Source organism: Geomonas subterranea, from assembly GCF_019063845.1.
Taxonomy (GTDB): domain Bacteria; phylum Desulfobacterota; class Desulfuromonadia; order Geobacterales; family Geobacteraceae; genus Geomonas; species Geomonas subterranea.
The window spans coordinates 2,699,581-2,757,251 of record NZ_CP077683.1; the positions used below are offsets into that span (position 1 = coordinate 2,699,581).

The following is a 57,671-nucleotide window of genomic DNA, read 5'->3' on the forward strand; positions in this document are numbered from 1 at the left end:
GGACAGACGGTGGCTCGTCCTTTAGCCGGATATCCTCCTTGATCATCTGGGTACGCATCATATCCCAGGCCTTTTGGAAGATGGCGCAGTACAGGAGATTGTCTTCAGTGGAAAGTGGCCCATTCAGATGGGCTGTAAATATGGTTTTTGCTGTAGTTGTTACGGGGGGAGGGGCGGTTATTTGTTCATAGAGCCTATAAGGCGAACCGAATTGGTAAACACTTATTGTTCCAGCGATCAGTACCAGTGATGTCGCAAATAACGTCTTGTTTGTGTGGTAGATACTGATAAAAAAACTAGTAATTTTCAAAAGTGCAATGATGGAAACAGATGAAATGAACACACACGTAAACACTTTAAAAGCAGTAATCGCAAAAAACATAAAGATGCTAAGCAACGCCGCTATTAAAGATGCTGTCGCAATTATGGCTAATATGTTGTAAGTCGAGCGGTTTGCTTTTGCAAATATTGATAACGGGTTACTATAGAATTTTTCATCAAGCTCTGGTTCCGCTCGCCGAGCGCCAGGGTGAGGTGTGATTACTTCCTCTGGCTTTTGCAGGTCTTCCCTCTTTAAACTCTTCTCTCCTGCAAAACCGATCCGTTTCAGCCGGTATTTGGTGCCAATATATCCTACCAATAATACAATAAAGAGTCCCAGGTAAGGAACCCGCGCCTTATTCACCTCGTACATCCTGGTTATCCGTAGATCCTCATAGGGAAGCAGGACTTTCTTTACTCCATCCCTCACTTCCCAAACCGTATAGGAGTCGCCGGTGATGCTGGGGTCTTTGTCGACAAACAACGAGACAGCCGTACCTGGCTCAAGGTGGGCTGCCGGCGAATCAAAGCGGTCATAGACCAGAAACTCCAGGTTGGGTGGGGTCTCCAGCGTGATGAATGAGAACCTGCCGTTTCGGATACCGATCTCTTTGACCCGGCCCTGTATTTCAATGAGGCTGCTTTTTGCAGGAGTCAGGCTGGAGTAGATATCCGCAGCGATGAACGCCCCGGAACCGCACAACGATAGATAGATGATGAGGTGTAATCGATAGAACATGCTGACACTGCTCTTCTCCAGTGGGCCCGGAGTTGCGGACAGGCGGATGCTGGGAAGGACAATGGCGCAGACACAGAGGAACAGATACGCCTGAAGCGCATAATGATGCGACATCTGCAAATGCCCGATCTTCGCTAACCCTACGAGTGCAAAAAAGGACGCAGCCCATAACCAGAACTTGTTAAAGTCTAGATAGTATCGGCCATTGCATGTGAGGCACAGCATCCCGGCCGGGTGCACATCACCTGTCGAAAGATGCTGCTTACCTCCGGACAAGAGATGTGCAATCGGAATATGGATGTCACATTGAGGGCATTTCAATTCAATCTCGTCCTTCGTTGTGGTATTGACCGTTTAGAAAGTTACTATATAGGCTACCGGCTACCAAAACGGAGGCCTTCAGGCCTTCTCATGCCTCGCCTTTCATCCCGCTCTGTAAAATCTGACAAGCGACATGAAAAGCGCGAAGGTATAGCCGTAGGTAAAGCTGTCCATGAAAAAGACCTGCTGTCCCCTTGACTCCCTTAGCCGCCGCAATCCGGCCATGGTTGCTCCGCACAGAAGCGGCACGTAAATGAGCCCGTACCCTTGCAGGTGCTTTACGTGAAAGATGTGGTTTGGAAGGATCCAGACGCTTACCACCCCGGCCAGACTTCCCAGCATGATGCTTCCGATGAACGCCAACACGGGATGCCTGCGATCGCTTCTCCGGAAAGGTTCCACAAGCGAGCGCATGCCCAACTCCACCAATACCTGAAAAACAAGGTTGGCAAACAACTCCCACAGCAAACCGAAAACCAGCTCAAAAATTGCTTCCAAAGAAACTCGTTCCTCCTGGTTGCGTCTTCACCACCCTCGATTAAGGGACGGACAGGCACACTTGTCACCATCCGCCCATTGTTTGAGCGGCTCGGAAATCTTGCCGCGCCTGGCGTGGTAGATATCAAGCTCTGTCTTGTTTTTGCCTGCGGGCCGGATCTCAGCCACGAGGGTATAGATACCGCCCCGTGGCGCCCCCGACATCTGGCTGTCGTTATACTCCTCCTGCAGCGTAAGGGAGTTTGTGTCCTTACCAACACTCTCAAAACGCGGCCGGAAAGTGGTCGAACCTCCTGTCTCCTTCAAAGCATAGTTCGGCGGATCTACCACCCGAACATTGAGGCACTTTTGAGCAAACGCTTTTACATCTGTGGTAACAGTTTTAGCCGGGCGGTTGATGATGTAATGCTCAGCCTTGCCGAAGACCTTGGCATCTTTGTACATCTCAACGAACTCTTGCCGGTTTTGTGGGACTCCTATGGCACAACCTGCAACAACAGGAACAGCGAGCAGCAAAGAAAGAGTACGAAACGACATGAGAGGAAACACCTCCTTGAGTTTCAGCCGGGTATGGTCGAGATGCCACTGCAGTTAGGCACTCTAAATTAACGACAACTCCTGTTCAAGTTAAATCTTCCCGCCGTTATCCAGATGCCCCCCAGCGGTCCGAGACTCGCACAGCGTGTCTGGTGGCTCACCCGGCGGGTTAGGCGAACGATGTACCAGTGGATGATCGGAGATCGCAGATGGGGAAAAGGCCGCGGAATGAGGATTTTTGGCTGGCCTCGCTCCGCCATAACCCCGTTGCTCCCCAGCATCGACTCGTGATAAAGTACGTCGTGTTTCTCCGACACTTATATACGCCTCCGGCAGTGCTTTATTCACCGCCCCGAAGGACTGAAAACGGTCGTATCGGCTAAAGGCGCACCATGACTTCATCCACCTATCAAGACATATATGCTGTCGTCTCACTGGTCCCGAGAGGACGAGTGGCTACTTACGGACAGATCGCGGCTTTGGCTGGCCTTCCCGGCCGGGCCCGCCAGGTCGGCTATGCCCTGAGCGCCCTCAACGATCCCTCTGTCCCCTGGCACCGCGTCATAAACGCCAGGGGAGAAATCAGCCCCCGCTCGGGCGGCAGCGAGGTGGATGAACGGCAGCGCTTGCGGCTGGAAGACGAGGGAATCCATTTCGACTCCCACGGACGCATCCCGCTCGACCTCTACCGCTGGCGCCCCTGAGCCCCTCTTACTCACGCCCCCACTCCTCCCCCTGATGCCACAGTTACCGGTTTTTTTTATGGCCGCGCCTCGCTCCGCATCCGCTCATAGGCCGTATAGTCGGGAGAAGCCGGCTGTCCGGCACGCTCCGGAGGCGTGCTATGCAGGTCCTTGTGTACCCGGACTCCTTCATAGAGCCCGCGCCATACCGCATCCGTCGTGCACCCGGCAGACAAGGCGAGTGCGAATATAAAGATGATGCGCACCATTGAATATACCTCCTTAATTTTTATGCCCTTTCCAAAGAGGTCCGCTCTTCCAGCAGGCCTGGCTTAAAGATTCACCAGTATACCAACTCCTATGTCCATGGGTTCCCATAGCACGCCGTTTCCATGTGCTGCCCGCCCCCACTCAGAAAAAACGTATTCTGCAACAACCGATTGACATTACAGGAAAAAAAGATTAAACATCACCCATTGTACTCCCGTCTCTGTCCACCACCACGACGCTCGCTTTGGCATATACAGCTTGTTCTAATCGGGTTTCTCCCTTGGAGGCTGCTGTGGATACACATTTCGCTCCCGCCGAACGCGCCACCGACGATCAACTCAAAGAAGAAATAGGGAAGGTTGCCACCAACCCGATCATCCACGAACTGCTGCACTCAATCGGCGGACTGATAGCGGTACTGGACGAGCACCGCCAGGTTGTCGGGCTGAACGACTCTTTCCTCGAAACCCTGGGGGTCGAGGACCCTTCGGCGGTTTTGGGGCTCCGCCTTGGCGAAGCGCTCGGATGCATCCACAGCCATGACGAGCCCAGCGGCTGCGGGACCACGCGCTACTGCAGCACCTGCGGCGCCGTCATCGCGATGGTCGCCGCGCTCGAAGGCGAGGAACCGGTGGAAAAGCTGTGCTCGCTGAGCACCTACAAGGGCGAGACAGCCGTCGACTACGCGATCATGGTCCGGGCCACCATCCTAAAGCTGGAGGGGCAGAAGTTCATCCTGCTCTTCCTGCATGATGTCACCCTCGAGCATCTGCGCGCGGCCCTGGAGAGAACCTTCTTCCACGACATGGGAAACATGTTCACGGGCCTTTTAGGAGCGAGCCAGTTCCTGGTCAGGGAAAACCAGTCGGAAATGGCACTCATGATCCACCGGGCCGCACTGAGGCTGCACAAGGAACTGGAGATCCAGCGCTGTCTCTTCAAAAGCAATTTCCTGGAGTACCGTCCGTCTCGCGACGACACGACCGCGGCAGAACTTCTGGCCGAACTGAATGGCATCTTCTCCAAACACGACGCCACCAACGATAAGTCGTTGCTGCTTCCCGACTCGCTTCCTTTGCTCTCGGTCAAGACCGACAAGTCACTGGCACTGCGGGTGATGGCAAACATGGTCCTGAACGCACTGGAGGCAACGGAGGAGCATGGCGAGGTGAAGGTCTGGTTCGAGCAGGAGCAGGACGCCCTGGATTTTTACGTCTGGAATGAAAAGGCCATTCCCGACGATGTGCAGTGCCGGATCTTTCAGCGCAGCTTCAGCACCAAGGAGGGATCCGGGCGCGGCGTGGGAACGTTTTCGATGCAACTGATCGGCGAGAAAATACTGGGAGGAAAGATCAGCTTCTCCTCCTCCACGCAGCAGGGAACCCTCTTCAAGTTCCGGTTGCCGGCCCACTGACCCACTCCCGTTCCGGAAACCCAGGGGCAAAAACGCCTCCCTATCCCGAAGGCGCCCTTACCTTCCCCGACTGACACCCGCCTCGCTACTCCTGATAGCAATGCTGTGATCGGGTGCTATAGTCATAGCTGTGATCATTTCGCTGTGAGAAAGGAGACAGGTATGAGTCAGTATCAGATAGCAGTCATAGTCGGGAGCCTGCGGCGCGACTCGATCAACCGCAAGCTGGCCAACGCATTGATCAAGCTGGGGCCTGCGGGTTTCTCTTTCAAGCTCCTGGAGATAGGGGACCTGCCGCTGTACAACCAGGACGAAGATGACAACCAGTCGCAGTCCGTCGTGCGGCTGAAAAGTGAGGTCAAGGCGGCAACGGGACTCATCTTCGTCACGCCCGAGTACAACCGTTCAATGCCCGGGGTGCTGAAGAACGCCCTGGACAACGCCTCGCGCCCCTACGGCACCAGCGCCTGGAACGGTAAGCCTGCGGGCATACTCGGGGCTTCCATCGGCCAGATCGGCACAGCTCTCGCGCAGCAGCACCTGCGCAACACGCTCGCCTACCTCGATGTGCCGACCATGGGTCAGCCCGAGGTGTTCATCCAGGTCAGGGAAGGTTTCTTCGACGCGGCGGGCGACATCACCAACCCGGACACGGTGAAATTCCTGCAGGGATGGATGGACCGGTACGTCCAGTGGGTGAAACGGCACGCCGAATGACGCCATCTGCATGAAAAACGAAAGCCCCCCGGCTACCGCCGGTGGGCTTTCGTTTTGGTTCATCAGGGCATTCCGGGAAAATATCCCAAAAGACTATCCCCCTCCCTGGACGGGAGGGGGGACCTCTACAGAAACTTTCTTCTGGGAGCCGCCTCCTTTAAATGATCCGCTTCGCCCCCAGGTACCGGGGCCGGTAGTAGTCGCTGTTCATGTCGGAGATGGTCACCTCCCCTTTGCCGGAGGAGGCATGGATCATCTTGCCGTCGCCAAGGTAGATCCCGACGTGCGAGGGATAGGTCGCGTAGGTCTGGAAGAAAACCAGGTCCCCCTTGCGCAGTTCCCCCGGGGGAACGTCGCTGCCGACGTTGATCTGCTCGCGGGCCGTTCTCGGCAGGTCGATCTGGTTGGCGTGGAAAACCTGCTGCACGAAGCTCGAACAGTCGATGCCGTCAGCCCCCTCTCCGCCGAACCGATAAGGGGTGCCAAGGTAGCGGGCAGCAGTTTCCTCAATGTGCTCAATGCCTGCGGCCTCAGCGCCGTTCATGGAGCGCAGATGCCCAGGGACCGGTTCGCCCTCCGCCTCCACCGTCTCCAGCTCAGCGGTCCCGCGGTAGGCGGTGGGAAGGCCGGGACCGTACGCGAAGGCGCCCGGTCCCGCCTGCGACGCCTGCATCGACGCCGCGGCCGGTCCGGAGTCTGAAACGGCCAGGGCCAGGGTGCTTTGCATCATACGGATGCGGAGCAGATCGGCCGCGACCTGGGGGGAAACAGGCTCGTGGCCCGCAGCGCCGGTGACGGAGTGCAGCAGGGCCTCGAACCCCGAAGTGGCGGGGGTAATCTTCTTTTCCACGGCGTCGCGCGACGGCGCGAATGCGGATGTCGCCTGCAAGGGATTAATGGTCATCTTGAAACACCCGATCCGGGGTCAAGCCCCGTACCTTAAGGCGCCGCGGCGGGCGCAATTTTGACGCGAGTCAACGCTTCGTCACTGTTTTCCAGACTGGAACACATGCGAGGCCCCGTTTTCCGCAGCTGATGCGACAGGAATGGGAGCGAGTGAGGTCTTACTTGCAATTTGGCAGCCAAGAAGAAGGGGGGAAAGGCTCGAGGAGAGATGGTGCGGATACTTGGCTGATGAGGGGCGTACAGGCTCAGTCGCCGAAGGCTTCGCTGTCGTAGATCTCAGCGGACTCCCGCGAGGTTTTCACCACCGTGCCGCGGTAAAGGATGTACTGCCTCTGACAGGCGCAGGAATACGACAGCCTTACGCTCCAGTGGGCTTGCACGTAACCTGGGTAATCGTTACGCAAGCCGCACTCACAGGTAAACCCGTTATCGTCGTGCTCTATATTCGCCATGAAGTCCCCCTGCCCTGCAACAACAATATAATGAAGATTCCAGCTGCACGTTCAGTTCGCAGGCTTTTTCTTGTTATATCAAGCATTTTAACATGAAGAGCGGGCCGTCGGCCCCATTAAAATAGTGGCCCGATTTTTCTGTATACGATTCTATGCAGCTTCACATGAAAGTCAACTTGGCCACTGGATCAATTGTGAGAGGCCTGTACCGTGACTGGGCGTGCTCGGTGCGGACGGCCAAAGTAAATCAAATGCCAGTTGCTTTCTTACCCGGCAATAGTGTAATGTATTCAACGCCATAGGCAACATAGCGCTCAACCACCCCGGCGCCCGCCATACAGATCGATACACGATAATACTAAACCACCCGCGAGGGTGGGACGGAAAGCCCATTGGGTCTCACGAAGACAGCCGGGATGCCGAAATATCATATTAGGCAACGCGGCTCTTTTGCACGGTAACCGAACCACGGATACTGGAGGTCTCATGCTGGCACTCGATAACACCATCGGCTGTATGGAAGTATCCGAATCCGAAGTCCTCGATCTCTACCGCTCCGCCCCGATCACCCGCACCTACGAAAAACGCTCGGAGACCATGGAAGCCTACATCTGCGCCATCAAGAAAAAGGCGCCGGTGAAGGTGTACCTCGCCCTGGTGGTAAACGACCACCGGATCTACGTCTACTCAAGCCCCGGCAAGGGGAAGAATGAGCAGGAGTACCCCGAGGAGATCGCCAAGGCCCTCGATTGCGCCAAGGCCATGGGTTTTTCCCCGGAACGGATCGATCTCAGCTACAGCCCCGCCATGCGCGAGGTGGTGGTGCGCAACACCAAAGTCCTGCGCCTGGCGGGGTCGAAGGGGAGCGGCGGCCTCAAGCACGGCCTGGCCGGCGCGCCGATCCTCCCCATCGTCAAAAAGAGCCCCGTCGACATTCCTGAACCGGTTACAGCCCCCCCTGCCCCAACAACCACCCCGTCTTCGGCACCCGCCGCTCCGCTCCGGGCCCCAGCGGCGCAGAAGGACGGCGGCGACGCAGTCATCGCGCTGGCCCAATTGCACCAGGAGCAGCGGGCCCTGGTGGCCGAGCGGGACGCCCTCTCGCAACAGTTGCGACATCTCTCGGCTCAGCACCAGGAAGCGGCAAGCCAGCTCACCGCGGCGCGGCAGCGCGCGGAGGAACTGGCCGGGGACAGGGACCAGCTGCGCTCTCACCAACGCCGGTCCGAGGAATTGTTGGCGGCAAAGGACACGTCGATCGCGGAGTTGCAGAAGCAGAGCGCCGACCTGCGCCTGGAGCTGGAGACCCTGGCGGGCCGGCATGCGGAACTGTCGCGCGAGCAGGAAGCCATGGTGGAAAACCTGGCCCGTGCCCGGCAGGACATCGCGCGGCTGACCGCTGAACGCGACGCGGCAATAGAAGGCGCGGGGGCCGCAACAAAGCAGCACCGGGAAGCGGCCGGCCTCCTCGAAGAGGCCCGCAAGGAAGCAGGGAGGACGGCAGAGGCCGCCACCCAGGGCTCCCGGCGAATAGAGGTACTGGAAGAAGCGGCGCAAAGCCTTGAAAAGGAGCTGGCTTCCCTGCGACAGGAACTGGCGGGGGTGACTTCCGATCGTGATGCGGCGCTGCAACGGCTGGCCGCACAGGAGGAAAAGGGGAGCGCCGGGACCGATCTGGACCGGCTGCGCCAGGAACTGGAGCGTGTCTGCGCCGAGAGAGACGCCGCGGTCGCGCGACTGAACGCCGCCGAAGAGCGGCAGCCCACGGAAGCCGAAGTCGAGCAGGCAGGGTCGCGCGAGGAGCTGGAGCGTCTGAAAAGTGAAAGGGACGACGCCCTGGCGCGGGCCGCGGCGCTTGAAGAAGAGCTGGAGGCGGTTCGCAGCGAGGGCTCTCGTCGCGAGGCGGACCGCATCCTTGTGCAACAAGAAAAGCCAGAGGCACCGGAGGAGACGACATCGGCGGCGGCCTTGTACGGGAGCGTGGGGGAGACCGCCGGGCCCGACGAGGAACCCTGCACTGGCCGGATCCTGCCGGGACTTCAGGATTCCGTATCGGAGTCACTACCCGCCTTCACCGAAAGCATGCTGCCTCCCTTCGATGAACTACAGGTTCCGCCTCAGATCGGATATCCCCTGGATGCCGCCGACGCCACGCCCCCTCCGGCACCGGCCAAAACCGGCGGAGATTTCTTCTTCGGCGGGCAGGACACGGCCTTTCTCCCCCTGGGGGACCTGCAGGACAGCTTCTTCTCCGCCGCCGGCGAGGGCGAACCGGTTCGCTTCCTGCTGGAAACCAGCCTGAACGCCATCGACTGCCCCACAGCCGATGACGTCCTCGAACTGCACCATTCCATCAACAACGCGTACCTCTCCCCCGAGGGAACGGGAGGGCAGGAAAGCTGCCTGGGGTACGTCTGCTGTCTGCGAAAAGGTGAATCGAAAGAGGTTTTCGCCGCCATCTACGGCACCACTAGCCACAAGACCCGGGTCTATCTCCCTGAGACCCAGCCGCAGGACGACGAATCCTACGCCAGGACGGTGCGTGGTGCCATAAGCTTCGCTGAGGAAGTGGGACTGATGATGGAGCGGGTCCCGCTCGAGGCAACCGGCCAGAAACGGCAGGATAGCCTCAAGCGGTGCCCCGCATTGAGGATGGCCGAAGCCAAATGACAGGAGTCAAGCCTGCTGTTTTCTCTTGAAAAGGAAGTCGCTCCACCGCTCCCCCGCCCTGGTGAGAGGCTGCTGCGACTTGCGTATCGGGTCACGCCCGATATGTACCCACCCGGACGATCTCCGAAAGGCCACGATCTTGTTCTCCCGGATCAGGTAGTCCAGCATATATGAAGGGACCATCTTCTCGTCCCCGTTGTGAAAAATCACCGTGATGCCCATGCCGTTCTCCGTTTGGATGTATTCCCTTTGCTGACCTGTAAAGTCGAATTCGACACCCACCTCCCTTCTTCACAAACCATGCCAGCCACTTAAGCATTCTATCCCACGGGTCCCACCGATTCAAGATCATATTCGGGCAGACGCCCCCCGCACCTGGTCGTTCCCCTGGTCGTTCCCCTGGTCGTTCCCCTGGTCGTTCCCCTGGTCGTTCCCCTGGTCGTTCCCCTGGTCGTTCCCCTGGTCGTTCCCCTGGTCGTTCCCCTGGTCGTTCCCCTGGTCGTTCCCCTGGTCGTTCCCCCCGCTTTATCCCCTTCGCCCCTTCGCCGGCGCATTCCACCCTGTTTGCCCCCCCGACCTGTCGCGCGCCTCCGGAGCCGTCACCAAAAAACGCCTCGCCCGCCCTTGCTATTTCATGAACAACTGCTAAGTTTCTACATTGTATTTGAAAACTCTAATAATAATCAGGAGGTGTTCACATGATTGTGACGGACTACGACAGCTCATAAATCCCGCCAGCACCAAATCCCCCTGTAGATCTAAATCCGCTGTGGCTTTCTTTCCGGGTCCAGAAGCAGCCTTCATGAGAGACCAGAGACAAGGAGGAGTTATGCAAGATAAGCTTTTTAGACGGTTTTCCGCTTTCTTGATTGCATCGACCGCGGCCACCGCTTTGTTGCTGGGCGGCTGCGAAGGGGACCGCGGTCCCAGGGGCGCACAGGGACCGGCGGGTACCGGCGTCTTCACGAACCTGAGTTCCTCCACTGCCGACCAGCAGGCAAACATCACCTTCGACCAGCAAAACAGCACGGTGAACAGCGTCACCATCCAGAGCCCGCCGGTGGTTACTTTCACCCTGAAGACCGCCAGCGGCCAACCGGTGGAAGGGATCGGCAGAAGGAACGCATCGGGGCAGCTGAGCAACCTCGCCTTCTCCATCGCAAAACTCATCCCCGCCAGCAACGGCACCCCGTCGCACTGGGTCAGCTACATCGTGACTACCGTCCCCACCGACGGCTCTGCCCCGCAGGCCAGCAGGCCGACCAGCGACCGTGAAGGTACCCTGGTGTACCTGGGCAACGGACAGTACCGCTACACCTTCGCGCGCGACATCAAGTTGGCCCAAAGCCAGGTCAACGCCATGACCTTCAGCGGCAACAACCGCAGAAACGACCTGGGCGACCTCACCTACGAGCCGACCCTCACCCATCGCCTGGTGGTCGCGTACGGCGGCAACATCCCCAATACCTCGCCTCAGTTGGTCTACAAGAATGCGATCAACATCGTCTACGACTTCATCCCGGCCACCGGTGCAAAGGTTACCTCGTCGACCACGGGTGCGGCCGAGCGCAACATCGTGCTCACCAAGTACTGCAACGAGTGCCACGGCAACCCGGGCGACCCCGGCGATCTCAACCAGCAGGGTTGGGGCCTTGGTATCACCACCCCGCACGCCGGGCGCGTCGACACCCGGTACTGCGTGATCTGCCACACCAGCCAGCGCGCCTACGGCAGGGCCATCTCGACCGCCACCGCCGGCGCCTTCTCCGGCAACACCTACGTGACCGCCGACGCCGGCGTGACGGATCCCACCACGGGCGAGGCACAGGTTCTGGGCGAGTTCGTCACCATGATCCACAAGATCCACATGGGTGAGAACCTGACGCAGACCGGTTACAACTACGCCGGGATCCACTTCAACGAGGTGGCTTACCCGGAGAGCGCCGCTCTCTGCCGCAAGTGCCACCGCGCCGACACCGCGCAACAGCAGGCGGTCACCCCGCAGGGGGACAACTGGCGCACCATGCCCAACCGCAAGGCGTGCGGCAGCTGCCACGACAACATCGACTTCGCGACCGGCACCAACACCACCGGCCCGGCCCATCCGGTCTACACCAACGACGCGAGCTGCAACGCCTGCCACACCCCGACGGCGATCACCGAATCGCACGCCCAGGCACTGGTGAGCCCGCTCAACCCCGTGGCTCCCGCGGGGCTGACCAACTTCAACTATGAGCTTTCCAGCGCCACGGTCGACGGCAGCAACAACCTGACCATCAAGTTCCGCATCCTCGGCAACGGCACCCCGGTCACCCTGGCCACCCCGGCCCCGGGACTCACCACGGCGCTGGCCGGCTTCACCGGCAGCCCGAGCTTCCTGCTCGCCTACGCGAGGCCGCAGCTCGAGACCGGTACTGCGATTCCGGCGGACTACAACAACCTCGGCAAGGTGGCGGCGCAGCCCGACGCGATCTCCATCGCGACGCTCCTCAACACCAACAACTCTGCGATCGGCGCCATCACCGGCCCCGACAGCAACGGCTTCTACACCGCGACCATCAACTCCGCCTCGGCCTTCCCGGCCGGTGCCCAGATGCGCGCCGTCGCGATGCAAAGCTACTTCACCCAGACCGGCTTCGCCGCCTCCATCGCCGGCCGCCACACCCGCGCCGTCATCGTCCCGGTGACCGGTGACGCGGTGCGCCGCACCGTGGTCGATCCGGACAAGTGCAGAAACTGCCATGAGTTCTTCGAGGCTCACGGCGGTCAGCGCGTCTACCAGACCCAGGTCTGCGTCACCTGCCACAACCCGAACCTGACCACCTCGGGGCGCACCATCAGCGACGCAAAGCTTGCCGGCTTCGCCTTCACCCCGATCCAACTCGGCATCCTGACCACCTGGGACCCGGCCTTCAACAAGGCGACCCCGGGTTACGCGCTCACCTTCCCCGAGTTCTCCAACAACTTCAAGGATCTCATCCACGGCATCCACGCCGGCGCGACCCGCACCAACCCGATCCGTGACGTGCGCAACGGCCCGGGCACCGGCATCACCCTGATCGCGGGCGAGGAGATCACCTTCCCGAACATGCTGGGCAACTGCGACGCCTGCCACATAACCCAGCAGAGCTACACCCCTGACGTGATCGAGGCGCTGCGCCCGAGAGTGCTCCCCTCGACCCAGGTAACCAGGAGCGCGGCCTCGGTCGCCACCCCGACCACCGCAACCCTCAACGCGGCCCGCACCACCGTCCCCAACCCCGAGGACCTCGTGGTGGCGCCGGTCACCGCCGCCTGCGTGTCCTGCCACGACACACCGCTCGCCAAGGCCCACATGAACGCCAACGGCGCGCAGCTGGGCGCGGCCCTTGCCGGCCCCTCCTACACCAACATGGGCGCCGCCCGCTCGACCCTGCCGTCGGCCACCGAGCAGTGCACCCTGTGCCACGGCCAGGGGCGCATTGCCGACGTCATCACCATGCACGGTCAAAACCGCCCGGTGCTGGTGCCAACCAGTCTCACCACGGGGAGCTCCGCGGCCCGGATGGTGAAGCTGCTCCTCAACTGGTGATGTTCCACTTATGACCCGCCGGGGGCGTTCGCGCCCCCGGTTTCGTTTGCAATTGCATTTCCCCACCGGTAACCAGATCGAACCAAGAAAGGAGGAAATGTCTTGAAAATCAAAGATAAAAAAACGACACCGGCGCCCCCCGGCACACTCAAGGCGGTGGGGAGCATCCTGTTGGCCTGCGCGCTCGTCATCTGCGGCCAGCAGACCGCCGACGCCACCGAGGTAAACGGCAACTCGGAGACCATCCTGCGCATGAGGGAGGGCGTCCTCGGCGGGGACCTGTTCCCGCTCTATGAATACCTGAACCTATCCGTGAGCGACACGGCCGGACCGGGTGCCATTTCCCTTGAGATCGGCGGCTGGGGACGCGTGGATCTCGGCGACAGGAGCTTCGACCATCGCACCGAAGGAGACATCCAGTACGGCTACCTGAGCTACCGCTCCAACCGCAACAACTTCACCCTCAACGCCGGACGCCAGTGGGTGGTGGAAGGGGTCGGCACCGAGCGACTCGACGGCCTCTACCTCAGAAGCGATCTCATGGCGGGCTTCACGGCGGCAGCCTACGTGGGGACCCCGGCCGTCACCCAGCCCAACTTCGACGGCGGCGACCTCATCTACGGCGGCCGGCTGGCCCATTCCATGCCGAAGTACTACTCGGTCGGGGTAAGCGCCCTCAGGACCGAGGTCAACGGCGACGGAATCCGCGAAGAGGAAGGGATCGACCTCTGGCTGCACCCGATGGCCATGGTCGACGTCACCGGGCGCTCCACCTACAACTCGCTCACCAGGGGGTGGATGGAACACGCGTACACGGCGAGCTTCACTCCCATGGAATCCCTGAGGCTTTCCGCCTCGCTGCAGAACGTGCACTACGACGACTACTTCTACCAGGTCACCACGAGCGCGCTCAGCCTCACCAACGGCCTCATCCTCCCGGGCGAGGAGATGTGGAACGCAGGCGGCAGCATCGGCTACAGCGCCACCAAGAACATCGGACTCTCCGCCGAGTACAACCACTACGAATACGACCTGGCCGGAGGCGCCGATTACTACGGGGTCGCCGGTAACTTCAGCACCGCGACCGGCCTTGCCGCCGGGGCATCCTTCCACCGCATGGACGGCTCCACCGACCGGCTGCGCTACAACCAGTACCGCGCCTGGGTCACCCAGAAATTCGGCCCGGCTGATCTCACCCTCGACTTCTTCGACGTCGATTTCGATGGCAGCATCAACGGGCGGGAGAACACATTTTCACTGGCGGGCGCCGCCGGTTACGATTTCAGCCGAAACCTCAGGGTCGCAGCCGACATCGACTACATACGCAGCGCGGACTTCGACAACGAGCTGCGCGGACTGGTCAGGGTCAGCTACGCCTTCGGCTTTGGAAAGGAGGGGAGATAGTGAAAAAGACAGCTTATGTGATGATGATGGGAGTTATGCTCACCTTCCTTTACGCCTGCGCCAACACCAACAGTGTCGCCCGGGTCCACCCCGAAGAGGTGAAGGGGCTGCCGCGGTGCGCGGAGTGCCATACCGATCAGTGGACGGCGCTCAGCCACCAGACCCAGGACTTCTACCTCAAGCATAAGATCTACGCGGCCCAGCAGCGCGACGTCTGCAACACCTGCCACAAGGAGTCCTTCTGTGTCCGGTGCCACGCGCACAAGGAAGAGATCAAGCCCAGCGACAAGTACAAGGACAGGCCCGAACTGTCGCTGCCTCACCGGGGCGACTACCTCAGCCGTCACAGGGTTGAGGGGAGGATCAACCCCGCTTCCTGCCTGAAATGCCACGGGCGGCAAAACAATGAGAGGTGCAAAACATGTCACAAGTAACCAGACCAGCTCAAGCTCTTGCCATGCTTTGGTGCCTTTTGGTCCTGTCGCTTGTCGGCTGCGGGGATAACAACAACCACGCCTCCTTCGATCCCGACAAGGGTGCGCACCCCGATGACTGGCTCCCGGCCCGGCATGCGGTAGCGGCCATAGGGCACCTCGAAGACTGCACGCCGTGCCACGGCACGGATTTCAGCGGCGGCATCTCCAAGGTCGCCTGCACCAGCTGCCACATGGGGAACCAGGTCGACGTCCATCCGCTTCAGTGGGACGGGCGCGACTATGCGCTGCACGGCAGCTGGATCAGGCAGCAGGTGGCCGCCACCGGGATCAACCCGGCCATCCTCACCACGGGGGCGCTGGCGACGACCTACCCGGTCCAGGCGCAGGCAGCCACGGCGCGCTGCGCCACGGCCCTTTGTCACGGCACCGACTACCGCGGCGTACGCAATTCCGGCCCCTCCTGCTTCGACGATCAGCCCGGGGTCGTCGACTCGAGCTGCCACGCGGGCAGTGCCTTCTCGGCCCATCCCCTGGACTGGTTCCCGCCCAGGCTGACCGTCAGGGCCGGCATCGCGATGCCGACCATACTCCCCGCCCACGCCCCCTACGTCCAGAACTACGGCGCCGCGGAATGCATCATCCCTGTCTGCCACGGCAACGGTTCTCCACCGACCATCAACGTCGGCGCCGGGAGCACCAGGATCACGGGCACCACCCCGACGACGCCCAACTTCCAGAACTTCGGCTACCCCGGCTTCGTCAGCTTCACTACCGGCCGCACCCAGGTCACGGTGACCAACACCGGGCGCCTCTGCGCGGCCTGCCACACCTGAGAAATACCGCACCCTGGAAAAAAAGGGGGCCCCTGGCCGCAAACCGGGAGCCCCCTCTTTTTTGTTCATACGGAATCCCCCGGGACCTTTCCACCCGTTACTCGGAGGGCAGGGCGCCGGGGCGGATCACGCCTCGCTCAACGCCACGGCGACCTCTTCGAGCTCCCGGGTCTGCCGCTCGGGGTTCCACCCAAGTTCCGCCGTCATCAGCTCGACCACTGCGGGCGCAGCGGCCCGGGCTCCCTTGCGGTCCAGGAGTCCCAGGGGGATGCGCCGCTCCAGGAAGTCGAGCGCGCACAGCGCCATCTCGTGCTGCACCGCGTAGAGCACCTCACCCTTGAGGTAGGGGTGCCCCGGGATGAGCCTCCCCCCCAGGGCCCCGCGGCAGTACTCGGCCACCTGCAGGGAGCGGTCCCCGTAGGAGCGGTGCAGGTGCCTGATGACATCGGAGGGAAAGCCGTGTTTTCGTTCCAGTTCCTTCAGCAACTCCTCTGAGAAGTTCTCGCCCCCTTGCAGCACGATGCGGTCGGTGCGGCAGGGATGGGTGGGGGTCAGCCCCGCGTTAGTGACCGCGAAATTTACCGCGTCCAGCGCCATTTTGCGGTAGGTGGTCCACTTGCCGCCGACGATGGTGATGAGACCGGTCGGGGAGCAGCTGACGACATGGTCGCGGGCGAGTTCGGCGGTGTCGGCGGTGAAGGGGTCGTGCACCAGCGGCCTGAGCCCGGCCCAGGAAGCGGTGATGTCGGCGGGTTTGGCGCCCAGGTTGAAGTAGCGCCGCAGGTGGCGCAGCAGGTAATCGACGTCCTTCTCCCGCGCCACCGGCACCGTACCCGCCTCGGCCGGCTCCTCGGTGGTCCCCACGAGGCAGTTCCCCTCCCAGGGGAGGATGAAGAGCACACGGCCGTCGTCGGTCTTGGGGATCATGACCCCGGCCCCGGCGGGGGCGAAGCGCCCGGGGAGGATGATGTGGATGCCGCGGCTCACCCTGAGCAGGGAGGCGGCGGTCGGGTCGTCCAGGCGCCGCACGATGTCGGCGGAGGAACCGCAGGCGTTCACCACGCAGCGGGCCCGGATCTGCCAGGAGGCGCCCACCAGCGGGTCGCGCACCAGGGCCCCGGCCACCCTCCCCTTCTCCCGCATCAGCGCCACCACCTCCACGTAGTTGCCGATCACCGCCCCTTCCCGGGAGGCGGTCTGCGCCAGGGCCACGTTCATGCGCACGTCGTTGAACTGCCCGTCGTAGTACTGCACCCCTCCCTTCAGCCCCTCACCCCGGATCATGGGGAAGCGGCGCAGCATCTCGCCGCGCCCGACGAAGCGGCTGTGGCCGAGCCCCGCCTCGCCCGCCATGAGGTCGTACAGCTTGAGCCCCGCCCAGACGTAGGGGACCTGGGCCAGACCGTAGAGGGGGGTAACCAGGGTGAGCCGCTGGCAAAGGTGCGGGGCGATCTTCAAGAGGATGTCGCGTTCGTGCAGCCCGTCGCGCACCAGGTTGAACTGAACCCGGTCCATGTGCAATACCGCCGACTCCAGGTAACGCACCCCGCCGTGGATGAGCTTGGTGCTCTTGCTGCTGGTGCCGCAGCCGAAGTCGCCCCGCTCCACCAGCGCCACCGACAGTCCGCGGTTGGCCGCGTCGACCGCGATGCCGCACCCCGTCGCGCCCCCTCCTATCACCAGCATGTCGAAGGTGCGCCCGCTTTTCAGTATGTCCAGGTTCGCGTTCCGGTCCGTCACCACTGCCTCCAAAAACTAAATCTTTTAAATCAAAGGCGATTTTTTAACGCAAAGCCGCAAAGGCGCAAGGTAAAACCCTTATACTGCGAATCCCTCCAGCAAGGTTTCCGCCTTAACCGGTTTGGCTTGCCGTGCCGATTTCCTTTGCGACTTTGCGTCTTTGCGTTAAATAAGCTTTTGTCTTTAACGCCTTTCTTCCCGCGCCCTTCTTACTTAGCCCAACCAAGCGAGAGTTGCACGCACTTTTTCCAGCCGCGGTGCATTTCCTCGCGGCGCTCCCGCGTCAGGCGCGGGTCGAAGCGCCGGTCCAGGGCCCACAGGCTCCCGATCCGCTCCGTGTCCAGCACCCCGGCGCCGATCCCCGCCAGGAAGGCGGCTCCCAGCGAGGTGCTTTCGGTGCAGCGGGGTCTCAGCACCGGGGCGCCCAGAAGGTCGGCCTGGATCTCAAGGAGGAGGTTGTTGCGGGTCGCCCCGCCGTCCACCCTCAGTTCGCTCAGGGCGATGCCGCTCGCGCTTTCCATGGCGCGGATCGCGTCCACGGTCTGAAAAGCGATCGCCTCCAGGGCGGCGCGCGCCAGGTGGCCCCTGCCGCTGCCGCGGGTGAGACCGGCGATCACCCCCCTGGCATAAGGATCCCAGTACGGGGTGCCCAAGCCGGAGAGCGCGGGCACGAAGTACACCCCGCCCGTGTCGGCGACGCTGCCGGCGAGCGCCTCGACCTCGCCCGGGGCTCCGATCACCCCCAGCCCTTCCTCCAGCCACTGCACCGCGGCGCCCGCTATGAAGATGGATCCCTCCAGGGCGTACCGCACCGGTTCCCCCGGCAGTTGCCAGGCGATGGTGGAGAGCACCCCCTCGCCGCTCGCAGGAGTGACGCCGCAGTTCATGACCACGAAGGCTCCGGTGCCGAAGGTCGCCTTGGCCATACCGGGAGCAAAACAACCCTGCCCGAACAGCGCGGCCTGCTGGTCGCCCGCCACGCCGGTGATGGGTATAACGGCGCCCACCACCTCCGCGCAGGTATGGCCGAAGTGGGCGGCGCTGCCGCGAACCTCCGGAAGCATGGCGCGCGGGATCTTGAACAGCCGCAAGAGCTCATCGTCCCACTCGAGGCTGTGGATGTTGAAGAGCATGGTGCGGCTCGCGTTGGAGAGGTCGGTGACGTGGCTTTTGCCGCCGGTCAGCCGGAAGATGAGCCAGGAATCGACCGTGCCGAAGCAGATCTCCCCCCGCTCGCACCGCGCCCTGAGCCCCGGCACGGCATCGAGGAGCCAGGCGATCTTGCTGGCGGAGAAATACGGATCGAGCAGCAGGCCGGTTTTCTGCCGCACCATCGCCTCAGCACCCTCCCGCTTCAGGACCTCGGTGAACTCGGCGGTGCGCCGGTCCTGCCAGACGATGGCCCGGTGCAAAGGCTTCCCGGTGGCGCGCTCCCAGATCACCGTGGTCTCACGCTGGTTGGTGATGCCGATGCCGGCCACGCCCCCCCCGCCCGGCACGGAGAGCACGCGGCGGATGCAGTCGAGCTGCCCAAGCCAGATCTCCTCCGGGTCGTGCTCCACCCACCCCGGCTGCGGATAGTGCTGGGTGAGCGGCTGCGAGAAGGTTGCGACGGCATTGCCGTCACTGCCGTAGAGGGTGGCCCGGCTGCTGGTGGTGCCCTGGTCAATGGATAGGAGCTGGCTCACGCGTCCTCCTGTAAAGGGATAAGGGGACAGGCACCTGGCGGAGCCAGTCCCCTATTTGAACCTGAAGATGAACCGGGTTCCCACCCGCTCCTCCTGGCGCTGCCCGGTGTAGGACCATCCCGTGACCGGGTCCTGGTCGTAGTAGAGCATGACATCGGTGCGTGGCGTGAGATGCACCCCGAACTCGCCGGTCCATCTGAGCGGGGTGTGAGACGGGTTGAGAAAATCGTAGCCGGTGCGCCAGCCGGCCTCGGGGCGGGTGCCGAGCTCCGCGCCGCCGGCAATGCCCCTGCTCTCGACGGTTACCACGGAGAGCTTGGCGGCGGCCGAGAGGTAGAAGGTTTCCGCCAGCGAAAGGCGCCAGCCCGCCTGGGCGTGCAGGCGGTGGGTCGACTGCTCGAGACCTCCGTGCAGCTCCTGCCCGGTCCCCCGGTAGCCGACGCCAACTTCAGGCGCCAGCGTCAACTGGTAGGTGGGGCTGTAGCTGAGCCCCGCGTTGGTGAGCAGGCGGTCCGTTTCGAAAAAGCGCCCCGCCGCTGCCGGTTCGGCATGTATCGAGGTGTCCATGGGATCCGAGAGGATGGGCGCGCCAAGTCCTGCAGCGTACAGCTCCATGACCTGGAACAGTAGTAATGAGAGGGCAGCCACCAGAACTTTCATGGGGAACAGTGTAGCAAAAATCCTATTCACCCGCTTGCTATTATTAATTAACAACGCCCCGCGCCCACAAAGGAGAAAGGGCCCCGGAAACGTTCCGGGGCCCCTTCTTCGCCTCTTTGGCCGAGGCGCTTACTGCTCCTGCGACTTGGCGCAGGGTTAATGGTTCACGTTAGTCGTCGCCGACCACCGAGAACCTGTGGGCGTTCCAGATGGCGTTCGGACCGGTGGTGCCGTGGCAGGTGATGCAGGCCTCACCGGCGGGGTTGACAGCGCTGCGGTTCACATTGACCTGGCCGCCCATGGTGGCGAAGTGGGCCAGGGCGTTGGGCCTGCTGTGGCAGGCACGGCAGGTTGCGGTGAACGGCGAGTTCACCTTGTCCTGCAGGTTGGGCAGGGATTTACGGTCCGCGTCGACCTGGGTCACGTTGTTGCCGACGCCTGCCGCGGTCTGCAGGGTCAGGGCCACGCCAGTCGTGGTCTGCCAGGTGCTCGGCTGTACCTTGTCACCGATGCGGGTGTAGGTCGCCTTGGAGGCGTCGACCGCGCCGCTGCTGGTCAGGGTGTCTTTGTGGCAGGCCCTGCAGTCCTTCAGGACGCCCGGGAAGGTGACTTCCTCGAAGTTGAAGTCGAAGTCGCCGCTGGTGCCCCTGTCGCGTACGAAAGCGAGCGGGATACCGACCACGAGGGAGTTGTTGCCGGCGTGGATGCCGTGGACCATGTCCTTGAAGTTGTTGGACGCTTCCGGATACTGGGTCGGGTCGTTACCCAGGGCCGCCACCAGCTCGGTCATGGCGTCCTTGGATTCTTGGCTGATGGTGCCAGTGAAGGCGCTGCCGGTCAGGAAGTTGGTGACGGCTGCCAGCGAGGTGCCGACGGGGTTGGCCACGATGAACTGGATCAGAGACTGTTGCGCGCCGCGGCCGGAGGTGGAGAGGTTCGGCACGTGGCACAGGGCGCAGATCGCCTCGCCCACGGTATCCTTGCCGATCACGCGGTTGCCGCCGTGCCCTTCGAACCACTCGTGGCAGTTGGCGCATTTGGCGGAGTCGATGACCACGCGGCGCACGGTGTCGCCGGTAACGGTTTTCACCGAGGAGAGGGCGTGGCGTGCGGTGTTGGCCGCGATGCCGCCGGTGCCTGCCGCCTGGGTGAAGTACCCCTGCAGGCCCACGGCCCTCATGGTGGCGCCGACCGGGAAGGCGGAAGCGGAGTTGACGGTCACGGTGTAGTAGCCGCTGCTGTCCGGGGTACCCAGGGTGCCGGTGGTACCGCCGACGAGGCTCGCGATGGAAACGGATTTCGGCTGGGCCGCCTTCACGCCGAGGTTGTTGTAGTCGCCCGAGTAGAGCGATGCCGGCTGGTTCGCGGTGTCCTTGAAGTAGGCGAGCAGGAAGCTCGGGCCGCCGGTGTAGCCGACCAGCGGGTTGGTCGAGTTGCCGTCGAAGACCACGTTGGTCTTGGCCGCGGTGAGCGAACCGGTGTTCTTCTGGATCCTGAACTTGATGCTCAGGTTGTTGGTGACCGCATCGACCGTGGCGCTGGCGACTTCGTAGTAGAAGTTGGTGAGGCCGGCCGGGGTGTTCGGGTTGTTCGGAGTCGCGATCTCGGTCTGGTGCAGGAGGTCGGCATCGGCATGGCAGCCGACGCAGTTGGCGTCGCTGGCCTGTGCGCCCGCGGCATGGCCCGCGCCGGTCGCGAAGTTCACGCCGTCATGGCAGGCCCCGCAAGCCTTGCGGCTCGGCTTGGTCTTCCAGTTGTTGGCCTGGGGTGCCAGGGCGAGCTGATCGGCGTTGTCCCCCTTGTGGCACTGGCGGCAGTTGCGCACGTCCTTGGGCAGGATGACCTCGTTGAAGAGTACGCCCGCGTAGTTGTAGTTGGTCTTGGTCAGCTTGTTGCCCATGTGGATCTTGTGGATCATGGTCACGAACTCGCCCGCAACCTCGCCGTCGGCGATGTAGGTCGATGCCGAGGTGATGGCGCCGCTGGCATCCGTGGTGATGGCCGGGAAGGCGCCGGAGGTGGACGCCACGTTGGTCCTGCCGATCGCCCTCTGCGAGGTGTGGCACATGAGACAGTACCTGGCATCGCCGCGGCCGCCGTGCGGGGTGGTGACGCCGATCTTGCCGTGGCACTCGTTGCAGGCGGCGGTGGTGATCATGTCTTTGACCACGGTCGGAGCGACGTCAGGGGTCGCCGGGACGAAGGTGGCCACGAAGTACTTCTCGTTGTAGAAGTTGCTGAGCGTCGAGCCGTCGTTCAGCTGGGCGATGGACGGGGTGGAGCGGACCCCTACCATGAGCCGGTGGGTCAGGTTGGCGTTGTAGGTCACCATGCCGCCGGTGCCGGCCTTGATGTCCTTGCCAAAGATGACGGTGTAGGAGCCGTCGCCGTTGTCGATGACGGTATAGCCGGTGTCGGTGGTGGGACGGCTGGTAGCGGTCACCATGTAGGAGAGCCACTGGTCGGGGCTGCCGCTGGTGCCGGGCTGCAGCTGGGCGATGACCAGGTTGAAGGCCTTAAGGCCCCTGATCCCCTTGCCGGTGTCCTTGTTGATGACGGTGAAGCTGACGATCGGCTTGCTCCCCGGGATGGAGACCGAGCTGATGGAGCCGTCGAGCGTCGTGTTGTCCAGGTCCTCGGCGCCGAGGGTGTTGGCATCCTGTGCCGGCAGCAGGGCTGCGGAACTGAACTTGCCGGAGAGGGCCAGGCCGTTGGTGCTGTAGGCGAGCGCCTGGCCGCCGTTGTTGACCCAGAGGCTGGCCGCGTCGGTGTAGGTCTTGCTGACCGAGGCGAGGGTCTGGTTTGCGTCACCCAGAATGCCGGTGAGTCCCAGAAGCTGCGACTCAAGGATGGTCCTGTTGGTGCTGTCCTGGCTGATCACGATGCTGATCGGGTTGGAGCCGGTGACGGCGCCGGCCGCGGGAGGATTACTCAGATCGATGGGGACCACGGTGCGGAAGGTTCCCTGGGCCACGACCGCCTTGAAGACGAGGATCGTCTTGGTGGCAGGCAGGTTGAAGGTGAGGTTGCTGAAACTGCCGTCCGTACCGATGGCTGCGGTACCGAGTTGCGCACCGTCCAACGCGTTGTAGACGAAGACGTTGTTCAGGGCACCAGCCGAGGTAGAGGACAGGAAGACGCTCTTCGCGGCTGCCTTGGCGACGTCTACCTTGCCGCTGACGGTCACCTCCGTTCCCTTCTCGGTGCGCTTGGTGCTGGACCCTCCTCCGCTGCAACCTGCAAGAGGCAACAGCACGCATACTAAGAGTGCTACGAGGTACCTTAGGTTTCTGCCGATCATAGTCTCCTCCTGTTTTTAGTGTCCTGCGTCGCTCTACATCGTGGCCATCTGTAAGCTGTAAGTAAGTAAAGTCCTCCTTTAGATCGTGATGTCGCTCCGTTTATGAACTAGGGATTCACCTGCCCGCTGACCGTCACGCCCAGGGACGGACGGTTCGCAGTTACCGAAAGTGCCGTGCTTGCCGCCGAGCGGTTGCCTGCGGCGTCGAAGGCTTTCACCGTGTAGGAATAGGTGGTGGCCGAGGTGACCGAGGCATCGGTGAAGCTTGTCGCTGTGGCCGTGCCGACCTTGACGCCGTCACGGAACACGTCGTAGCCAGTGACGCCCACGTTGTCGGTCGAGGCGCCCCAACTGAGGGCGACCGAGCTGGTGGTGCCAGTGATAGCCGTGGTCACCGCTGCGAGGCCGGTGGGCGAGGTAGGGGGCGTCAGGTCCAGCTGCGCCAGCAGGTCGCCGGAGAGTTGCCCGCTCACGGTGACGCTTAGCGAGGCCTGGTTCGGCTTCACCGACAGCGGGGCGCTGGCGGACGAGAAGTTCCCTGCCGCGTCGAAGGCCACCACCGTGTAGACGTAGGTGACGTTGGAGGTGACCGGCGAATCGATAAAGGTGGTGGTGGTCGTGGTGCCGATCTTGGCGCCGTCGCGGTACACCTCGTAGCCGGCCACGGCGTTGTTGTCGCTGGCCGCGGTCCAGGTCAGGATGACGGTGCTGGTGGTGGAGTCGATGGCAGCGGTGGTTGCCGACAGCCCGGTTACCGCCGACGGGGCCGTGATATCGGTGAAATTCGGCTCGAGCGGCGGGTTGGTGACCTGGGCGATCATGCTGACCACTGCCGCGGCGATCGCTCCCGGGTGGTCTGCGGCGACCTGGGTGGCCGCGCTGGTGAAGACGCCCACGAAGGTCTGGTACGCGGGGAGGGCCGGGTTGACGTCGGCGATGGCCTGGTTGATCACGGTCATCGCTGCCGTGGTGTCGGTGACGGTGCCGCCGGCCTTGGAATCGACGATCATCTGGTCGATGACCATAAGGGCGGCCAGGTAGGCCGTACTCTGGGCCGGCGGTGCCAGGATGTCGGTGACGTTGAACAGTGCCCCCACCTGCGCGTTGGCCGCGACGATCGCGCTCTGCAACACTGCGGTGGTGACGGTCGTGACTGCGGCCTTCTGCTCCAGGATGAGGGGGAGCTTCTGGAAGGCGGCCTCGGTGAGCGGAGTCACCGCGACAGGGACGTCAGGGTTGAAGTTGTCCACCACCGCGCTAAAGGAATCTGTCGCCGTGAAGGGGACCGCTAGCCCGGTGCTCTCGCTCAGGTAGGTGGCGCCGGCCCGGCCGGTAACGGTGACCACCACCGGCCCGGTGACCGAGGCAGGAATCCTGACCGCATAGCTGCCGTCATTACCGGTGGCGCCAGTGCCGAGCAAGGCACCACGGCTGCCGTTCAGCTGCAGCCGGTTCACCGAGACCAGGGCGCCGACGATGGGGCCCTTCATGGCGACACCGGAGATTATCCTCGTGCCACCACCGCCGCCACCGCCGCCGCCACCGCAGCCGATGAGGAGCAACGGCAGGCAGAGAAGCAGTAACGCCGCCACAACCTGTTTTTTCCAGGGAATGCACATATTATTTTCTCCTTCTACTAGAATCAGGAAAATGATCGCGCCTTCTCGCTAGTTCTCCGCCGGGAGCGGGTTACCGCTGCCGTGGCAGCCGTTCTTGATGCAGGACGGGCCGCTGGCGAACGCGCCGGCCAGGGTTGTGCCATGACAGACCGCGTTGCGGCAGGTAGTGAAGCTTATGCGCGGCGCGGTCTCGAAGTAGTTGACGTGGCCCGCGATGTTGGCCGCGGTGCTGGCCCCTACCCCGCCCCACTGGTGGATCTGCGGGGCCTCAGCCGTTCCATCCATGTGGCAGGTGGTGCAGGCAGGGCCGGAGCCGGTCACCCCGGTGAGTGCGGGGCCGTGACATTCAGCTACCTTGCATGAAGCGTTGCCGTTGGTCTCCACGTAGCCGGCATGGAGGGCATAGGCAAGCCCCCCCCACAGTACCGGGTGCACCGAGGTGGCGCTGCCGGCGTGGCACCCCGTGCCGCTTACCGGATCCTTCATGCAGGAGACCTTGGCGATCCCCCCCTTCAGGTTGTCGCCATGGCACTCAACGCAGCCGTTGATGTCTTCCTCGGCGGCCACGCTGTGACCCGCCGGGAGCCAGTTAGCCGGATGCTTGCCGGCCGCGGGGTCGAAGCTCGCCTGCGGGTTCGCGTCCCCGCAACCCGACAGGGCCAGCGCCAGCGCACCAAGAACGGCGAAAGACAGAACTTTCGTTGTTATTTGTGGCATGTCAGGCACCTCTCGTTGTTGGTACGTCCGTGGCACTTGGCGCACGACGCAGGATTGATCTTGCCGTCGATCCTGTGCTGGCTCATGTAATCACCCCGGTGCGGCAGGTTCCTTTCCACCGCCTCGGAGAACTTCACGTTCGGCTTCAGCTCTTCTTTGTGCGCATGGCAGTCGGAGCAGAAGGATTCGGCGTGGCAGGAAGCACAAGCCCTTCTGGCGTTGCTGGCAAAGACGCTGTGTTTTTTGAAGAAGTCCACGGCCTGGTGGTTCATGGCCGCATAGGCATCGGTGTGGCACTCGGTACAGTTGGGCGTACCGGTCACCGCCTCAGGGTGGATCAGCGCACCGCTCTTGGTGTTGGCGCAGGCAACGAGAAGGAGCGCCATGAGCGGAACCATCAACAGAATCAGTATTTTACTTTTCACTCTTGCCCCCCTTTTCGCCACACTTCATATCGAAAGCGTAGGCAACTTTCACGAGCGCTCTCCACTCCCTGTCGAAATCCGGGCTCTGCGAGTACTCGATGTCCCCACCTACCTTGAGCTTTTCGGTGACCTCGTAACCCGCGATGCCGGTGAGTGCGTAGCTGCTCTTCATGCCGTCGATGGGGCGATCGAAGAGGACGTTGTAGAAGTCGACGCCGAACTCGGCGTGGCCCGTCTTCTTCAGGGCATAGAGCCGGTAGTCGTAATAGCGGGTGCGGTCGCTGGAACCATCCATCCGGTGCCCGGAGGCCCCAAGCGAAAGGGCGTCGGCGGTGGTGTACGCGACCTTCCCTCCCACGTAGTCCGCGGAGCCGAGGATCTCGTAGCCGTAGTTTTTGTACTCGGCCGCGAGGGTCAGGTTCTTCACCGGGGTCCAGGCTGCGCTGGCGCCGGCCGCGGTCACCTTTTCCCTGGGGTCAAGCAGCCCGCCGTTGTTTTGGAGGGCAAAGGCCGTGGTGGTCACGTTGTAGAAGTAATCCTGGTAGTTGATCCTCGAGAAGTCCGCGCTGAGGGTCACCGCGTCGATGGGGGCGACGGAGAGGGTGTAGGCATGCTCCATCCAGCCGTCGGTGATCGAGTTGTAGGAGGAACGACCGGTGAGATCGACCTGCTTCACCGGATGCACCCAGAGGTCGATCCCCTCTTCCTCGCGGTCGCGCGCGATGTCGCTCTCGTTTCTGAGGGCGCTCACGCCGACCGCGTAGAGGCCGGGCTTGCCCTGGGCCACCCGCCCGCCGTAGATGAAGTCCCCCCCCTTGTAGTTGGGGGTCGTCACCACCGGCGAACCGACGAAGGCCGCCGCCGTTATGCCGGCCGCGAAGTCGCTGCGCGCATAGAGGCCGTCCACACGCTCGGTGGCGACACCCTCGGTGATGAACTGGCGCCCGGCGTTAACCACCAGGTTGTTCTTCGACGCCTGGTAGCTCAGGTAACCGTACTGCAGGTCGCCGTCGGTGTAGTGATCGGTCGACTTGTCGACGAGGTCGACGCGTCCCCAGGCGCCCAGGTGCAGCGAGGTGGCGCTACCGTCCTTCTCCGCCGCGGTTACCGAGAAGCGCAGGTACTCGTAAAGCGGGTAGAGGTCATCCTTGTTGATCGACCTGGTCATGCGCAGGTAAGTGTTGGAGCTCCCGGTGATGGTGTAGTCCGCAGCCATAACCGGCTGGGCCAGCATCACCGACGACGCGGCCAGCATCACCCACGCAATCTTCGGCAGACTGCGTTGTTCGCGTCCTGATCTTTTCTCTTGGTGGCTTATCAAGACATCCCCTCCTTTTCCGTAGTATGAATCGTTCTTCTCGAAATCCGCTGCTACGTCGGGCGTACGTCAGGCGCCGGCTCGGCACGTAAAGTCGCCTCGCGGGCATAAACCATATTTATTAGCTTTTACTACTTTGCTGTACGGAAACTACCTGGGAATACTCTTGGACGTGCTGGCACACCTACCACCACTATCTATTAAAAAAACCTAACTCAATAGAGATACGCTTGGATGTGCTTGACTGATGGGACTATTGGTAAACGTACAACAGTTTTTTTTTAGTGCAAGCTTTCAAAATCGTTTTTTGTTTCAGGCAAAAGCAAATTAAATATTTAAAGCGTCTCACGGTTGAGAAAATCACAATCACTTAATAGATTCAAATTTTACCCGATACAGTTATGACCTTCCGCAGTTGCTGCCGAAGCGCCGCCTCGTCCAGTGCCTGCAACAGGATTCAAATGTCGGCAGCGGGGGGCGGCTACAGCAGTCCGGCAGGCAAAAAAAAAGCCCCGACGAATCGGGGCTTTGTGCTTGTACTGGCTTCTCCTTTGCCGGCGGGGACGGAAGTGTCAGAAGTAGGAGACCACCTCGAACTCCTTGTTGGCCATCTTCTCAAAATCCTGGCTGGCAAAGGCAAACTCGTGGACCTCTCCGGCATCGACCGGATAGTCGAACTGCTGCAGGGGAAGCTTCAGCTCCTTGACCGTCTTGCCGGTCTTGTCCTGCACCGCATCATCTTTCTTGCTGTAGGTGACCGTAACCGTGTGCACCAGGTGCGGCGCCCCCCCGTTCGCCCCGGCGGTCTGGGTGATTCTCACCGTAGCGGTCGGAGTGACTAGCTTGCGCAGCTTGGCAGCGTAGAAATCGACGTCACCGGAAATCTTCAGCACGTGCTCGCAGGCGGCGCGCTGGGCATCGGTCATCTTGGTCTGCTTGATGTGGATCAACTTGTCACGGCTTGAGGCGACCTGCTCCGCCGTGAGGTTCGCGGCCTGGTACATCTTGACCTTGTCTCCCGCCTGCAGGGCGGTGAGGAAAGAGGTGGCGCGCGCCCGGGCGGCCCCTTGGTCCTTGGTCCCCTTCTGCTCGGCCTGGACCTTCCCGGCTGGCTGGTCGGTGGGCTTGCCGTTGCATGCCGCGATGGCCGCCGCGATGGCAGCGAAGATTATCAGCCTGACTGCGTTTCTCATAGCGTCTCCTTAAATGAAATAGCCCGGGGATGTCGCCACCCCCGGGTTATTAGTTGCAAGTCTTTCTCCGGTGCCCTATCGGGGGGAAGGCGAACCTTCCCCCGTCTGGAATGCATCGGGTTACCACCAGCGGTGAACGGCCTTGATGGTCGGAACCGTGGTGTTCAGGGTGTTCTGAGCAGTGCCGTGGCAGACGAGGCAGGTCTCAGATTTCAGCAGCGCGGTGCTGCGTGCCTCGTAGATGGAGCCACCGTTGGCAACCATGTGCGCCTTTGCCTGTGCCGTGTCGTGGCAGGAGTAGCAGGCCGCGGATATCGGCGAGATGATCAGGGTGGTGCCGGCTGCATCGGTGTAGGTGCCGGCTGCGCCGCTGAAGCTGAAGCCGGAGCCCAGGGCCTGGCCCGCGAACGGAGCCAGCTGCGGCGCGAAGAAGGTGCCCGGGACGGTTTCGGTGCCGGTCACGATGGCCGGTACGGAGGCCGGCACGTTGCCGGTGGCGACGGTGGTCGGCAGCAGGTTTGCTACCGCGGAGGAAGATGCGGAAGCGCTGAAGTCATAGGTACCTGCTACGTGGCACTGCTCGCAATCCCTCAGGTAACCCGGGTAGCTGATCTCCCAGTACTTGTCGCCTGCGGAGACTTCCCAGGAGTACTTGTTGGTGCGCTTGGCGCCTGCGTGGATGGCGTGGATGGCGTCTTTCGCGTTGACGCCCCAACCGGAGTTGACGCGGTTCACGTTGTGGCAGAAGACGCAGGTCGGTGCATCGTTCCTCTGGCCGGAGTGGAAGGTCGGTGCGATGCCGAGGGCTACGTGGCAGGCGTTGCACTTCGCGTTGCTGACGATGGTGCGGCGTGCGCTGTAGTTGGTAGCGGTTTTCCAGACGTTCGGGGTTACAACCATCAGGCCGCCGACGTTGGTGCCGGCATTGTAGGCCCACTTGGTCTTAAGGGCCGCAGGAACGGTCAGGGTGCTCAGGTCGGTCTGGGTGAGCGGAGTGGCGGCCGAGCCGTAGGTGTAGCCAACGCCGCCGGTCAGCATCTTGGCGGTGTCAGGAACGATGACGTTCTTTATGGTGATGGTGTAGTAGCCGTTGGTGTCGATGGCCGACAGGGTGGCAGTGGTGCCCGGGATGGTGCCGTTCCAGACGTTCTTGATGTACGCGCTCGCGGTCGCGTTGAAGTCGGCCGGAGCGGTAACGCCGTCCTGCGGTACGGCGAAGGCGAAGTAGACGCTCGGAGAACCGGTGAAGCCGGTCATGAGCTCGGTTACGGAACCGGCTGCGTAGGTGTTGAATACCACCGGCTGGCCGTTCTTCAGGAAGCGGAAGGTGATGGACGGGTTCTTGTTGGTGTCGCGCTGTACGCTCTTCACATCCCAGGTTATAACTGCCGCGCCCGGAACGGTCACGCCTGCTGCCGGGAGGTAGCCAGCGTAGGTGTGGGTGTTGGTGCCGCCAAGCTCAGGAGCGGCCGGGTCCGGATCCTGGACCGGGAGATGCGCGGTGGCGATCTCTGCGGTGGAGGTGGTGCCGGCATGGCAGCCTGCGCAGGAAGAGTCGTTGGTCTGGCCGCCCATGTGGGAAGCGAAGTCGAAGGTGCTGTGGCAGGAGCCGCAGGCCTTCATGGTCGGTTTGGTCTTCCAGTTGTTGCCGTCTACGCCTTTGTGGCACATTGCGCAGTTGCGCACGTCCTGCGGATAGGTGACTTCCGCGGTGGAAACGCCGAGGATGGTCTCAGCCGGGGAGAGTTCCTCGCCCATGTGGATCTTGTGGATGAACGGGGTGAAGTCGCCATTGGTGGACTGGTCGGTGCCGACGATGTTCTGCGGGGTGTGGCACATGACGCAGAGCTTGGTGTCCGGACGGGAAGCGAAGTGGCCGCCGGAGAAGCCGAGTTTGTCGTGGCACTGGTTGCAGGCGTCAGCGGTCACGATGTCGCGGGCATATGCCTGGGCACCGTTCACGGTGTACATTTCGCCGGTAGCCGGGATGAAGTCGTAGATGAGGTTGGTCACGCCGCGAACTGCGAAGTTGGCGGTGGCTGCGTTGGTCTGCGGGTTGATCGGGCCGGCATAGGCGCCCGGGGTCTTGCCCACCACGCCCGGGACTGCGACGGAGCGGACGGAGATGCCGATACGGTGGATCAGGTTGCCGTCGTACGGAACGGTGGCAACGGTCTTGACGTTCTTGCCGAAGATGGCGGTGTAGGAACCGTCACCGTGGTCGATGATGGTGTAGCCCTGGGTAGCGAGGGCGCCGGTGGTGGAGTTGAAGGTGGAGACGGCGTCAGAGGACGGGCGCGGGTTGGTGCCGCTCAGGATGTAGTTGAGCCAGTAGGAGTTGCTCCCTGCGGTTTCGGGCTTGAGCTGCGCCACGTGGAGGGCGAAGGTCTTAAGGCCGGAGATCCCTTTACCGGTGGCCTTGTTGACCACGGTGAAGTTGACGATCGGGTTGTTGCCCGGGATGTAGGCGCTGATGACGCGCCCGTCAAGCTGGGTGTTGTTCAGGTCGTCATAGGTCAGGGTGGAAGCGGCGCGTGCCGGCAGCATGTTGGAGTTGGAAAGCGTGCCGGAAAGCTGGAGGCCGGTGCTGGTGTAAGCGAGAACACTGCCGCCTGCGTTCACGACCTGGGTCGCACAGTCGGTGTAGGTCTTGCCGACAGAAGCAAGGGTCTGGTTGGCATCGCCAAGCTGGCCGGAAAGGCCAAGCATAGCAGACGTTGCGGCAGTGATGTCGGTGCTCTGCTGGCTGATCACGATGCTGATCGGGTTGCTGGCGCTGATCCCGCCGGCAGTCGGGGGATTGCTCAGGTCAACCGGCACCAGGGAGCGGAAGGTACCCTGGGCCACGATGGCCTTGAACACCAGCACGGTCTTGGCGGCCGGCAGGGTGAAGGTCAGGCCGGAGAAGCTGCCGTCGCTGCCGAGGGTGGCGGTGCCGAGCTGCGCGCCGTCCTGGGCGTTGTAGACGAAGACGTGGTTGACCGCACCGGCCGAGGTCGATGACAGGAACGCGGTCTTGGCGGCAGCCTTGGCAACGTCGACTTTACCGCCGACGGTCACTTCGGTGCCCTTGCTGGTGATCTTGGTGGTGGATCCCCCTCCGCTGCAGCCTGCGAGAGGCAACAGCACGCATACTACGAGTGCTACGAGGTACCTTAGGTTTCTGCCAATCATAGTTTCCTCCTGTTGTTTGTGTACTGCTCCGAAAGTGCCATCTCTACTGCCGACTTCTGTTTTTCCCCTCTTGTGCTTGAATCGTCGCTACTGTTACGGTCCGGTGTTCACCTGGCCGCTCACCGTTACCCCGAGGGACGGGCGGTTCGGAGTCACCGAAAGTGCTGTGCTGAAGGCCGAACGGTTTCCTGCCGCGTCGAACGCTTTCACCGTGTAGGCATAGGTGGTGGCCGAGGTGACCGACGGATCGGTGTAGCTGGTCGAGGCGACGGTTGCCAGCTTTACGCCGTCGCGGTAGACCTCGTAACCGGTCACGCCGACGGTGTCTGTCGCGGCGGCCCAGCTCAGGGCCACCGAGCTGGTGGTGCCGGTAAGGGCGGTGGTGACCGCGGTGAGGCCCGTCGGAGCGGTGGGCGCCACGATGTCGAGGCGCGACAGCAGGTCGCTGGAGAGCGAACCGCTCACCGTCACGTTGAGCGACGCCTGGTTCGGTTTCACCGCCAGCGGTGCGCTGGCGGCAGCGAAGTTGCCGGCCGCGTCGAAGGCGACCACGGTGTAGGAGTAGGTGACGTTGGGAACGACCGCCGCATCGGTGAAGCTGGTGGTCGTGGAGGTCCCCACCTTGCCTCCGTCGCGGTAGATGTCGTAGCCCGCCACGGCGATGTTGTCGGTGGAGGGGTCCCAGTTGAGGACAACTGCGCTGGTAGTCGAGTTGAGCGCATAGGTGGTAGCCGTGAGACCGGTGACCACGGAAGGCGCGGTGACGTCGCTGAAGTTCGGTTCAGCCGGCGGATGGTTGATCGACTGGGTCAGGTTGCCTACCACGTTGGTAAGCGACGAGTCAGCCGCCACGACCTCGGTGGCAGCGATGTTGAACAGCTGCATGAAGGTCTGGTAGGCGGGAGCGCTCGTGCTGACGTTGGCGACGGCCTGGTTGATGATGGTCATCACGGCGGTGGTATCGGTGACCGTCCCCGTCGCCTTGGCGTCGACGATCAATTGGTCGATCACCGTGAGCGCGGCAACGTAGGCCGCGTTGCCGGCGACGGGCGCCAGGATGTCGGTGACGTTGAACAGGTCGCCGACCTGGTTGTTGGCGGCAACGACCGCGCTCTGCAGCACCGCGGTAGTGATGGTGCCCGGCTTCTGCGCCAGGATGAGCGGCAGCTTCTGGAAGGCGGCCTCGGTGAGGGGGCTCACCGTAACGGGGACGGCCGGGTTGAAGTTGTCCACGGCGGCGCTGAAAGACTCAGCTGCCGTGAAGGGGACCTGCTGTCCGGTGGTCTCGCTCAGGTAGGTGGCGCCAGGCTGGCCGGTTACGGTCACCACGACCGGCCCGGTAACGGAGGCCGGAATCCTGACGTTGTAGCTGCCGTCCGCACCGGTTGTCCCGGAGCCCAGCAGGGCCCCGCGCACACCGGTCGTGGTCAACCGGAACACCGAGACCAGCCCGCCGGCGATCGGCCCTTTGGTCGCGACGCCTGAGATTATCCTCGTGCCACCACCGCCTCCGCCGCCACCACAACCGATGACCAACAACGGCAGACAAATGAGCAGCAAAGCGGCGGCTATGTGTCTCTTCCAGGTAATACGCATGTTAAGTTCTCCTTCTGCTTTGATCTGGTGAATGAAGGAACAATCAGGCTATTACTCCGCCGGCGCTCCGCCGTTATGGCACTTGGTGCATGCTGGCCCGCTCAACCAGACGCCCTGCAGATTGGCGCCGTGGCAGAATTCATTACGGCAGGTCTCGTAATTCAAGTGACCGTTGACGTGGGTGAACGGGTTCGCCATCCATTGGATGTGACCCGTGATATCGGCTGCCGTATCCGCGCCGATGCCCCCCCACGCGTGGATCTGGGGTGCGTTCGCGTCCCCCCCGCGGTGGCAGTAGATGCCGCAGGAAGGGGCGCTCGCGCCGCCAAGGAGATTGGTGCCGTGGCATTCGGCAACGGCGCAGGACGCGGTCCCTTTTGCCCTGACGTAACCGGGGTGCATGGCGTAGGCTACCTGCCCCCAAAGGACCGGGTGGACCGAGGTGGCGCTGCCGGCGTGGCATCCCGTGCTCTGCTGATCCTGCGGATCGTTCATGCAGGATTTCTTGGCGATACCACCGCCCTTGAGGTCTTCGCCGTGACATTCGGCGCAGCCGCTGATGTCTTCCTCGGCGGCCACGCTGTGACCGGCGGGGAGCCAGTTAGCCGGATGCTTGCCGGCCGCGGGGTCGAAGGTCGCCTGCGGGTTTGCATCCCCGCAACCCGACAGGGCCAGCGCCAGCGCACCAAGAACGGCAAAAGACAGAACTTTGGTCGTCATTTGTGGCATGTCAGGCACCTCTCGTTGTTGGTACGCCCGTGACACTTGGCGCACGACGCAGGGTTGATCTTGCCGTCGATCCTGTGCTGGCTCATGTAGTCGCCCCTGTGCGGCAGGTTCCTTTCCACCGCCTCGGAGAACTTCACGTTCGGCTTCAGCTCTTCTTTGTGCGCATGGCAGTCGGAGCAGAAGGATTCGGCGTGGCAGGAAGCACAAGCCCTTCTGGCGTTGCTGGCGAAGACGCTGTGCTTTTTGAAGAAGTCGACGGCCTGGTGGTTCATCGCCGCGTAGGCATCGGTGTGGCACTCGGTACAGTTGGGCGTACCGGTCACCGCCTCCGGGTGGATCAGCGCACCGCTCTTGGTGTTGGCACAGGCAAAGAGCAGGCAAGCCATGAGCGGCATCATCAACAGAATCAGTATTTTACTTTTCACTCTTGCCCCCCTTTTCGCCGCACTTCATATCGAAAGCATAGGCAACCTTCACGAGCGCTCGCCACTCCTTGTCGAAATCCGGGCTCTGCGAGTACTCGATGTCCCCACCTACCTTGAGCTTTTCGGTGACCTCGTAACCCGCGATGCCGGTGAGTGCGTAGCTGCTCTTCACGCCGTCGATGGGTCGATCGAAGAGGACGTTGTAGAAGTCGACGCCGAACTCGGCGTGGCCGCTCTTCTTCAATGCATAGAGCCGGTAGTCGTAGTAGCGGGTGCGGTCGCTGGAACCGTCCATCCGGTGCCCGGAGGCCCCCAGCGAAAGCGCATCGGCGGTGGTGTAGGCCACCTTGCCTCCCACGTAGTCAGCGGAGCCCAGGAGTTCGTAACCGTAGTTCTTGTACTCGGCCGCCACGGTCAGGTTCTTCACCGGGGTCCAGGCCGCGCTGACACCGGCCGCGGTCACCTTTTCCCTGGGATCGAGCAGCCCGCCGTTGCCGGCGAGGGCGAAGGCGGTGGTGGTCACGCTGTAGAAGTAGTCTTCATAGTTGATCCTGGAGAAGTCGGCGCTGACGGTCACCGCGTCGACGGGGGCCACGGAGAGGGTGTAGGCATGCTCCATCCACCCGCCGGTGATGGAGTTGTAGGAGGAGCGCCCGGTAAGGTCTACCTGCTTCACCGGGTGAACCCAGAGGTCGATTCCCTCTTCCTCGCGGTCATGCGCCTTGTCGCTCTCGTCTCTGAGGGCGCTCACGCCGACCGAGTAGAGCCCGGGCTTGCCCTGGGCCACACGTCCGCCGTAGATGAAGTCCCCCCCCTTGTAGTTGGGAGTGGTCACCACGGGCGAACCGGCAAAGGCCGCAGCGGTGATCCCGGCGGCGAAGTCGCTGCGCACGTACAGGCCGTCGACTCTCTCGGTGGCGACACCCTCGGTGATGAACTGGCGTCCTGCGTTGACCACCAGGTTGTTCTTCGCGGCCTGGTAGCTCAGGTAGCCGTACTGGAGGTCGCCGTCGGTGTAGTGGTCAGTCGACTTGTCGAAGAGATCGACGCGGCCCCAGGCCCCCACGTGGAGCGAGGTGGCGCTGCCGTCCTTCTCCGCCGCGGTGACCGAGAAGCGCAGGTACTCGTACAGCGGGTAGAGGTCGTCCTTGTTGATGGTCCGGGTCATGCGCAGGTAGGTGTTGGAGCTGCCGGTGATGGTGTAGTCCGCAGCCATAACCGGCTGGGCCAGGGTCACCGACGACGCGGCAAGCACCACCCACGCAATCTTCAGGAGACTACTTTGTTCGCGTCCTGATCTTTTCTCGTGGCTTATCAAGACATCCCCTCCTTTTTCGTAGTGTGAATCGTGGTCTGATAAAATCCGCTGTTGCTTTGACCGTACGCGACAATGCGGTTCGACACGCTATGAGGCGGCGCGAACCATCGCCACCGGACGATGTCATTAGCCGCTTCTCGAAGTTGGAAATCTTGGGAATACTTCTTGGACGTGCTGGCACATCCGCCACAACTCAATTAGCAATAACCCAGCAACAGAAAATGCTCGATGTGCTCGACTTTTTTTAAGGTTGTTACAAAAAGACGGCCTTGCACTGCATTTGCAGGAAAAACTCTAAACATGCTTCTACTCGATTTATGACTGTTCGCACCGCCCTGCACCCAGTGGGTAACTGGGTCATTTAGTTGTCACCACCTTTCGCAGGTGATGGAGAGCGAAATCATGTGAGCCAGAGACAGAGGTTACTTTTATAAAACGGGTCGTTATAAAATATTCGCTTGATGGTCCGCTGTCACAGAGGTTCGTATAGTCGCCGTTTACTACTCTTTGATAATTAACGCGTTAAACTCTGTGTGCACGATCTTTACCAACGTCATAAGCATCTGAAGTAGCGTCACTCACAACCTTGAGACTGACTACATCAAGCTCAAAAAAATCAAAACTTTGACACATGAAAATGATAAATTTGACGCAGCGGCTTCAATTACCTCACAGAGCAGCCTAATCGGCAACGCTAATACAGACTTTAGGAGAAAAGTGACATTGGCGTGAAATAAGTCCCACGCGACAATGAGAGAGGGGAACGTTGCACTGACAGAAATACTGGAGCCAGAGAGTGAAAGTTGGCTGGAGGGCGTTGAGCAATAGTGGACGGCGTCAGGAGATTTCCTTGCCTGCGGCAGCCGGCGCCTTGACCAGCAGCAGGAGTGCTGCCGCGGCTACACCGGCGAGCGACGCTCCAAAAATAAATGGCGCGACGTTCCCCTCGTACTGCCAGATGCCGCCGAAGATGAGGCTCGCGGGTAAGGCGCCCACGCCGACCGCAAAGTTGTACCAGCCAAAGGCGGACCCGCGCTGACCGGACTCAGCCATGTCCGCCAGGTACGCCTTCTCGGCTCCCTCGGTCAGGCCGAAGAACAGGCCGTACACGGCGAAGAGGAGCCATATCTGCCACTCGCTTCGCGCCAGACCGAAGCCGAGGTAGGAAACCGCATAGACGCACCACCCCGCGACGATCACGCTTCGCCTGCCGATGCGATCGGAGAGCGCCCCAAACGGCATGGACGAGAGCATCTTGACCAGGTGGAAGAAGGCCCACAAAAGCGGCAGCCGGTAGGAGGGTGTGCCGACGGCGCCAGCCTTTAGCAGCAGGAACGCGTCCGAGGAGTTGCCCAGGGTGAAAAGAAACAGGATCAGCAGGTACCTTCTCAGTCTCCCCGGGGGGAGCGCGACGAGTTGCAGCCCCGTCTTTGGCAGCGGCGTGTGCCCCGTCTCGTTTACCTTCCAGACAATCAGGAGCACGGCGACCAGGCCGGGAATCCCCGCCAGCCAGAACAGGTAGCGCAGGTCCGTGACGAAATAGGCGAGCAGGAAGGTTGCCACCAGCGGCCCCACCAGTGCGCCGGCGTGATCCATGGAGCGATGGAAGCCGTAGGCCTTGCCCCGCAGGGACGGCTCAACTGAGTCGGCGATGAGCGCGTCGCGCGGCGAGGTGCGAATCCCCTTGCCGACCCGGTCGCCGGTCCGGATCAGCAGCACAGCCAGAGGCGACGCCGCACTCCCTATCAGCGGGCGCATCAGACTCGATATCGAGTACCCTATAAGTACCAGACGTTTTCTCCTGCGCACCCGGTCTGACACTATGCCGGATAAGAGCTTCAGGAGCGAGGCGGTGGATTCGGCAACACCTTCGATGGCGCCGAGAAAAGCGGGGCCGGCCCCGAGCTGGCCCGTGAGAAACAGAGGGAGCAGCGGGTAGATCATCTCGCTTGAGACATCGGTGAAGAAACTCACCAGTCCCAGAACGAGCACGTTGCCGGTAATGCCTTTGAACACGTCGCACCTCCGCGTCTCAAGGACCCTCATCTGTACACTTACATAGCATCATCCTTCGCTCAAAAAAAGACACACAGAAGCAGTCTACCCTTTACCGTGTGTTTCAGCCTCCTCATCCTGACATTTCCATTTTTTCTTATGCCAACTAACGTCATCTTTTTAGACTGTACCTTCCTAAAGTGGAGGTCCGTTGTGCCGATAAATAGAAAGAATCTCAACCTCAATCAAGGAGGCAGGAACCTATGGTAACAAAGGCGATTTTAACAGGGTGCGCGCTGGTGGCCGGTATGACGGTGTTCTCAGGCATGGCGACGGCTGAAACAGTGCGTCTGCATGGCTCCACCACGGTTCAAAAGCGCATCATGGAACCGGGCAAAGACGCTCTGAAAAAGGCCACTGGTATCGACATTGTCCTGGTCGGCAACGGTACCGGCAACGGCGTCGAGGACCTGGTGGCCGGCAAGTGCGACGCGGCCATGGCCTCGGAGGAACTTGCCGATGCCGTCGCCAGCATGAAGGACGCCTCAGGCAAGGCAGCCACGGGCGACCTGAAGCCCAACGTCATCACCGACGACATCATCAAGGTGATCGTCAACCCGGCGAACCCGGTCTCCAAGTTGACCAAGGAGCAATTGAAGGGACTGCACAACGGGACCATCGACAACTGGAGCAAAGTCGGCGGTCCGGACCTTTCCGTCATAGTGGTCACCTCGCACCTGGGCTCCGCCACCCGGAAGGTGTTCCAGAAGAGCGTGATGGAGGGAACACCCTACGTGGCGGGCGCACTCGAAGTCGAGACCACGCGCAAAGAGATCGACAACGTCAGCCAGTTCCCCGAGGGAATAGGGGCGGTGAGCATGGGCTTCATCAACCTTCCCGGGAACAAGGAAAAGGTGAAGATCGTGGACACGCCGGTCATCAGCCGCCCGCTGATGCTCATCACCAAGGGCGACCCCTCCCCCGCGGTCAAGAAGATCGTGGATTTCTTCAAGGGTGAAGGGAAGAAGTATATCAAGGACTGATGTTCGCAGCATCTCAAGGTCGTGCACTCCGGCCCTCACGAAAGGCCGGAGTGCCGCGCCCGCATCACCGGGGACTGAAACACTCACGGAGCTGACATGACCATCAAAGGAAAGCTGTACCTCATCATGGCCGTCACCGTCATCGGTATCGTGGCCATCGGCGCGTCGAGCCTCATCGGCATGAACTTCGTCAAGGGAAAGCTGAACGTGCTCACCGAGCGCTCGACGCCGTACCAGTTGAAGACGATAGAGTTGCAGCGCGCCGTCCAGGAGCACACGGCAGGGCTCATGAAGCTCTCTGCCGCGCAGACCCGCGCGGAGTTCGGCGCCGCCAAAGCTGAGGCGGAAAAATCCCAGGAGGGGGTAACCGTGCTGGCCAAGGAGCTTGCCTCCTTCACCGGCGCGGAGACGTCCGCCGGGATGGAGCAGTTGGCTGCCATCAGCAAGGACCTGATCGCCGTCACCGAGTCGCGCCTCAAGGCCGAGGAGGAAGGACAAAAGGCGGATCTCTTGATGAAACAGAAACTGCAGCAGATCTCGCAGAATCTGCGCACCCTCGACGCCTCCATGCGCAAGGTCCAGGCCGGCTCCATGTTCGAGCTTTCCGAGTCCAACGAAGGGGTCAAGGACATCACCAAAAAGATGCGGGCCGTCGAAGCGGCGGGAAACGCTCTAAGCGAGGTGAAGCAGGGCGTCCTGGAGATCGCCGCAGCCGACAGCAAGACTGCGGTCGTCATTGCCGCCAGCAAGTTCAACGCCGCCATGCGCAAGTTTACCGCCAGCGAGATGGTGAAGGTCGACCCAGCGGGGACCAAGCCGCTGCTGGAAGGCGCGGCGGACGTCAAGGAACGGGTTACCTCGCCGGATGGGCTTCTGGCGCTCAAAAGCGCCATCGCGTCCGCACCCGATGACGAGAAGAAGAAGAAATTCGCCCAGGCGTTGCCGCAGACCATGCAGCGCCTGGCGCAGATGTCGGTGTTGATGGGAGACGTGGTAGAGAAGGCGTCGGAAGATTTCGCGCGGGAAGGCAAGCGCTTCGACACCTCTATGTCAGGCGCCGACGCGGCCAGCGGCATCCTGGGCGTTTCCAGCCAGTTGATCGCCGAGGGCTCCGAGATCAGCCGGTTGATCCGCGAACTCTTCGGCGTCAGAACCGACCAGGAGCTCACCGGCACCAAGGCCGCCATGGATGCCGCCTTCAAGCGCGTGGCCGCGCTCCAGGCCAGGGTCGCCGGCAAGAAGGCGTCCAAGGGGGGGACCGCGGCCGTCTCCGGGGTCACCGCCTCCCTGAACGAGGTGCGCGGGCTCCTCCTGGCCCCAAACGGGGTCGCCGACACCATCGGGCATCTGCTGGCGGTGAAAAAGCAGTCGGCGCAGCTGGCGCTCAAGCTCAGGGAATACGTCGCCGCCCAGCGCGAGGAAGGGAAAAAGGGGATGAGTTCGGCGCAGGCCGAACAGGAGAAAGCGGTGAAGTCGGTAAACGCCGTCTTCCGCAGCAACATCGCCACCGTTTCCATCCTGGGACTCGCGGTGCTGATCATCGGCGTGCTTTTGAGCGGTGTGGTGCTTCGCTCCATCAGCAAACCCATCGACGAGCTTTCCCGCATGGCCGAGCGCTTCGGCAGCGGCGACTTTTCCGGGCGGCTGGACGACCAGAGGAAGGACGAGTTCGGCGCCCTGGCGGTTCACTTCAACGCGGCAACCGCAAAGCTCTCCGAAATCACCGCCAGCCTACGCGGCGCGATCACCGGACTGAACAGCGGCTCCCGCGACCTCGCCCAGGCCTCGGGAGACCTGTCGGCGGGCGCGTCGAGCCAGTCCGAAGAGTCGGTCCAGGCGGCCTCTGCGATGACCGAAATGACCCAGACCATCGAGGAGGTGGCCAGCAACGCGCAGACCGCTGCGGCCCAGTCCGGCAACGCCCTTTCCTGCGCGACGGCGGGGAGCGAGGTCGTAGGGCGGACGGTGAGCGGCATGGAGCAGATCGCAGGATCGGTGCGCAACGCCGCGCGCATGATCGAAACCCTCGGGGACAGCTCCGCGAGGATCGGCAACGTCATCAGCACCATCAACGACATCGCAGACCAGACCAACCTCTTGGCGCTCAACGCCGCCATCGAAGCGGCGCGGGCCGGCGAGGCAGGGATGGGCTTTGCCGTGGTCGCCGACGAGGTGCGCAAGCTGGCCCAGCAGACCGCTGAAGCGACCAAGGAGATAACCGTCACCATCGGGCAGATCCAGAAGGATACCGAGCGCTCCGTGAGCGCCATGCGCGAGGGAACCGACCTGGTGGAGGAAGGCATCAACCTGGCCCACGAAGCGAACCGTTCCCTGGCCGAAATCGTCGAGGCTTCCACGCAAAGCGTCGCGGTTGTGAACCAGATCGCGGTAGCCGCCGAGGAACAGTCGGCGGTGGCGGTGCAGGTCTCCCGGGGCGTGGAGAAGATCGCCTCCATCACCCGCGAAGCCGAGGAGGCGGCCCGCAACATAAGCGATGCCGCCACCAACCTGAACCGGCTCGCCGGAGACCTCGACCGGACCGCCTCCTGGTTCAAGGCATGACAATAAGCAGGCTCGTCACCAAGCCCCGCCGAACCGGCGGGGCTTTTCTTTTGGCCGCATGGAAAACGGCGGCAGCGTAAGCATTAAAACGGATCAATTTTATTGACAATCGGGGCCGGATTTATTACCTATTTACATCCCACTAAGTAATGGAAAAGACGGAGGTGAGCGGCATGGAAAAAAGGATCGGATTCATCGGCGGCGGCAACATGGCGGAGGCGATCATCAAGGGGCTTCTGGCCGGGGGCGTGCCGGCCGCGGAAATTGCCGTGTCCGAGCCGTCCGAATCGCGCCGCAACGTGCTCGCCGAGCGCTACAGCGTGCAGGTCCACGCCGACAACGTCGAGCTGTGCCGGATGAGCGACACGATCATCCTGGCCGTGAAGCCCCAGGTAGCGCCCCAGGTGCTCGGCGCGCTCGGCTCGGGTCTCACCGGCAAGCTCTTCATCTCCATCATGGCGGGAGTGAAAAGCGCCGCCATCGAAGGGATGCTCGGCTCCGGGACCCGCGTGATCCGGGTCATGCCCAACACCCCCGCCCTGGTTCTCCAGGGGGCGTCCGCCATCTCCCGCGGTTACCACGCAACCGACGACGACCAGGTGCTCGCCCGCAGGATATTCGACCTGGTCGGCACCACCTGCGTCGTCGACGAAAAGCTCCTCGACGCGGTCACCGGCGTTTCGGGAAGCGGCCCCGCCTACGTGCTCACCTTCATCGAGGCGTTGAGCGACGCCGGCGTGAAGCATGGCCTTACCCGCGACGTGGCCACAGCACTTGCCGCCCAGACCGTCTACGGCACCGCGAAGCTGCTGCTGGAAAGCCACGAGCACCCGGCGGCGCTGAAAAGCAACGTCGCCTCGCCGGGAGGAACCACCATCGCCGCCATGCACTCGCTTGACCGCGACGGCTTCCGCGCCGCGACCATCAACGCCGTCGACGTCTGCGTCGCCCGTTCCAAGGAGCTGGGGGAGAGATGAAAGTGAGAGCGACGCTGATCGTACGGGGCAGGGTCCAGGGGGTGGCCTTTCGGCACCACACCGCCCGCACCGCACAGCAGCTCGGCGTGACCGGCTGGGTCCGCAACCTCTCCGACGGTTCGGTGGAGGCCTGCTTCGAGGGGGAGGAAGCGGACGTGGCCGCGATGGCACAGTGGTGCCGCAGGGGGCCGGAGCTGGCCCGGGTCGACGAACTGGTCGAGAAGATGGGCGAATACACCGGCGAGTTCACCGGATTCCAGGTAAGGGGATAGTGATGCGGAAAAACAGCAGCAGTTTAGCAAGGCGCCTTGGCCTTTGGTTCGTCGCAGCGGTCCTTACCGTCCTGGTTGCCTCTGCTGCCTCCGCCAAGGATCTTGACCTCAGCAAGGCGGTCAAGGTTGGCAACGGCAGGATCATGGTGATAGAGTTCACCGACCCCGACTGTCCCTTCTGCAAGAAAGCAGAAGCGTACTTCGAGAAGCGCAGCGATGTCACCCGCTACATCTTCTTTATCCCGCTGAAAAACCATCCTGCCTCCAAGGGAAAGGTGCAGCACATCCTCTCCGCGAAGGACAAGGAGAAAACCTACCTGGAGGTGGCAACGGGCACGGTTGACCGGTGGAAGCTGTCGGAGGTCACGCCCGAGGGGATCGCCTTGCAACAGGAACACGAGCGGATCGCCAAAGAGCTCGGGTTGAACGCGACCCCCATCTTCATCGTTTATGGCAGCATGGTAAGAGGCTTCGATCTGAAAAGGCTGGAGCCGCTGCTGAAATAAAAACAGGGGCTAGGGGCTGGGGACTAGGGCTGGCAAACCAACCGTTTTGCCGCCCCCGTCCCTTAGTCCCCATCGCCCCCTGTTCCTGATGCCTCACTGTTTCAGTCTCAGATCCCTAGTCCCTAGCCCCGCCTTTGCCTTTAATCGGCCACCCCTTCTCGAACCCGTCCGGAAAGAAGCGCTCCTTGGTGCGGTTGAAGTAGCTTGACCCTCGGGATTTGATGGCCAGTTTTGTTTAGTGATTTAAGGCTGTTGCAGGTTGACGCATGACCCAGCTTTCCAATGTGTACTATCGAGTGTACGACTTTGGGAGGGTGGACGCATGGTTTCTGTTGCCGAATTCCTGTACCGCAGAGGATCTTTCTACTACTTCTATATTACGATTCCCACCGACATCAGATCCCATTTCGGGAACCGCCGCCACCTCGTCAAGTCCCTCAAGACACGCCTTCTCTGTGATGCCAAGGTTGCGGTAGAACCCATGAAGGCACGGGTGAAGACAGCCTTCCTGCTCATTCGATCCGGCATGCTGACCGAGGAGCAGTTGCAGAAGACCGTGACCGACTTGCTCTATAGAGAGAAAGTTCAATCCCGTGACAAGCTCCTGTCTGAAGTCATCAGGATGTACCTTGAGGAAAAGACACCGAATCTCAAGAAGCGAACCCTCCTTGGTTACGAGACTATTTTCGCACGGATCATTACCAATATCGGCGACAGGAAGGTCAACGCCGTCAAGCGAGAAGACGTTATCCGTCTTCGGTCAGCACTGATCTCAGAAGTCAAAGAACGGACCTGTAACACTCACTTAGTTCATCTCTCATCCATGCTCCGGTGGGCTGTTCGTCAAGAGATCTGTGCTCGGAACTGCGCCGAGGGACTACTCTTGACCCTTTCCAACAGGCATGATAGCGAGAGAAAACGATTCAGCATTAACGACTTGCACTCTATCTTTACGAACATCCCGCTGATCGCAGGTGACGAAACCAACGTATGGATTCCTCTGATCGCTCTGTTTAGTGGCATGCGTAAAGAGGAGATATGTCAATTGGAAGGAAGCGACGTCCGGCAAGAAGACGGGATCTGGGTGTTGGACATTAACAGCAAGGGAGAGAAGACCACCAAGACAGAAGCGGGATTGAGACTCGTACCGATCCACTCCACCCTGCTCAAGATGGGGTTTATTGAGTTTTGCAACAACAGAGCACTGGGAAGAGACTCAGGTAATCTATGGGGATTTGTTCGTTGGCGCGAGTCATGGGCCAAGCATTGGGGAGGACGTTTCAACAACTGGTTTGCGAAGAACATCCAGACGGACAAAGGAAAGGTTTTCCATTCCTTCAGGCATACCTTCGTTGATGAATTGAAACAAGCGAACCTGACAAAAGAGTTGGTATCCGAACTGGTTGGACACGTTGTCAAAGGAGAAACGTTCGGTCGATATGGCAAAGGGTACTCGGTTCAGGTACTCAAGAACGCTGTCGAAACCTTATCGTATGGCATCGACTTCACCAGATTGGAAAACCATATTGTTAGTTGTTGCTCTGACGTCAACAAGATTATGAGTATCCGCAATACGTGATTGGATTTACGGCTGTGAGACGCAGCGGCGGCACGTAGTGACGATCCGTCTGCCGCCGATTGTTGGAGCTACTCAAAGCTGCGCACCCCCAACTCCGAAAATACCGCCTTCAGATCTGTAACTGTGTGGCATAGACCAAATTCCATGACACGGTATACATTTTCTAGAAAGGTAGAGTTGCCATCAACAACTTCTGTAACGGAGTAGCTAAGTATTTTAGATTCTGCATTACCGTAGGCCATGCCAACTAACTGGTAATCTTCACTCAATACGGCCGTCCCACTGAACCCCGACGGCACGGCAAAGCTCATCTCACATAATGATTTGGTTGGAAACCCGAAGGGCTCCTCAGCCAGCCGTGAGATATGACCTTTGAGGTACCTTGGGTCAACGCCGAGAATATTGTTTTCTTTCCCAGCATCAGTGTAACCAAAGGCACCGACGTCAACACCTAATGCGAATGCCCCAGCATATGGCTTCAAGAATTCGGTTTTCCGTCCGGTCACAACGGTCCCAATCGCAATATCATATATTTCGTGGCATATTACGTTCTGGATTCGATGATAATCCCCTGCAGTGGGACCTTTCATTTGGCCGACATATAGATGCTGACCTTCAGTTATTGCCTCTGCTACATGTTTGCAAGTGGTAAAGCCACCTGCGCTGTTGATGTAGAATCCGGTGCCAAGGAATCTTCCCACCTTCATGGTATTTCCGGCACTAGGAGTACCTGAAATAATCGGGAAGACATAATCACCTCCAATATCGAACATACTCATTTAGTTGTTTTCCTTTTCTGCTCCAACATATAGTTGGACTGCGTATTAGCCGTAATGTTTTACGGGCGGTTCGCAAATCATGCTCTGATGTTCAAACAGAGGACGGCAAATATGGTAGATGTGATCAAAGGCGCCATCAACATGAGGAGCAATAGGAAGGAAGGTCGCTGTTGCTCTGTTCCTACATCATGCAATACAGACACCAAAGATTGATGATTAGGCTCTAGTCGGTCACGGTCTTCTGCAACTGCTCCTCGGTCAGCATGCCGGATCGAATGAGCAGGAAGGCTGTCTTCACCCGTGCCTTCATGGGTTCTACCGCAACCTTGGCATCACAGAGAAGGCGTGTCTTGAGGGACTTGACGAGGTGGCGGCGGTTCCCGAAATGGGATCTGATGTCGGTGGGAATCGTAATATAGAAGTAGTAGAAAGATCCTCTGCGGTACAGGAATTCGGCAACAGAAACCATGCGTCCACCCTCCCAAAGTCGTACACTCGATAGTACACATTGGAAAGCTGGGTCATGCGTCAACCTGCAACAGCCTTAAATCACTAAACAAAACTGGCCATCAAATCCCGAGGGTCAAGCTACTTCAACCGCACCAAGGAGCGCTTCTTTCCGGACGGGTTCGAGAAGGGGTGGCCTATTTCAGGTACTTAGCGATTTCTAGTCAGGACTGCATGGGTCCAACTCTCCGTTTCTGGTAGTACAATTAATAGTACACTTTGTCAAGGGGTGGCAATTAGAAGCCTCCAACCACTATCACGACATTGTCTGGCTCCGACTCCCGAGACCTCCGCATTCACGTTCTGGAGCCAGCCCCTGCCGCAGGACATACTTGCTCCTGCGGCAGGGGGCTGGACGACGCAGAGATGATCTGAAGCTCCAGTGAACGAAGTCTTGTGATGAGTCACGCCAGCAATCTTTCAAAGTAGAGAAAAATATAATAGGAGCATCACCGGGCCCGTGTTATCGTGAAGTCAGTTGCGAATGCAGTCGCTGATGAAAGACGAGACAAACAGCAGGTCTGATCACCCCGCCACATAGTTCCTCGCAGTTCCAGTAGCTCCCTCTCAACACATATCAATATGGGAAATCTGGGCCAGTACGCCATCACTGGTCGTTGCAGACTTGCGTCTTGCGTCCACACAGCTGCTCGGGACACCTGTATCCAGACACCCAACTCAAAAGGAGAAAATTTAATATGCAATCATCCGAAAGTATAGAAATTCATTTCAATCACAACGCCCCGGCAAGCCACGAATTCCTGTTGGAGCCTCGTCAAGCACCTCTGTCCAGCAGGATCCGTCAACTAACCCAAGATCTGGAGGTGGATATATCAAACCAACCGGACGAACCGAACGAATTCGAAACCCGAGAGTGGGAAGAGGACTTCGAGGCCAAAGCAGATGCACTGAGCGGCATGTTCCAGCAAGCCATGAACGAAGAGCTGTACATCGAGCTGTTCGGTTCGTTGGAGTCGAAGTGCCACGTGCTGGCCGACGAACGTAAGAAGACGGCGAAGTCTTTTTACGACTTGGACAGAATCATCCAAGAACACAACGATGTGCTTCTGTACAACCAAGAGTTCGTCGGAGTCTTGATAGACCCTCAAACCAAAGAAAAGAAATGGTATCCCAAAGACTATGATGCTCTGGTCAAATTTAGATGTTTTGTAGACGACATCGACAAAGTGAATGCAGGTAACATACAGGCTGTCATAGATATGATAATGACAGCCCCTATACTTCCGAACTACATCAACCTCACTGGCAATGGAATACACCTATACTTCCTGTTTGATGCAACCCATGACATGAAACATTCAGCATGGCGAATGGCATACGTCAACGATACGACCATAGAGTCTGAACGAAATGTTTATATAAACGTCAAGCAAGAAATGATCAAGTGGTTCAAAGGTTCAACAGCCTACTCTGATGTGAGCAACCATCTGGCTCAACCATCGAGATTGGCTGGATCGAAGACCAAGAATCGGAACAAACGAACAATCCTGTTCAAAGTATCGGACACCAAGTACAGCATTCAGCATATAGCTGGATTGTTCAATATCGACCTGCCGGATGAGGAGAGCATCCGCCAGTGGAAGAAGAAGGTGGACGCTGACAAGAAACGCTGGAAAAAGGCGAAGGGACAATCTAATCACGTCGCTACGTTACTAGATTTTACAGACCCCGACGACGCCTCTGGCAACGATATGGTTCACCTTTCCCGTGCAGTCGTAAGCTGTACAGACATGGCTCCAGACGTCGATCACGCCAACCCGAACAGCAAGTACAGATTTGACTTCACCGAGGTGGTGCAACGAGTTCTGAGCGACTACACGGAGCACATGAACTCACCGGAGGAGAAGTTACTAGAACGCTTCCGTCGACTTCGTGCGGAGTCCAAAGCCAAGGCTGAAGCCGATCCTCGCCGCCAGCAGCGAAAGATAGCGGGACGAAGAGGGTTGGAGAGCCAGTACAACCAGTTCAAACAACAGATGTTCAATGGAGTCCATGGTGGTAATCGAGCCAATGCCCTCCATATCTTCTGGAGCCGAGCAGCAGCATATCAAAAGAATGAGGATGTCATCTTCACTGACTTCTGCGATCTCTTGAGTTTGTGTAATTCAATGAGGGGTAAGAAGATCACAGAAAAGCAGGTCAGTAAGATCCTGTGTGGTCCACGAATAAAATATCCAGATGATTCTATATTCAAGAGGACAGGAATCATGATTGTGATGACTAACAGTAAAAATAAAGAGAGACAGAAGCGTAAAGATAATAAGACAAAGAAGTGGGAATTGATACTGAAGATCTGCGAATCAGAATTGCTGGAGAACGATAGACTAAGTGACCGACAGCTTACAACAAAAATCAACGCATTTGGTATTCCAGTTTCCAACAAAACCATATCATCCAGCTTGAAAATCAAAGAACTTAGAGCGAAGTTGAACCTACAGTAGCATGTCTATCTCTCTTCCTACCCGAGAGACATTTTTTACACACAAATCGGATCATATCTTGGATCTCTGACTGTGTAATTCTTGTCTATCAGGTAGGGAGAGAGATATAGAAACAATCTAGCTGTACTCCCCTGCCTGATGGTTCCCAGCGACGATCACCATATCACTGAACCTTGGTTCAAGATCCCACTGTCCAATCAGAGTACGATCAGTTGGACGTCAGGTGAGTGTGAAAATAGTGTCAGATATATGTGGATATTGGGTAAATTTGACACTTGTGGCAAAATGTTATAGACTCCAGCTTGACAGAATTCAGGTTGGAGGTGCTTGCTATGAACGGTCAGCGGCTCGGATATATCAGGGTTAGTACAATTTCGCAGAATACTGATCGCCAGTTGGATGGTGTCGAGCTGGACGAGAGGTTCATCGACAAGGTATCGGGGAAAGACACGAATCGACCTGAACTAGTGCGACTGCTGGGACATGCAAGGAGGGGAGATCACATCGTCGTCCATGCTCTTGATCGTCTAGCTCGCAACCTCGATGACCTCAGGAAGATCGTGAAGACCCTGACCGCCAAGGGAGTCACAATCGAGTTCAGGAAGGAGAACCTGATCTTCTCCGGTGACGACTCACCCATGTCGACATTACTGCTCTCGGTGATGGGTGCGTTCGCAGAGTTCGAAAGATCATTGATCAAGGAACGCCAGCTCGAAGGTATCGCCATAGCCAAACAGAAAGGAAAGTTCAGAGGACGTCAGCGGACTATGACCGACGATCGGATCGCTGAGATCAAGAGACGGGTTGAAACTGGCGAGAAGAAGGCGGTCATCGCAAGGGATCTGGGTATCAGCCGTGAGACACTGTACCAGTATCTGCGGACGGGGTAGATGGCTACGTCGCAAAGAATTAAAGGAAGCTGACGGCTCAGGCGAAGTAAACTCACTCGGGAAATCAGGTGCATAGTCTATGCGAAAACACGAGTGATTGCCTTGCGTTAATTCTCTTTGGCTCGTCCAGTTTTTCTTGATTTACGTTTACAAATGATGCAGTATCTCCGCATCTCGTAACAGTTTGCTGTGCTAGACCATAATTCTGAAAGAGGGAGGCCACGATTGATTTCTTTCACTTACGTTGACAACTCAAACGTTTTCATTGAAGGACAGAGAGTAGCTGCTGTCGCAAACGGACGCTCGCCTGATATTTATCATGCGATGAATAACAAAATCTTTGACCATACTTGGAACATTGATTATGGAAAATTGCATGATCTGGTTTGCGGAGATTCAACTGGTATAGGTTGTGCCAAATTGTGGGGATCTCCTCCACCGAGCGACACGTTCTGGAAAAAAGTTGAAAACGAGGGCTTTGAAGTAACTACCTTTGATAAAAACGCTGCAGGAAAGGAAAAGAAGGTAGATGTTGCCATTGCCCACCAAGTCACTAAAGATGCATATACCAAGATTGACAAGGGTACTAGCGAAATAATACTTGTTGCCGGAGATCGAGATTTCGTACCTGTAATTGAAGATCTCGTTTCCGAAGGCTTTCGGGTCACCGTTGTTTTTTGGAATCATGCCGCACAAGAACTAAAGGATGCTGCAACACACTTTGTTAGTCTTGATGGTCACGTTGCTGATCTGAAGATATAATTGGACTTGCGTCGATAAGATTACCGAGCTGGACGTGGCCAGATCTCATTTCGGATCTGGCTTCGTTTGTTTAACTTTCAGCTTGCTACTCGTTCGGCAAGGGCTGCTTTGGTCACGATCCTCTTCTGTGTAACACTTGGATCACTACTCCCACTCCCCATGCGCCAACCGCGCTCCGTTCAACTCTTTTAAGTATTATATCCCAAGGGACATGTACTGGTCAGTCAGCGGCGTTCACCACTCCGTATGCAAGCGCTCCAGCATCCTCAACTAGTCGTCCTTCATCATTTGGCTGTAGTGATAGCTGCACAACCCGTCAAATTCCTGATCGTATGGCCCAAGGGATTCGCCGCAGACTCCGCACTCCACGAAAGCAAGACCTGCACCGCAGGCCGCACAGAGATCTTCTTCCACGATGAAAGTTTCCCTGTCACATTCAGGACAAGTTTGGATAGGAGAATCTCCACCATCTTTGAGTGTGTGAAAGATCTCGGAACCGAAACACTCATCGAGAGCTTCCTCTGCCATGTCTTCAACTGTGGTGATATGACCGCATGACGAACATGAGAATTCCATTTCAAAGATCGAAGAGACGCTTGTCCCAGTTGGCTTCACTAGTGCGGAATGACATTCTGGACATCGCAGATACTCCGCCATGGCAGTCATCCCATCGCTATCCCAAGAGATCCCCTTCATAAGCTCCCTGCACTCTTCCAGTTGCCGCTGGTAGACCTCTGCTACCTCGAGAAGAACGCTCCACGTCTCTTCTCCTAGTAGATCTACCAGCTCATATCCAAGCTGTTTCGTAACGAAATTCTGGATGATTATGAAGGAATCAGCCAGAAGCTCCCTCATTCGATCAGCAGATTCTGTTGTACAGTAGTGCTCGATGGCGTTTCGGATGGCGACAACCTTTTCAAACCTACTCCATTCGGTCTGGATATTAAGAGAAGCAAACCTGTCTTTGATCTGCTGGACATCAACCGTCTTTTTCCCTTCTCCTCGAAAGACCACAATTCCATTTGCATCGAATTCAGGCTGAACTCTCTGCTTAATTAAGACTTCATCTGATCCCGCTGGAGATAGCTGTCTCAGCTTCTCCTTGAACAGCAGGAGGATACCAGCCGTCACATTTCTGATCGCTGAGAGTACCCGTCGGCTGTCGCTTGATTGGAAGTCTTCAATGCCTATCTGAATTGACTGCACTGCGTTGGTCAGGATCGTATCCATCGTTTCACCTATGTTTCCAAGGTCGGATCAGTTTTCGAGCTTCTCGTCAAGGTAGTGCAGAAGGGTGCGAGCAGCATTAATTGCTAACATAGCTTCAGGCTCTGCTAGAACCTCCTCGTTGGGGTGAGCACCGCTCGCTCTGTTTCTTAGTGTATTTAAAGAATCTATTACAGTTGACATCGCTCTGATCATCTTAAGGGCATCCTCAGAGCGATGACCGAGATGCTGAAGTGCAGGGTCATTCTCCCTAAGTAATCGAAACAAGGTCGTGATCGAGTCGCCTTCGACAAATTTGATCTTTTTACGTTCCAGAACAACTCGAAGGTAACCGTGAAACGCAGTGTGGACACGATCAATTGCGCTGGACGGACCTCGCGTCTTTATCAGTTGTTCGGCATCTTCGAGTGCTCGTTCGACAGCCTCGCTTGTAATCTTAGGTGATGGGGGCGCGACAGGTACTACTTTCTCATCAACGTCTAACCCCACAGCAATAAAGCGTGTATATGGACCAATTTCAGAAATGGTCGAACCGATATGCCGAAAAGATTCCCTTATCTCAGGAACAGCATGGATTTCTCCAAGCTCAACGTACTGATCAAGTGAGACCGTTGCGTGCAACACTGAAAACTCATCACCGAAATGGTTTGTTCCATCTAGCAACTGAAACGGATAACGCTCCAAGATCTCGGATGCTTTCACGTCACCTCTTGCACTTAACAAACGTCCCGCTGCTGACCGTAGCTTGTTCCACTCTTCCTCCACCAGCGAAGGGCTGTTAAGCTCCGTCAGGCTTGCTCCGCCACCATGAAAAAGTATCTTCATATCAGATCCTTGTGCAAAGAAAATAGGTAATGCGTACCGTCTCCCACTCTCCATGCGCCAACGGCGACCTGTTCAGCTCTTCTCGGTATTGTCGCCAAAGCGGCATGTACTGGTCCGTCAATCCAGTGTACCGCTCCGTGTACGATCATTTGAGAAGGTGAACCAGTTCATGGCCGATAACACACTCGGCATTCGCATGGGTTGGTTTGACCTTGAGTTGATCAGGAAGCCAACTCACTATCTTTCGACTTTAGTCCATCTTCAAGCTTCGAATCTGCAAACAACAACTTGATCAGTTTGCCCAGACGGTTCGCGTTCGGATCATTCGCGATATTCCTGCATGCGTGGACAAAATTATCCATGGCAGTTCCAAAGTGGTTTATGTAACTCTGCTTATCCGTACACATTTCCAGCATTCTACGCATGAATAACTGAAGGTCCGAGGTAGAACAAGTTCGAATGATCTGTTCCATATCTTGTACGGTTGCTGATTTCAGAACGGCTTCTTCTCGCATTCCCCACCCACTACTCTTGATGATATGAAGGCATGCGTCTAATGCTGTAGTACTAGTTTGAGATCGTAAATTAATAGCATTGAACTCTTCTTCGACCCGTGGATGGACTTTACGATGAAAGAAATTGTCAAGATCAACCCCAGTGAGGTTCTTTTCCCTAAATGCCTTAATCCATCTGTCTATGGCTAAGTCCGCTATTACCTTCCCATCTTGCAGCTCCGAAAGTGATTCGTGTAGCGCGGTTACCTTGTAGGCGTCAAGTAGATGAGAGTTTTCAGCAAGCTTGGTTCCTTCTAGGAGAAGTTCCGCTTCAGTTAGTGTATGCTCCCACACCATACGTTGCAAAAACTCGTTGCAGTCATTCCTCGCCGTTGTCAGATCATCTTCAGTGACATAGCGGTCAATGATCGTGGCAACACTTGATACGTCGAATAAACCCGATTGCAGGAAATCTGCAACCAAAACCTCAAATTCATCGGAGGTCAAAATACCAAGTTCTCTTAAAAGGAGTCGCCACTTGCCCTTCCGCTTGGTGTCCTCCGTGACTTTCCCCTTCTCATCCTCATGGGCTGCGATCATTTCCTCGATGTCATTACCTTGGCCCAGCACAAAATCAAAATCAGGACCATCCTCTATTCCTTTGTAATGAATGGCAGAAAGAAGGACGGTCGATGGGATGACTCGAGAAAGGACCGCCTCCTTCAAATCATTCCGGTCACCAAGGATTCTATTCACAGCTTTTATGACTTTCGAAATGATGCGAATATTAGAAAGTCCACAAGTTTCCACTACCTCACGAATTCGACCAGAGTAGTAGGAAGGGGTAAGCCCTATTGCAATGTCAAATGCTTCTGACGGGGTGGTTTTCAGGCACAGTTCATGGTCTACCACCTTCTCGCGAAGAGTGTTCCACATTGCGCGATCCTTTAGTTGATCGCTATTGAGGATTAAGATGAAACGGGAGCCATACTGCTGAGTGAACTCATCTATAAAACCAAGCACCTCCTCAATATTAAGCTTTTCATGCTTCCGTTCAATATCATCGAGGACAATGAGTTTTCCCTTTAACATCGACGGAGCGACGACCAGTCCCAAATCGTTAAGGGCTCCAAACCCCTTATGAACCCCCTCCAGCACCTTTACACCTGCTTTTATTGCTGACTTGGTGCTAGCCTTTAGTGCGGGTATGGTCCCCTGTATCAATTTAATCTTAACTTGTTCAATGGTGGAAAGACCGAACAGTGACGCAAAGAGGGCACCTGCGATCTTTGGGTCTTCAGATGCAGCCTTCACCTCATTCCACATGTAACTTTTGCCCGTACCCCACTTACCCGTTAACGCTATGACACTAATGTCGGCGTCTGCTAATAGTTGAGTAAGATGTTCCTTGGTGGCCTTCAAAGACATGTTCTATCCTTTGGACACTGTACCGCCATCACGGTGACCTTCACGTTATATCCCAACTGCTCGTCACTGATCAGCCCAACAATTATATTCGCCTCTGCAGCAACGTATTCGTGGATGACTCTGCTGGCGTCATCAAAATCATCCATGGTGAGTGTGGACGACCCATGAACATTCACAAGGACTCCCGCCGCCTGAGCTAGGGGCACACCCTGCTCCTCCAGTCGCTCGATGGCACCCTTCGCTGCCGTGACCGCTCTAGACTCACCGGAACCAACTCCGACGCCAAGCCTTCCCACACTTCCTTCCCGCAATATCGCTGCAACATCTGCGAAATCGATACAAATCCCAGTTTGGTACGTGATTAGGTTAGTGATGGATGCAACCATGTGTCGTATCGCATACCCTGCAAGCGCGTCGCCTTCCGGTATGATCGGTTCAGGTTGGGATGGTAGGGAGCGACCAGAGACGGCGAAGATGGAGTCGTACCATTGCTCCTCTCCTGCAAGGCGTTCTGGGAGGAATATTTCTGCAGCTAGAGGGGCTATTGCAATCGTGAGTACACCAGCACCGCAGGATGCCCTGCCAACCATTTGGGCCATGGCTGCGCACTCGGGATTATCCAGTTCGGTTAAGATGAAGACGAGGTCGCTCTGCTGCAGGGAGGAGAGAAGCGACGGGATCAGTTCACTTTGTTCGGTGATGAGTGATGCTGTGACCTCGTAGCAGGTGATCCCACGCAGGTTACGTGATAACAGCCTTGCCACGCTTGCACTGAATTCCCCAATCCCTATCGCGCTGATCCGTGGATCAGTGTCAAGTTCGGGATCAATGGCAGAGGAATGAGCAGTTGTGGTGGGCAGTGGTGTTGCTGGGTGGGCTATCACCGACCAATGTGTCGCTACCTGAGCCATACTGGATGTGAGTGCTGCTGAAAACTGCGTCATTCCTACCTCATGTGTATCTGCTGGGGACGTTCATCTTCCTGTAAAATATCGAGTAGGCACAAGTAACACATCTCCAATTTCCTTACTGTTCAAGCTTCAGCCAGCTATCCCTATCACGTAGTGGGTATTCCGTTCATGGCATTCTTCAGCACCATGCTCGGCTTGAACGCCAGCACTCTCCTCGCATTAATGGTGATCTCCTCCCCCGTCTGGGGATTTCTTCCTCGACGGTCGTCCTTCTCTTTCACGATGAAAGAACCGAACCCAGACACCTTCAGGATCTCTCCGTTCGTCAGCGTAGTCTTCATGATGTCGAGCACCGTTTCGACGAGATCCATGCTCTCTGCCTTGGTGAATCCATTTCTCTTTGCTAATCGTTCGACAATATCTGCTTTGGTCATTGTGATTCCCTTCTTCACTATCATATAATATTAGCAGGTTACTTCGCAAAACTGCTGAAGAATACGCTGGCTGATATTGTAAGTCAAGCCGAGGTTGCTCCGCTCAGTCGACTGACAGATCCGGCGGCATCACTCATCACCGTCAATCTCCCGAACTCAAATCCCATATCGCATGTACACGTCTGGTCCATTAGAATTCTTCAAATGCATCTCCGTATTTGCTATGATGCTCGGCATCTTTACCTGTGTACTGCCAGAAGGGGATTGAATGAATGGCAAACGCGAGAAAAAATGTATTAGCTGGTCGCTTAGCCGAACATCTAGTGTGTGCAGAACTGGCTCGGCTGGGCCTTATAGCAACGACATTTACACATAATATCCCCGTCTACGACATCCTTGCAACAGATGAACGATGTCAAACTGTTCCGATCCAAGTAAAGGCAACTAGAGACCGATATTGGAGAAGCAGCGCGACAAGCTGGATGCATGTCGATATGTGTAAAACGAGCAAGCTTCAAATAATCAATGGACTGAAAGATCTTCATCCACTTAATCCAATATGGGTATGTGTAGCCTTAGGTGCTTCAAGATTAGCTGATCAATTCTTTGTCCTTGCGGAGGCTGATCTTCAGAGTGTCATTTTCAAAAACTATTCCCAAGAGTTAGGTGGATATGCAGGACGAAGACTTAAAACTGGGAAGCGGTTGATTGCTGGTGGGGCATTGAAGATATTGCTGCGTTCAAAGACAGATGGGATATCATCAAAAACAGGTTGGCGACCAAGTAGTGTTGGAACGTACCCTACGGGAGTAATATGCGATGAATTTGGCCGTTTTAATTGTAATACTTGTTCTAATTGCTGTACTGGCCGCTTTAAAGGCTAAATCGCCCTCGAAGGATGACCGTCTATCCTTCGCCAGTAGAGAAACTTTATTTTCGCCAGCAGAGCGGTCGTTCCTCGGGGTGCTCGATCAAGCTCTGGACCGTAGGTACAGGGTATTCGGCAAAGTACGGCTTGGAGATCTCGTTAAACCAGCAAAGGGATTGTCCAAAGGTAAGTGCACCACTGCGTTGAACAAGGTGAACCAGAAGCACGTTGACTTCGTGGTCTGCTCTGCAATGGACCTTGCAGTCGTCGGCGTGGTTGAACTGGACGATCAGTCGCATGGGCGGGAAGATCGAGCGGGAAGGGATGCTTTTGTTGATCATGTGTTGAGCGATGCGGGTATACCCATTTCTCGATTCTCAGCGAAAAGAGGCTACCAGATCCAAGAGGTGAGAGCCAAGCTGGTCGAGACGTTTAAACTCGCCGTGACCTCGCCCACAGTGGCTACAGTTCAAGATTCTGCTCCTCCACAACCGAGGTCAATCACTCTAACTGGACCGACACTCGCTACTGCATCCCCCGAAACAAAGGATGCGTCTCCGATCTGTGAAAAGTGCGGTACAGATATGGTCCGGCGACAGTCCAAGAATGGACTGCATGCTGGAAAGTTCTTCTGGGCATGCTCGACATTCCCGAAGTGCAGACAGGTGGTGCCAATAACGGAAGAGTAAGGTGCTGAAACAATGACTAAAAAGAGTTGCATCTTTTGTGGTAGCGAATATGGCTCGATAGAATTCGCAGACGAGCATGTTTTTCCCGACGCTATAGGCGGCCTTCTGGTATTGAAAGACAAGGTCTGTAAACCGTGTAATGATAAATTAGGTCACAGTGTTGATGCACACTTAGTGAATCATGGTCTCGTATCATTCCTAAGGTTGCATTACGGGCTGAAAGGTAAATCAGGTAAGGTACCAAACCCATTTGAAAGAGGTGTGCTAAAAGACGACCCAAAACAGCAAATTCGTTATGAATTTACAGACGATGGAAAACCCAAAAGGACCTACTTAGTCCCGCAAGTGTCTGCTATTAAAGATGGTGAAGCTCTCAAAGTATCGTTTAGTATCGATGAATCTGATCGAGGGAGTATACCCTCAATCATGAGAAAAATAGCCAATCGACACAATGTCCATATATCAGATGATCATATCAAGGAAGTTTTGAATATACCGAGTCAGGAATCTAATCCCACAATTAAAAGCTCAATGAAGCTGGATTTTGAAAAATATAGAAAGGCAATCATAAAGATTGGATACGAGCTAGGATGTTACTGGCTGGGTGATGAGTACTATCATGATCCAGTTGCCACATCGATAAGGGAGGTGATTTTTAGTAATGCACCGCTATATGAAGACGCTCAACGCCTCCTACTGTCTGGCAAAATAGGATTTATTGACGGCGAACCTGACTTTCCATTCCTAAGCGACAACAAAGCCTGTCATATCGCATTCTGCCATCC

General features: G+C 58.5%; 48 protein-coding genes and 1 riboswitch (2 of these 49 only partly in view). Of the genes, 20 read left to right on the forward strand and 28 right to left on the reverse strand.

Annotation, left to right across the window (positions count from 1 at the left end):
• The 3 genes from KP001_RS11725 to KP001_RS11735 all read right to left on the reverse strand — a co-directional run.
• A protein-coding gene (locus KP001_RS11725) for a hypothetical protein (RefSeq protein WP_217285829.1) crosses the window boundary here: on the reverse strand, positions 1–1,381 show its 5' portion. It extends 851 nt beyond the left edge of the window; the window shows 1,381 of its 2,232 coding nt (coding positions 1–1,381); its start codon is at positions 1,379–1,381; its stop codon lies off the left edge, out of view.
• A gap of 102 nt (positions 1,382–1,483) precedes the next feature.
• Positions 1,484–1,879 (reverse strand): hypothetical protein, encoded by a 396-nt coding sequence (locus KP001_RS11730; RefSeq protein ID WP_217285830.1) that lies wholly within the window; start codon positions 1,877–1,879, stop codon positions 1,484–1,486.
• A 27-nt stretch (positions 1,880–1,906) separates the two neighbouring features.
• The gene (locus tag KP001_RS11735) at positions 1,907–2,416 is read right to left on the reverse strand and encodes a hypothetical protein (protein WP_217285831.1); all 510 of its coding nucleotides are present in this window, start codon (positions 2,414–2,416) and stop codon (positions 1,907–1,909) included.
• A gap of 392 nt (positions 2,417–2,808) precedes the next feature.
• Here KP001_RS11735 and KP001_RS11740 point away from each other — a divergent pair, with 392 nt between their 5' ends.
• The 3 genes from KP001_RS11740 (at position 2,809) to KP001_RS11750 (ending at position 5,500) form a co-directional block, all read left to right on the forward strand.
• Positions 2,809–3,120, forward strand: coding sequence for an MGMT family protein (locus KP001_RS11740; protein ID WP_217285832.1), 312 nt, complete (start codon positions 2,809–2,811; stop codon positions 3,118–3,120).
• Between the two features lie 541 nt (positions 3,121–3,661).
• Entirely contained in the window at positions 3,662–4,783 is a 1,122-nt protein-coding gene (locus KP001_RS11745) for a sensor histidine kinase (RefSeq protein ID WP_217285833.1), read from the forward strand.
• Positions 4,784–4,945: 162 nt separating this feature from the next.
• The gene (locus tag KP001_RS11750) at positions 4,946–5,500 is read left to right on the forward strand and encodes an NADPH-dependent FMN reductase (protein WP_217285834.1); all 555 of its coding nucleotides are present in this window, start codon (positions 4,946–4,948) and stop codon (positions 5,498–5,500) included.
• A gap of 157 nt (positions 5,501–5,657) precedes the next feature.
• Here KP001_RS11750 and KP001_RS11755 read toward each other — a convergent pair whose 3' ends face one another.
• Both KP001_RS11755 and KP001_RS11760 read right to left on the reverse strand, forming a co-directional pair.
• Positions 5,658–6,404, reverse strand: a complete 747-nt coding sequence (locus KP001_RS11755) for a C40 family peptidase (protein ID WP_217285835.1) — start codon at positions 6,402–6,404, stop codon at positions 5,658–5,660.
• A 247-nt stretch (positions 6,405–6,651) separates the two neighbouring features.
• Positions 6,652–6,858: a hypothetical protein gene (locus tag KP001_RS11760; RefSeq protein WP_217285836.1), complete on the reverse strand. Its 207-nt coding sequence runs from the start codon at positions 6,856–6,858 to the stop codon at positions 6,652–6,654.
• 347 nt (positions 6,859–7,205) lie between these two features.
• Positions 7,206–7,282: riboswitch (cyclic di-GMP riboswitch) on the forward strand.
• A 62-nt stretch (positions 7,283–7,344) separates the two neighbouring features.
• On the opposite strand from KP001_RS11760, the gene KP001_RS11765 reads away from it, so the two are divergent.
• Positions 7,345–9,528 (forward strand): coiled-coil domain-containing protein, encoded by a 2,184-nt coding sequence (locus tag KP001_RS11765; protein ID WP_217285837.1) that lies wholly within the window; start codon positions 7,345–7,347, stop codon positions 9,526–9,528.
• Between the two features lie 6 nt (positions 9,529–9,534).
• Here KP001_RS11765 and KP001_RS11770 read toward each other — a convergent pair whose 3' ends face one another.
• Positions 9,535–9,750, reverse strand: coding sequence for a GSU3473 family protein (locus KP001_RS11770; RefSeq protein ID WP_217285838.1), 216 nt, complete (start codon positions 9,748–9,750; stop codon positions 9,535–9,537).
• A gap of 607 nt (positions 9,751–10,357) precedes the next feature.
• Between KP001_RS11770 and KP001_RS11775 the strand changes: the two genes are divergently transcribed.
• The 4 genes from KP001_RS11775 to KP001_RS11790 all read left to right on the forward strand — a co-directional run bounded on the left by KP001_RS11775 (position 10,358) and on the right by KP001_RS11790 (position 15,773).
• Positions 10,358–13,099 carry an OmcA/MtrC family decaheme c-type cytochrome gene (locus KP001_RS11775; protein WP_217285839.1) on the forward strand — a complete coding sequence of 914 codons (2,742 nt, stop codon included), beginning with the start codon at positions 10,358–10,360 and terminating at the stop codon, positions 13,097–13,099.
• Positions 13,100–13,201: 102 nt separating this feature from the next.
• Positions 13,202–14,503, forward strand: coding sequence for a porin family protein (locus KP001_RS11780; protein ID WP_217285840.1), 1,302 nt, complete (start codon positions 13,202–13,204; stop codon positions 14,501–14,503).
• Entirely contained in the window at positions 14,503–14,937 is a 435-nt protein-coding gene (locus KP001_RS11785; protein ID WP_217285841.1) for a cytochrome C, read from the forward strand. The genes KP001_RS11780 and KP001_RS11785 overlap by 1 nt, the downstream gene beginning before the upstream one ends.
• Positions 14,925–15,773: a cytochrome C gene (locus tag KP001_RS11790; RefSeq protein ID WP_217285842.1), complete on the forward strand. Its 849-nt coding sequence runs from the start codon at positions 14,925–14,927 to the stop codon at positions 15,771–15,773. Before KP001_RS11785 ends, KP001_RS11790 begins: the two co-directional genes overlap by 13 nt.
• A gap of 126 nt (positions 15,774–15,899) precedes the next feature.
• Here KP001_RS11790 and KP001_RS11795 read toward each other — a convergent pair whose 3' ends face one another.
• The 15 genes from KP001_RS11795 to KP001_RS11865 all read right to left on the reverse strand — a co-directional run bounded on the left by KP001_RS11795 (position 15,900) and on the right by KP001_RS11865 (position 37,692).
• Positions 15,900–17,513, reverse strand: coding sequence for a glycerol-3-phosphate dehydrogenase/oxidase (locus KP001_RS11795; RefSeq protein ID WP_217285843.1), 1,614 nt, complete (start codon positions 17,511–17,513; stop codon positions 15,900–15,902).
• Positions 17,514–17,722: 209 nt separating this feature from the next.
• The gene (gene glpK / locus KP001_RS11800; protein ID WP_217285844.1) at positions 17,723–19,201 is read right to left on the reverse strand and encodes a glycerol kinase GlpK; all 1,479 of its coding nucleotides are present in this window, start codon (positions 19,199–19,201) and stop codon (positions 17,723–17,725) included.
• A gap of 51 nt (positions 19,202–19,252) precedes the next feature.
• Entirely contained in the window at positions 19,253–19,861 is a 609-nt protein-coding gene (locus KP001_RS11805) for a hypothetical protein (protein WP_217285845.1), read from the reverse strand.
• 169 nt (positions 19,862–20,030) lie between these two features.
• Positions 20,031–23,162: an OmcA/MtrC family decaheme c-type cytochrome gene (locus KP001_RS11810; RefSeq protein ID WP_217285846.1), complete on the reverse strand. Its 3,132-nt coding sequence runs from the start codon at positions 23,160–23,162 to the stop codon at positions 20,031–20,033.
• A gap of 107 nt (positions 23,163–23,269) precedes the next feature.
• Complete coding sequence (locus tag KP001_RS11815; RefSeq protein ID WP_217285847.1) at positions 23,270–24,781, reverse strand: fibronectin type III domain-containing protein; 1,512 nt, start codon at positions 24,779–24,781, stop codon at positions 23,270–23,272.
• 48 nt (positions 24,782–24,829) lie between these two features.
• Positions 24,830–25,498: a hypothetical protein gene (locus KP001_RS11820; protein WP_217285848.1), complete on the reverse strand. Its 669-nt coding sequence runs from the start codon at positions 25,496–25,498 to the stop codon at positions 24,830–24,832.
• Positions 25,486–25,923 carry a cytochrome C gene (locus tag KP001_RS11825; protein ID WP_216511948.1) on the reverse strand — a complete coding sequence of 146 codons (438 nt, stop codon included), beginning with the start codon at positions 25,921–25,923 and terminating at the stop codon, positions 25,486–25,488. The genes KP001_RS11820 and KP001_RS11825 overlap by 13 nt, the downstream gene beginning before the upstream one ends.
• The gene (locus KP001_RS11830; RefSeq protein WP_217285849.1) at positions 25,913–27,244 is read right to left on the reverse strand and encodes a hypothetical protein; all 1,332 of its coding nucleotides are present in this window, start codon (positions 27,242–27,244) and stop codon (positions 25,913–25,915) included. The genes KP001_RS11825 and KP001_RS11830 overlap by 11 nt, the downstream gene beginning before the upstream one ends.
• A gap of 569 nt (positions 27,245–27,813) precedes the next feature.
• On the reverse strand, positions 27,814–28,434 hold the full coding sequence (locus tag KP001_RS11835) for a hypothetical protein (protein WP_217285850.1): 621 nt from the start codon (positions 28,432–28,434) through the stop codon (positions 27,814–27,816).
• A 120-nt stretch (positions 28,435–28,554) separates the two neighbouring features.
• On the reverse strand, positions 28,555–31,608 hold the full coding sequence (locus KP001_RS11840) for an OmcA/MtrC family decaheme c-type cytochrome (RefSeq protein WP_217285851.1): 3,054 nt from the start codon (positions 31,606–31,608) through the stop codon (positions 28,555–28,557).
• 93 nt (positions 31,609–31,701) lie between these two features.
• Positions 31,702–33,204 (reverse strand): fibronectin type III domain-containing protein, encoded by a 1,503-nt coding sequence (locus KP001_RS11845; RefSeq protein ID WP_217285852.1) that lies wholly within the window; start codon positions 33,202–33,204, stop codon positions 31,702–31,704.
• Positions 33,205–33,255: 51 nt separating this feature from the next.
• Positions 33,256–33,933 carry a hypothetical protein gene (locus KP001_RS11850; RefSeq protein WP_217285853.1) on the reverse strand — a complete coding sequence of 226 codons (678 nt, stop codon included), beginning with the start codon at positions 33,931–33,933 and terminating at the stop codon, positions 33,256–33,258.
• A complete protein-coding gene (locus tag KP001_RS11855) occupies positions 33,921–34,358 on the reverse strand; it encodes a cytochrome C (RefSeq protein WP_216500444.1) in 438 nt (145 codons plus the stop codon). Before KP001_RS11855 ends, KP001_RS11850 begins: the two co-directional genes overlap by 13 nt.
• The gene (locus KP001_RS11860) at positions 34,348–35,676 is read right to left on the reverse strand and encodes a hypothetical protein (protein WP_217285854.1); all 1,329 of its coding nucleotides are present in this window, start codon (positions 35,674–35,676) and stop codon (positions 34,348–34,350) included. The genes KP001_RS11855 and KP001_RS11860 overlap by 11 nt, the downstream gene beginning before the upstream one ends.
• Positions 35,677–36,513: 837 nt before the next feature.
• Positions 36,514–37,692: an MFS transporter gene (locus KP001_RS11865; protein ID WP_217285855.1), complete on the reverse strand. Its 1,179-nt coding sequence runs from the start codon at positions 37,690–37,692 to the stop codon at positions 36,514–36,516.
• A gap of 242 nt (positions 37,693–37,934) precedes the next feature.
• On the opposite strand from KP001_RS11865, the gene KP001_RS11870 reads away from it, so the two are divergent.
• The 6 genes from KP001_RS11870 (at position 37,935) to KP001_RS11895 (ending at position 44,610) form a co-directional block, all read left to right on the forward strand.
• A complete protein-coding gene (locus KP001_RS11870; protein WP_217285856.1) occupies positions 37,935–38,714 on the forward strand; it encodes a substrate-binding domain-containing protein in 780 nt (259 codons plus the stop codon).
• A 96-nt stretch (positions 38,715–38,810) separates the two neighbouring features.
• Complete coding sequence (locus KP001_RS11875) at positions 38,811–41,276, forward strand: methyl-accepting chemotaxis protein (protein WP_217285857.1); 2,466 nt, start codon at positions 38,811–38,813, stop codon at positions 41,274–41,276.
• A 173-nt stretch (positions 41,277–41,449) separates the two neighbouring features.
• Entirely contained in the window at positions 41,450–42,253 is an 804-nt protein-coding gene (gene proC, locus KP001_RS11880) for a pyrroline-5-carboxylate reductase (RefSeq protein ID WP_217285858.1), read from the forward strand.
• Entirely contained in the window at positions 42,250–42,525 is a 276-nt protein-coding gene (locus KP001_RS11885; RefSeq protein ID WP_217285859.1) for an acylphosphatase, read from the forward strand. Before proC ends, KP001_RS11885 begins: the two co-directional genes overlap by 4 nt.
• A 2-nt stretch (positions 42,526–42,527) precedes the next feature.
• Positions 42,528–43,031 carry a DsbC family protein gene (locus KP001_RS11890; RefSeq protein ID WP_217285860.1) on the forward strand — a complete coding sequence of 168 codons (504 nt, stop codon included), beginning with the start codon at positions 42,528–42,530 and terminating at the stop codon, positions 43,029–43,031.
• A 322-nt stretch (positions 43,032–43,353) separates the two neighbouring features.
• A complete protein-coding gene (locus KP001_RS11895) occupies positions 43,354–44,610 on the forward strand; it encodes a DUF6538 domain-containing protein (protein WP_217285861.1) in 1,257 nt (418 codons plus the stop codon).
• Between the two features lie 68 nt (positions 44,611–44,678).
• Here the strand turns inward: KP001_RS11895 and KP001_RS11900 are convergent, their stop codons facing one another.
• On the reverse strand, positions 44,679–45,389 hold the full coding sequence (locus KP001_RS11900; protein ID WP_217285862.1) for a S1 family peptidase: 711 nt from the start codon (positions 45,387–45,389) through the stop codon (positions 44,679–44,681).
• Between the two features lie 223 nt (positions 45,390–45,612).
• Entirely contained in the window at positions 45,613–45,858 is a 246-nt protein-coding gene (locus KP001_RS11905) for a DUF6538 domain-containing protein (protein ID WP_217285863.1), read from the reverse strand.
• Positions 45,859–46,594: 736 nt separating this feature from the next.
• On the opposite strand from KP001_RS11905, the gene KP001_RS11910 reads away from it, so the two are divergent.
• The 3 genes from KP001_RS11910 to KP001_RS11920 all read left to right on the forward strand — a co-directional run bounded on the left by KP001_RS11910 (position 46,595) and on the right by KP001_RS11920 (position 50,010).
• A complete protein-coding gene (locus KP001_RS11910) occupies positions 46,595–48,358 on the forward strand; it encodes a hypothetical protein (RefSeq protein WP_217285864.1) in 1,764 nt (587 codons plus the stop codon).
• A gap of 332 nt (positions 48,359–48,690) precedes the next feature.
• Positions 48,691–49,248, forward strand: coding sequence for a recombinase family protein (locus KP001_RS11915; RefSeq protein ID WP_217285865.1), 558 nt, complete (start codon positions 48,691–48,693; stop codon positions 49,246–49,248).
• A 225-nt stretch (positions 49,249–49,473) separates the two neighbouring features.
• Positions 49,474–50,010, forward strand: a complete 537-nt coding sequence (locus KP001_RS11920; protein ID WP_217285866.1) for an NYN domain-containing protein — start codon at positions 49,474–49,476, stop codon at positions 50,008–50,010.
• Between the two features lie 270 nt (positions 50,011–50,280).
• On the opposite strand, the gene KP001_RS11925 is transcribed toward KP001_RS11920, so the two are convergent.
• The 5 genes from KP001_RS11925 to KP001_RS11945 form a co-directional block, all read right to left on the reverse strand.
• Positions 50,281–51,240: a hypothetical protein gene (locus tag KP001_RS11925; protein ID WP_217285867.1), complete on the reverse strand. Its 960-nt coding sequence runs from the start codon at positions 51,238–51,240 to the stop codon at positions 50,281–50,283.
• A gap of 27 nt (positions 51,241–51,267) precedes the next feature.
• Positions 51,268–52,062, reverse strand: a complete 795-nt coding sequence (locus KP001_RS11930; protein WP_217285868.1) for an abortive infection family protein — start codon at positions 52,060–52,062, stop codon at positions 51,268–51,270.
• Between the two features lie 221 nt (positions 52,063–52,283).
• Positions 52,284–53,984, reverse strand: coding sequence for a P-loop NTPase fold protein (locus KP001_RS11935; protein WP_217285869.1), 1,701 nt, complete (start codon positions 53,982–53,984; stop codon positions 52,284–52,286).
• Entirely contained in the window at positions 53,975–54,928 is a 954-nt protein-coding gene (locus KP001_RS11940) for an FtsZ/tubulin family protein (RefSeq protein WP_217285870.1), read from the reverse strand. Before KP001_RS11940 ends, KP001_RS11935 begins: the two co-directional genes overlap by 10 nt.
• Positions 54,929–55,041: 113 nt before the next feature.
• Positions 55,042–55,353, reverse strand: a complete 312-nt coding sequence (locus KP001_RS11945) for an integration host factor subunit alpha (protein ID WP_302466929.1) — start codon at positions 55,351–55,353, stop codon at positions 55,042–55,044.
• Between the two features lie 248 nt (positions 55,354–55,601).
• Here KP001_RS11945 and KP001_RS11950 point away from each other — a divergent pair, with 248 nt between their 5' ends.
• The 3 genes in view from KP001_RS11950 to KP001_RS11960 are tightly spaced (at most 12 nt apart) and all read left to right on the forward strand, a layout consistent with a single transcriptional unit that may run on beyond the window.
• The gene (locus KP001_RS11950; RefSeq protein ID WP_217285872.1) at positions 55,602–56,213 is read left to right on the forward strand and encodes a hypothetical protein; all 612 of its coding nucleotides are present in this window, start codon (positions 55,602–55,604) and stop codon (positions 56,211–56,213) included.
• Positions 56,149–56,886 carry a DUF2726 domain-containing protein gene (locus KP001_RS11955; protein ID WP_217285873.1) on the forward strand — a complete coding sequence of 246 codons (738 nt, stop codon included), beginning with the start codon at positions 56,149–56,151 and terminating at the stop codon, positions 56,884–56,886. The genes KP001_RS11950 and KP001_RS11955 overlap by 65 nt, the downstream gene beginning before the upstream one ends.
• 12 nt (positions 56,887–56,898) lie before the next feature.
• Positions 56,899–57,671, forward strand: the 5' portion of a protein-coding gene (locus KP001_RS11960) for an HNH endonuclease (RefSeq protein ID WP_217285874.1). It continues 202 nt past the right edge of the window; only the first 773 of its 975 coding nucleotides appear in the window; its start codon is at positions 56,899–56,901; the stop codon falls past the right edge of the window.

Excerpts from the sequence above, each read along its gene's own strand:
- KP001_RS11735 (WP_217285831.1), bottom strand. The coding sequence starts at position 2,416 with ATGTCGTTTCGTACTCTTTCTTTGCTGCTCGCTGTTCCTGTTGTTGCA.
- KP001_RS11740 (WP_217285832.1), top strand. The coding sequence starts at position 2,809 with ATGACTTCATCCACCTATCAAGACATATATGCTGTCGTCTCACTGGTC.
- KP001_RS11750 (WP_217285834.1), top strand. The coding sequence starts at position 4,946 with ATGAGTCAGTATCAGATAGCAGTCATAGTCGGGAGCCTGCGGCGCGAC.
- KP001_RS11755 (WP_217285835.1), bottom strand. The coding sequence starts at position 6,404 with ATGACCATTAATCCCTTGCAGGCGACATCCGCATTCGCGCCGTCGCGC.
- KP001_RS11760 (WP_217285836.1), bottom strand. The coding sequence starts at position 6,858 with ATGGCGAATATAGAGCACGACGATAACGGGTTTACCTGTGAGTGCGGC.
- KP001_RS11765 (WP_217285837.1), top strand. The coding sequence starts at position 7,345 with ATGCTGGCACTCGATAACACCATCGGCTGTATGGAAGTATCCGAATCC.
- KP001_RS11770 (WP_217285838.1), bottom strand. The coding sequence starts at position 9,750 with ATGGGCATCACGGTGATTTTTCACAACGGGGACGAGAAGATGGTCCCT.
- KP001_RS11775 (WP_217285839.1), top strand. The coding sequence starts at position 10,358 with ATGCAAGATAAGCTTTTTAGACGGTTTTCCGCTTTCTTGATTGCATCG.
- KP001_RS11790 (WP_217285842.1), top strand. The coding sequence starts at position 14,925 with ATGTCACAAGTAACCAGACCAGCTCAAGCTCTTGCCATGCTTTGGTGC.
- KP001_RS11805 (WP_217285845.1), bottom strand. The coding sequence starts at position 19,861 with ATGAAAGTTCTGGTGGCTGCCCTCTCATTACTACTGTTCCAGGTCATG.
- KP001_RS11810 (WP_217285846.1), bottom strand. The coding sequence starts at position 23,162 with ATGATCGGCAGAAACCTAAGGTACCTCGTAGCACTCTTAGTATGCGTG.
- KP001_RS11815 (WP_217285847.1), bottom strand. The coding sequence starts at position 24,781 with ATGTGCATTCCCTGGAAAAAACAGGTTGTGGCGGCGTTACTGCTTCTC.
- KP001_RS11820 (WP_217285848.1), bottom strand. The coding sequence starts at position 25,498 with ATGCCACAAATAACAACGAAAGTTCTGTCTTTCGCCGTTCTTGGTGCG.
- KP001_RS11835 (WP_217285850.1), bottom strand. The coding sequence starts at position 28,434 with ATGAGAAACGCAGTCAGGCTGATAATCTTCGCTGCCATCGCGGCGGCC.
- KP001_RS11840 (WP_217285851.1), bottom strand. The coding sequence starts at position 31,608 with ATGATTGGCAGAAACCTAAGGTACCTCGTAGCACTCGTAGTATGCGTG.
- KP001_RS11845 (WP_217285852.1), bottom strand. The coding sequence starts at position 33,204 with ATGCGTATTACCTGGAAGAGACACATAGCCGCCGCTTTGCTGCTCATT.
- KP001_RS11850 (WP_217285853.1), bottom strand. The coding sequence starts at position 33,933 with ATGCCACAAATGACGACCAAAGTTCTGTCTTTTGCCGTTCTTGGTGCG.
- KP001_RS11870 (WP_217285856.1), top strand. The coding sequence starts at position 37,935 with ATGGTAACAAAGGCGATTTTAACAGGGTGCGCGCTGGTGGCCGGTATG.
- KP001_RS11875 (WP_217285857.1), top strand. The coding sequence starts at position 38,811 with ATGACCATCAAAGGAAAGCTGTACCTCATCATGGCCGTCACCGTCATC.
- proC (WP_217285858.1), top strand. The coding sequence starts at position 41,450 with ATGGAAAAAAGGATCGGATTCATCGGCGGCGGCAACATGGCGGAGGCG.
- KP001_RS11885 (WP_217285859.1), top strand. The coding sequence starts at position 42,250 with ATGAAAGTGAGAGCGACGCTGATCGTACGGGGCAGGGTCCAGGGGGTG.
- KP001_RS11890 (WP_217285860.1), top strand. The coding sequence starts at position 42,528 with ATGCGGAAAAACAGCAGCAGTTTAGCAAGGCGCCTTGGCCTTTGGTTC.
- KP001_RS11895 (WP_217285861.1), top strand. The coding sequence starts at position 43,354 with ATGGTTTCTGTTGCCGAATTCCTGTACCGCAGAGGATCTTTCTACTAC.
- KP001_RS11900 (WP_217285862.1), bottom strand. The coding sequence starts at position 45,389 with ATGAGTATGTTCGATATTGGAGGTGATTATGTCTTCCCGATTATTTCA.
- KP001_RS11905 (WP_217285863.1), bottom strand. The coding sequence starts at position 45,858 with ATGGTTTCTGTTGCCGAATTCCTGTACCGCAGAGGATCTTTCTACTAC.
- KP001_RS11910 (WP_217285864.1), top strand. The coding sequence starts at position 46,595 with ATGCAATCATCCGAAAGTATAGAAATTCATTTCAATCACAACGCCCCG.
- KP001_RS11915 (WP_217285865.1), top strand. The coding sequence starts at position 48,691 with ATGAACGGTCAGCGGCTCGGATATATCAGGGTTAGTACAATTTCGCAG.
- KP001_RS11925 (WP_217285867.1), bottom strand. The coding sequence starts at position 51,240 with ATGGATACGATCCTGACCAACGCAGTGCAGTCAATTCAGATAGGCATT.
- KP001_RS11930 (WP_217285868.1), bottom strand. The coding sequence starts at position 52,062 with ATGAAGATACTTTTTCATGGTGGCGGAGCAAGCCTGACGGAGCTTAAC.
- KP001_RS11935 (WP_217285869.1), bottom strand. The coding sequence starts at position 53,984 with ATGTCTTTGAAGGCCACCAAGGAACATCTTACTCAACTATTAGCAGAC.
- KP001_RS11940 (WP_217285870.1), bottom strand. The coding sequence starts at position 54,928 with ATGACGCAGTTTTCAGCAGCACTCACATCCAGTATGGCTCAGGTAGCG.
- KP001_RS11945 (WP_302466929.1), bottom strand. The coding sequence starts at position 55,353 with ATGATAGTGAAGAAGGGAATCACAATGACCAAAGCAGATATTGTCGAA.
- KP001_RS11950 (WP_217285872.1), top strand. The coding sequence starts at position 55,602 with ATGGCAAACGCGAGAAAAAATGTATTAGCTGGTCGCTTAGCCGAACAT.
- KP001_RS11955 (WP_217285873.1), top strand. The coding sequence starts at position 56,149 with ATGAATTTGGCCGTTTTAATTGTAATACTTGTTCTAATTGCTGTACTG.